Genomic DNA, 44,881 nt, shown 5'->3' on the forward strand with positions numbered 1-44,881 from the left:
CCAGACTGCGCGGTCGATTATTTGAAAAGCGGAAAAATAATTTGCCGTTTGCGTCTCTCTCAATTCGCTGTCCAACAGCCAGCTCCCTGGTGTAATTTGCTTCCTGTCCCCAGATGCTGCACGCTCCCGGGTCTCCCTCGCCGTGTCCGGCGATCAAAAATAACTTTTTCTTTGCTGCCATTTTAATCATCCTTTCTTTCCGCCCATCCATACCAGTGTCACAAGCGTGACACATACGATCAGGATGTTTATTGTACTTGGTTCTATCATGTCCTAGTCCTCCGCCTTATAGTCCAGCCCGATGGCCAGGGAACTGTCTACCGTGATACACTTCTTCAGCTCTGTGATGGTGATGTCCAGCATATCGTCCGGCAGGTACTTCCGGATCAGCTCGCCTCTCTTGATCCGGTGGATGTAGTAGAGTTCTTCTTCCCAGGAATCCTCGGTCTTGAACACGGCATTCAGGGTCTTCCGGTCTTTCTCGAACTCCCCGGTCAGCTTCTTCAGCAGAAGCTTCCGCTGTTTCTCATCCGGGATGATGTGCAGCTGGTCCATCATATCCTCCAGGGACATCTCGAAGGTGTAGTCCCCGGTCGCAACCGACTTCAGCATGGTCTCAAACCCAGCAGTCAGCTTGTACTTGGTTTCCGTGGTCTCTGACACATTCTTCTTGTATACGCCTTCCGGAAGCCACTTCTGCAAGCGGTCCGGGTTGGTGAGATCCAGCTTCTGCTTGTCTGTGATGGAAGCACTGCCTCCGTCACCATAGAAGCGGATGTACTGCTGGTTGCGGTCGTCCATGATACTCACGCCCCTGGCCTGAAGTTCCGCTTTGTACATATCAATGCTCCTGGCGGTCTGGAGGCGGAGCTTGTCCAGCTGTACCAAGGCATCCACCAGCTGTCCGCTAGTCTGTGTTTTCAGATCAATCTTCATTGCCTTCTCCTTTCTGCTCCTGTGCCTTTTCAAGGCAGGAGACGCAGATCCCCTTTCCTTTCAGCTTCAGGACATCCTCATCCGTTCCGCAGAACGCGCACCGGATCTCCCTGGGACGCAGGATCAACGCCCCATCTTTCTCCTCCAGTTCAATCACATCCTTGGGCTGGAGCCCCATGCTCCGGCGCATCTGTACCGGGATGTTGACTGCCCCGTGGGTAGACATTTTCTTCTGCATCATGTTTGTGCTCCTTTCTGCTGGCTACTCTTCCAGCGTTTCCTTCAGATACTCATACAGCTCACCGGTGGTGTACCGATCCCGCCCTTCTTCCTTGAGCTTCGCTGTGAACTCCTGCATCTTCATAGCTACTTGCAACACCTTAGCCGCCCCGATCGCTTCCGGATGGACATTACCCTTATGGTCAACCCGTCCCATCACCCAGGAGACTGCCCTGGTAAGATAGATCCAGGAGTTTCCCTCTTCCGGCTCATTCCACTTGTTTTTGGTATTTTCTATGTAGTCCTTGCGGTTCAGGCGTTTCTTGACCGGCGGGATTACGCCTTTCTCTCTCAGTTCCTTCCGGATCTGTTTCATCTCTTCCTTTTCCCGCTTGGTCATTGGCTTGTATTTCTTCTTTGCCATTGTCTCTCCTTCCTTTTGCCCTCAGAAACCTATTCATCCCACAGTTCCCTCTCTGCCTGGTCGTCCATCAGCTTCTGCATAGCTGCCAGATGGATGTCCAGCATGGCGTCCTTCACGTCGTCTAGGCTTCTGCCCTGTTTCAGAGCCATCTCGCCCGCCAGGATCTGTATGATCCCGCAGGTGGTAGCAAGGTCTTCCAGGACGATCACTTCACCCTCGGCATCTATGCCGATCTTGCCGTTCTTCGCCCGAATCGTAACACGAAAATCATTCACTTCCCGCCGCCTCCTGTCTCTCGATCATCTTCTTCAGTGCCTCGATCAGGTTGCTGCACTGTTCATAATTCAGCCACTCGACCCTCTCCACCTTGAACATCCGGCGGATAAACCCGGAGAGCCGCTTCGGGTTGTCGTCCCAGCCCAGTTCCTTGGTCAGCATGTAGATCTTGCGTCTCTGGTTGTCCGTTGCGTTTCCGGTCATGCCGACTGGCCTCTTCCTCTTCCCGGATGCTGACTCCTTCATCTGTCCCAGGACGTAAGCCACACGCCTGCGTTCCGGTTCTGTCAGCTCCTTCAGGGAATCCTTGCCGGTCTGTGCCTGTACGACCAGGTGGAGCTCTTCGCTTCCCAGCTGAAGCTCCGGGGACTTTGCGATCCCCCACAGGGTCCGGATGGTCACTTTATGCTTCGGGATCCTCTTTCCTGCCATGTTATCTCCTTCCTGCGAATCGTCTTCTGCCTTCCTGTTCGGAAATGAAATCCGGAACGCTGATCTCGCCTGTGGTGGCGGCTCCTTCGTCGATGTGACTGGTGGCAAGCTGCACATGGCAGCCGCCGTCTTCCATCCTCGCCATTGTCTTGTAGAACGCTCTCACGATCGCTGACGCCTGCACGCCTGCGTTCTTTCCTCTGATGCTGATTGTAATATTCTCCATGATTTTTCCTCCCTATCTCAGCAAGTCTGACAGATCCATTCCCAGGTTCGACTCGTCCAGGTATTCATAAATCCCATCCAGGAAGTCCTCGTTATCGATTCCGGCTTTCTCCAACTGCTCGCAGAGGTCAATTTCCTCGCATCTCATTCCGGTATCTGTTCTCTTCCAGGTCTTGGAGACTGTCATTCCCAGGAAGCTCAAGCTCTCTGTATATCCGTTTTCGGTTGCTTCGATCTTATAGGTTAATCTTTTCATCCTCCTGCCCTCCTTACAGCATCATCATGCCGGATGCTTCCTGTACCATCTTCAGTGTGACCGTGTACTCCCCATGAGCTTTCATGACGCGGAGTACGTTGTTGATGGTACGGTCCAGGAGACGGAAGCAGCCTGTCCTTGCAGAGAAGGCTCTGACAGCCAGCTCTTCCGCTGCATCTTCCTTGATATCCCAGTCTTCCAGGTAGGACTTCAGCTCTGCCTTGTTCAGTCCGTGGAGCTTGTAGCAAAAGTCGATCCGGTTCGCGAAACGCTCCAGGACGGTCTTGATATCGCTTTCCAGTTTCGGCTCCCCTGCGATCACGATTCCGACGCTCGACTGGTCGAAGATACCACGGAGAATTTCCATCTTTGCGGCTGTGTACTTGTTGATCAGCTTGTCTGCCTCATCCACGATGATCAGATATCCTTCATTTGCGTTCAAAAAGTCACGGATCCGGTTCACGCGGCTCCAGATGGATCCGCTGGTGGATCTCGGCAATCCCAGTCCCAGCTCCAGAGCTGTCACCAGATCCTTGGTGCTCATAGTGTCGTCGCATTCCATGTAAGCAACCCTCGGCATCTTGGAATATTCCTTCAAAGCGTATGTCTTGCCGTATCCACTGCGTCCGATAATGATTCCCAGCCCCCGGTCATCCTGGCAGGACTGGCACACGGACAAAACACCAAGATAGTCACTGGATTCCAGGATCCGCTTCTTTTTCGGAAAATGTTTCTCCGGGGCTTCTTCCTGTTCTTTCCTTTCAAGCTCCGCTTTTACCCTCATTTTTTCCAGTTTCTTTTTCGCCTGCGGGTCATTCTCTAAAGCGTCCTTGTACTGCTCCTCTGTGTCCGCCAGGAACATATTCAGGATGCGTTCCACAGTCTCCGGATTGCTTCTGTATTTGCCGGATAAGTACTGGCTGATCATGGAGCGGCTGCATTTATACTGCACTCCGATCATCTGCTTGTTGATGCAAAGCACCCTAAGGCGCTCATTTACTTTTACCGCCAGGTCAGTGAGTGCTGCAGTTTCGTTTTTGACAGTTTCATTCATAATGTTACCTTCCCTTTCATCCGTTTTGACATTTATCCTGATCATTCATTCACTTTCATTGCGTCCACCAGTATCTCCAGGAGCATCACCGGGACTGCCACTGCGATCACTGCAAGCAGCATAATCCCCCATGTGACGGTCCGGATCAGTAGGCAGATACCGGAATAAAACATCTCTTTCATTTAAGCCTCCTGTGTCTGTCTCAGACGATCCAGTGCTTTCTGTGCCTGGGCATTCATATATTCACAGTTCTGGCGCTCCTGGCGGTTCTGCATTTCCTGCCGCATCTGTTTCCCGGTCTGCCTCCAGGTTTTGCTCTGGGGCATCTGAGTGACCTTGCTGGACTTCTTCGCAGAGCCCTCCATCTTCATGGTGAGGGCACCGATCACCTTATCCGCATTCTGCTGTCTGTCATTCAGTTCCTCGAACGGAATGCTTGCTTCCTCTGCAATCTTACGGTCTCGCCTGATCTGTGCGTTCTGCTGTCTGCGGTGCTCCTTCAGCGTCTCGTCAGATACCTTGCCAAACTGGAGAAGTTCATAGCTCTCAGCTGCGCAGATCGGACGTCCCTTCCTGTCATAGACATAGATCACGGATACATCGTCCGGATCATACTTCACATTTACCTTTTCACCTATGTGCGCCATCAGGTCTTGATCATTGTAATAGTATCCAAATCTTTCAATACCTGTGTTCCTTACCCTTGCATCCTCTGACTTCATCATGAGGATGGTAGCCTGACTCTTCGGCGGCGGTGCCATCTCGTAGCGGTCACCCTTCTCAAACAGATCGCCCGGTCTTGTATACTCCTCGCCAAATTTCCGCAGCTCGGAATGCACATACTTTGCATATTTTTCAAATTTCCACTGCGTCCACTTTTCGTAAAATTCTTCCAGTGTCATCAGCTTGCCCTGTCTGGCCATCTCTTTAATGTCCTTGTTCACCTTGTTTGCTGTGAAGGATCCAGTAAGGGTTCCGGTGTAACTTGTCACCCACTTGGTAAACTTCCTGCAAACAGTTCCAAAAAATCTCTCAATCTGCCCCTTGGTCCAGGGTTCATATGGCATTGAGATACGTACATCTTCTATGCCAATAGATCTGTAGAAGCCTCGCGCCATGTCATCAAAGGCTATTGAAAAATATTTATCTTTTTCTTCCTGATTATGCCTGTATTTACGTTCATAGCCAGTCATTTCCTCTGACGTATAGTCTTTTCCATTGTCAATGTACAAATATCTGGGAACACTTCCCGCATCGTGGTAGATCAGCTTCAGCAGGCTGGCCTTCAGCGTCTGGCTGTTCGCATCTTTACACATCACATCTCCCAGAATCATACGGGAACGGGTATCGATCCAGCAGACCAGTTTGGGTCTGATCGGAACGATATTTCCGTTTGGTGCCTTGTATGTAACCCAGCAGTCCAAGGTATGCTCATCACCCTGAATCATCTCCATCACCTGTAAGCCGGTCGTATCTCTGCGACGCTTGCACATAACTTTATTCTTATATTCCCTTATGCCATTTGCTACCAGGAAGTGGGCGTTCTTCATTCCTTCATCCTGCATGAGGAAGTTGATAAACCTTGCCACCGTCTGGTAGGATGGCATCTTCTTCCAGTGCTTCTGCTCGCAGATCACTTCCAGCTGCTCATACAGCATCTGTTTCGTCCCCCTGTTTCCGGCAAAATCCTTATCAAACCATATGTTCTTAATGGTCTGCTGGACTTCCGCTGACATAGACGGGAACTTTCCTACATCCTTCGGCTTCCTGCAAAGGCAGAGAACGCGAAAATACTCGTAGGAGCAGCCCTCTTCCTTCTCTTTTTTTTCCTGCCAGTAGAGTGCTTCGTTGTACGCCTTGATCATCCGGTACAGTGTTCGGTATTTCTTCCCCAAGTGCTTCTGTGCGTATTCCTCGGCAAACTCTGTGATATCACCGTATCTTCCGACGGTCTCCCGCAGGTACTGGCGTACCACGTTACCAAGCTCTACCGCCTGGTAATATTTCTCTTTGTACTGGCTCATATACCAGTCAATGTCTGTGTCCACATACCAGGGCTGATCTGTCTTCTGTTCTTCCTGGATGTCGCTACTGTCAGCTGCAAGGGCCTTCAGCCTCTCCTGCTCCCGGTAGGCATTGCGGGCCTGCTTGGAAAGGGAATTTACTTTTACAAGTGTAATATTCTTTCCCCCATTCCCTCTTGGCTCGTTACGAGTCTCTAATTTTCCACGCTGAGCTCTTTTTTTTGCAGTTTCGTAGCTCAGACCTTCCAATTTCGCCGCTTCTTCCAGGGTGATATATTCTTCCATATCTTCCCCTCCTAAGCCTGTTCCTGATATAGTTCTGGATTAATATCCAGTATGATACAAATAGGTCCAAGGTACTTGTTCCCGCTCCGAACCCCATGCATGATCCTGCTCAAGTAGAACGTCGTCGTCCCTAGTTTCTCCGCCAGCTCCACCTGGCTCATGTCCTTATCAATCAGCTTCTTCCTAATTTCCTTCCCCAGCGGAGTCAGCTTCCTATTCCCCTGTCCCGCCATATTATCACCCTCTTTTATTAATAATCTTTTTATGTTATACTCCTTAAAAAGGAGGTTCCCAAAATGCCACGAAGTAAATACGATACAACTCATCCGCATGCATCAACGATCCGATCTATTGCAAACCTTAAACATCCTTGTATGGATGTCATCTATGATTTCAAAGTAATTTATCCACTTTTATATGAATGGTTTCAAGATGACCTGACTCCTGAATATGCACAGACTTTTATGGACAAATACAATGAAATAAAGGATATCCCTGTCGTTCTTTCCAATAGAAGCAGATTGTATATTGTAACTGGTATGAGATATGTTCCATTAGCCCTTTTCAACATGGATGAATCCATTCTTAACAACATTCAGCATAGTGTTGACGATTTCCCTTATGTACTGTCCGATCCAGGTTACTATATCTGTGATGCAGGCTGTGATCCTTCTCATTCTATTTCCCTTTTTATTTTCAAGGGAAATGAATTGGTATTTGACTACGACCGCATTCCCCTCACTCTACTGATTCATCTTTTACAGGCATTTCCAAAAGAAAACCAAATCAATACAGCTTGTGTCCGCCAAGATTTCTATGCTAAACCAAGGCGAAACTCTGATTGTAATTGATTGTTATCATTCCAGAGCGTCCTCATCCTCTACCGGGACGCTCTGCATAACTGCAAAATTAAAGCATCCCTGTTCATCATTGGTAAAGCTGAAAGGTAAGTTTTCCGGGATATGACGGATCCAGGATATCATCTTCTCATAAGATTCTTCACTGTCATCCTCCGCCTGTTTAATCAGTGATAAGAACATATCTTTCATCATTTCATACATACGCCACAAACTCATGTAACTGCTTCTACTCATTGTCCTAGCTTTTTTCTTTTTGGGGACATCATGTTTTACTTCTTGCTCCATTTCTGTTTTAAGATCCAGTCGGTTGCGATAAGCATAATAGATTTTATTAAGCACTTCTTCCATATCAATATAATTACAATATGCATCATGTTCAGAAACATCTTCGTCCGAATGTGATTCTAAATATTTCTCCGCAGCATTATGGCTCATCATTGCAGCCAAATTAATTGCGCCTATCTCTTTTTCATTTAACGCTATTTCAAGCTTCATTTATCGCACTCTCCTTTACTCGAATATTTAATTTTCAATTATTTATTCCTTATACTCCTTTCCACTGCATCTGTTCGGTCCGAATAGTATCGGTTCTGTGTTGCCTTCTCTGCCTTCCTTACATTCCCCAGCAGCTGCTCCAGCGATTTCAGTACTCTAGCGTTTTCTTTCGCCCATCCACAAATCGGATCCAATTCACTGATCGCATCTTTCGCAGCCCTCCGGTTCTGTCTGACTTCCTTCAGTGTCTTTGATAACCTCGCCATGTCGTGGTAGGAATCGTCGTGTAGCTCCAGACGGTGCAGAATGTCCTGCGTCTCGCTGTCTGCTTCTGACTGCTTCATTCTTGCCACGTCGTACTCGATCTGTGCCTCCCTCATGAAGTCCAGGAACGCGGATATGTATTCACTTCGTTTCATTTCATTCACCTGCTTTTGAGAGCCTGCGGATCTTTGGCTTGCCTCCGATCTTCTTCAGAGACATCCGACTGACCACTTCCATGTACTCTGTGGTATTCTTAATCACCAGCCAGTTATCCGGCTGCAGTCCATGTGACTTCATAATCAGCTTCTGCTGCAATGTTGGTCTCTTACCGTTTTTCATGCCATTCTCCTTTCTATATTTGCACTTCATTTAATAAGACTGTTCTCCCTTTCAGATCAGGGCTGATTCCCACGAACGTGGGGATTTAGAAAAAATTGGATGTTTTCTTGATGTGTTTGTGTTATAGTGTTTTTGGTTAATTTGTTACCCTGAAATCATAATATCACAACAAGGATATTTAGTCAACACATTTTATCACGAAAGTGATATTTTAAAAATTCGGAGGTTTTTATGTGTAACATGATTGGACATAGAATAAAAGAACGACGCAAAGAGCTTAAGCTTACGCAGGTTCAAATTAAAGAATTATGCGGTATTTCTAATGGAAATCTAAGTGATTTTGAAAATGGAAATAAAACACCGTCAGCTAATTCATTAGTTGCTTTATCCAAAGCGCTCCAAGTATCCACAGATTGGATTTTAACCGGAGAAAATCACAGAGGGGATATCTCAGATGTGATATTATCTGAATATGAAAATAATTTATTAGAACTCTTCAGAGAGCTCGATTCAAACGATCAAGAAGAAATTTTGGACATTATAAAAATAAAAATAAACCGGAAGAAGCGTCTCACAAAATTATCAAATTCAGGGGACACAGCGACATCTGAAATTGCTTAATTTTTTCCCTTTTTTGGGTAACTTATTGCCCTTTTTTTGTCCCTTTGGTGCACCCTTGGTTTTTCCGCAAAAAAAAGGCTAAAAACCGCATAAACACGCCAATGGGACAGCTTTTTGAGCATGTGCAGATTTTGTCCCTTTGAACATGTAACGTTTTTATTGCATTTTCATTCTTTTTGCGGTTTCTGTCTCAACTTTATAACGCAATATGTAACGCTAAGAAACGCCCATTTTATGCGGCTTTCGTGAACTATTTGCCAAATTAAAAATAACGTTATAACGCGCTGTTATAACGTCGCAAACATTTCCCTGTTACAGCGGACATGTTAAAGAGTTCCTGGCGATCAAATCACCTTACTTTATTCAATACAGCTCAAAGAAAGAGCCGGAAAGTCGCATAAACACTGACTTTCTGGCTCTTTTATGGATAACTTTCTTTTTTGTTCTTAAAAATCAGCGTTTTTCTCAGAATACGTGTCAAACCTCGTCCCACCTCATTTCATAAACTCGCTGAATCCCTTGATTTTTCGGGGTTTCCCACCATTTCCCGGTCTTCCTCAGTTCGTCTCTTCGTTTCTGATGGTTTTGACATCTATTCTGTTAGAGTACAGCAAATTCATCGGCATTCTCATGAGCATTCTCCAGTCTCTCGATAGCCGCATCTCCGCTAAATACGCCCTCCGCATACATACCGATGCTGTTCAGGATCTCACAGGTGTTGTGGCACGCGTCCTCCTCATCATCTGCTACCAGCACATGCAGCTCCTTCAGGCATTCCGTATTCTCCTCCTGAACATCCTGGAGCTTCAGATATACCATTACCGTAAACCTTGAGCCTACTCCCGGTTCACTTTCAATCTGGATGTCTCCGTTCATCATGCGGACAATATTTCTGGCAATGGACATGCCAAGTCCTGTTCCCTCAGTGGTTTTCTTACTGTTTTCTGCACGGGAAAAAGGTTCAAAGATCCTGTTCAAAAATTCCTTATCCATACCAATGCCGGTATCTTCAAAAATGAATTCGTAGCATCCGCTTCCCGGTATGTGGGATGGTTTTTCATGAATGGAAAAGGAAATCGTTCCTCCCTCCGGTGTAAATTTCACAGAATTTCCCATGATATTTACAAATACCTGCTGCAGCCGCAGCGGATCTCCGATCACCCCTTCGTGAGTGATATGGGCAACGCTGACTTTAAGCTGCTGTTTTTTTGCCTGGATCTGGGGATGTATGATCGCCAGCAGACTCTCCACAGCCTGCGACATCTCAAATTCCTCCACAGACAGGGAAACTCTTCCGCTTTCAATCTTTGACATATCCAGTACGTCGTTTATCAGCGCCAGTAAATGGCGGCTGGAAAGCGTGATCTTGTTCAGGCAGTCCATCAGACGTTCTTTGTCATCAATATTCATGGCTGCAACTGCTGTCATACCCATGATGGCATTCATAGGCGTGCGGATGTCATGGGACATATGGGAAAGAAAGTCGCTTTTTGCATGGTTTGCCTCATCTGCTGCCTCGAAAGCATCTTTCAGGGCAATCCTGTTTCGGAGCTCATTCTCCTTTAGTGCTGTCACATCCTGAATTGCAAGCAAAATATGCTTGGGAATGTCATCCTCTCTCCTCAGGCACAAAATAGACATATTTTCCCACTTCTGCCCGTTCCGCTGTATGCGGTATTCATACTGCAGATATTGGGTATCCGCGTTCAGATGGGTCTGGATGTACTCCCTGGTAATGGCATATGTCATATCCACACCATCTTCATCCTTCACATACCTATCGGTCAAGTAATCCACCAGTTCTGAATACCTTCCCTTCTGGTCAAGCTCTTCTTCTTTGCTTTTCAGATATGCGTAGGTATCTTTTTCCAGGTCTACAACCACAAAGCGGTCAAATAGCTGTGTCACTCCGCTTACAATCTGGGACATTTCCTGTTTTTCCGATACCAGCTTTTTCTTCTGATTCCATCTTGCCAGAAGCAGGCATGCAATATAGATTCCAAATGCCACGGTCAGTTCCACTTCAAGCTCTATCCCGGCACCGTTTGCCCTGTCAAGCATAGCATCGGTAACTGCAGACGGAAATGTCTGCAACAGTATCAGATCACAGTTGGGAATACCCGTAAGGTAAGCATTTCCGGTGCCCTGTGTGCCCACATACTCATATCCGTAGGAGCCATGCTCCTCAAAGGTCTTCTTTATTTCTGCATACTGTTCTTCGGAGACCTTCATCGTCTCCGGAAATGATTCCAGCATATTCTCCGGCGCACTGTCAGCACCGCTGAACACGATAACCGTTCCATCGCTTCTGCACAGGTAATTTTTTGCCTGGGTGCCGAAAAACTCCGTGGAAAGAATCTCCTTCAGTCTTTCTTTGCAATACATTCCGCTTAATACGCCGAAAATTTCCCCCTTGCACCGCAGCGGTGCACTGAAGATCAGATTTGACACATCGGAGCTTTCTCCTCCGGCAGTGGTATTCGTTCCGTCTTCATCCTGAAATTCAATATAATCAAAAAGGGAATTATCCTGCATTTCCTTTAGCTGTTGTCTGTCAACCTCCGGCTCTTCCAATGATTCTCCATACAGATACGCCATGATTCCGATCGTATCTCTTGCCGCAGTCAGTACATCGTCGATCCGTTCTGCTACCTGCATGGTGGAATCCTGGACATAGTTGGCATTCTGCTCAACAATACGCTGATTATTCTTTTTTGTAAAAATGACAAATGCTATCACGATGAAAGCAACGAGGACGCCTGCAAAAATAATCTCCCAGAGTATTTTCCGATTATTTTGATGTTCAGCCTGCATCTTCTTCACCTCCCAGCCACTTTTCCAGACATTCCATCAGCCGCTCCACATCCAGAGGTTTCGCAAGATGTTCATTCATACCTGCGCTCTTACTCTGCTGCCGGTCTTCCGCAAAAGCATTTGCAGTCATGGCAATGATCGGGATGCTGATCGCATCCTTACGTGGAAGCCGCCGTATTGCAGCGGTCGCTTCATATCCGTTCATAACCGGCATTTGAATGTCCATAAGTATCATGTCGTAATAATTTTCAGGCATTTTTTCAAAACATTCCAATGCTTTTTTTCCATCCTCCACGCTTTCCACCGTAACTCCGGTTTCACCGATGATCTCTTCCGCTATTTCCCGATTCAGTTCGTTATCCTCTGCCAGCAGTATCCGTTTTCCAACCAGTGATGCTCCGGGAACCAGATTCATTTTCAGATTCTCCTGTTCCTGCCCACATTCTGCGATCTGATGAAACAGGTATACAAGACGGGACTTGAATAATGGTTTCGAAATGAATCCGCTCACCCCGGCATGACGCGCTTCTTCCTCAACATTGCTCCAGTCATAGGCTGACAGGATAATGATCGGTACATCCGGACCCACTTTCCTGCGTATTGCCCGTGCTGTCTCAATGCCATCCATACCCGGCATTTTCCAGTCCAGGATTACGGCAAAATAATCCTGTCCGTTTTCATGCTGTTCCCATACCCGCTTCACAGCATCTTTTCCGTTCAGAACATATTCGCCCTTCATTCCAATATTCTCCAGAATGAGACACGTCATCTCACTTGCCGTTCTATCGTCATCCGCCACCAGAACAGGCAGGTTCACAAATCTTTCCATATTGGGCGCTGTTGTTTCCGAAAGCCGGAAGGACAGCATAACCACAAACTGTGAACCTTTTCCAAGTTCACTCTCAACTGTGATATCTCCATTCATCCCTCGCGCGATATTTCTTGCAATTGCCAGCCCCAAACCGGTTCCCTCAATCTTACTGACCAGATAATTCTCTGCGCGACTGAAGGGTTCAAACATCTTTTCCTGAAACTCCCTGCTCATTCCGATTCCATTGTCCCGGAAAATAAATTCGTAACATCCATAACCGTATGTATTGCAGGGTTTCTCGTGAATTTCCATCTCAATGCTTCCGCCCGGGGGTGTGTATTTCACCGCGTTTCCCAATATGTTCATAAAAATCTGCTGTATCCGCATAGAATCCCCGATCACATCCTCATGCTCCACATTGGCGATCCGCACATTAAAATTGTGATTTTTCTCCTGTATGGAGGGCCGGATCATAGTCACAAGATTTTCGATCAGGTCAGATAAATTGATTTCCTCCTCTGCCAGCTCTATTTTTCCGGACTCTATCTTACTCATATCCAGCACTTCATTGACAAGCGCTAAAAGATGCTTACTGGAAACCGTGATCTTGCTCAGGCAGTCTGCCACCCTCTCCCGATCGTCCAGATACTTGGCTGCGATTGCCGTCATTCCGATAATGGCATTCATAGGAGTCCGGATATCATGGCTCATCCTTGACATAAACTCACTTTTTGACGCATTAGCGCGGTTTGCCACCTCGCAGGCCTCCTTCAGTGCCTGCTGCTCCTTTTCTTCCTTTAATTTGCTTTCCGTTACATCCTGTGCCACATACAACACCTGCTTCGGCCTGCCGTCACTGGTAGTCTCAGCTAATATCATAGTGGCACGGATCCATGCTCTCTGGTTATTTTGATCCGGTACCTTACGATATTCAAAAGCAATCAGGGGATGTTCCGGACTCAGCGTATCCCGCAGTTTCTCGCTGTCCACCCATTCCAGATATTCCTCCCTGTCATCCGGGTGTACAAAGTGCTCCGCATACATCCGAAATGCCTGCATACAATTTTTCTCATCCTTTAAAACATTGCCCACTTCTGTCTTCTGCGTCACAGAGCGGAAGGTATCCTTCTCAAGATTTATATAGTACGTAGCAAAAAACATACTGCTCAAGCTGTTGATGATTGAGGCTTTTTCCAGAACGTCCCTGCGCACATGCTCTTCCTTCTGTTTTTTATCCGTGATATCATACCCCAGTATGTTTATAACCGTTTTATTTCCCTGTTTTATATAAAGCACCTGCTCCTCCACCCATGTTACAGGGGAGGTCAGGTACCGGAATTCACATATCTCTTCTTTAAAGCTGTCTACGCTTTCCGCCCTTTTCCGAAGGTTCTCAAGCAAAAACATATCCTGGAAGCGCTCTTTATCTTCTTCTGCAACATACTGGTCCAGCGCTCTCTGAATATAGTATCTGTAATCTCCTTCCACTCGTCTGCCCGGATTGTTCTCTCTAAGATAAATTCTCTCGCACATTCCGGTTTCCAGGTCTACAATGCTTAGCATGCTGTATCTTGTCCGGATAATGGCTGCCATCCGCCTGTCATTCCAACTGCGTTCCATATCCTTCTTTGTCTGTTCATCCACATCCTGAAAGGTCAGGATCGCATATCCGCCCTGCCTCTTGTTTTCTTTGAAAAAAGCAGTTATGGATATGTATCTCCATTTACCCCGCAGCAGCGCCCTGCACACCAGATTCCTCTTCTTTTCCTGGTTCTTCCATGCACTCCTCATTGCATCCAGAGAAAATTTATTATAAAATTCCCTCTGGTCTTCCGGTGCTATGTAACTGATCCCCTTTTCCTGAAAAATATTATCCCATAAAAAACTCTTTGTCTGTACCACGCTTTTGACCAGCTCTGTGGTCTGTACAATGCTGACTCCTCCGCTTTGGAAATCAACCACATAAATAGCAAAATTCGTCTCACCCAGTGAATTGATGATTTCCTGGTTCCGGATGTTGGTTTCTTCCCTTTCCAGTTCTTCCTCATCCACCTTGACAATATCAAAGCTGTTTGCGCTTAGATCCCCCCGCAGCATTTCATATTGTTTTGCTTTCATATCCCTTAACCCTCAAGTTTTTTGATACACTCCACCGTCTGCCTGTAGTCTTCCTTTACCTGGGCCAGCACTGGCTCGATATCCTCTCCGTACTCCTGACGGTTCCTGAGCATTTCTGCCAAAAGGCTTGATGATGTACCCAGCCTGCTTAAAGAAAGATTCTGGCATATTCCTTTCATTGTGTGGGCGGCACGAAATGCCTCCTCCATATTCCGGTCCGATATGGACTGGCATAATAATTCATAGCTTTTATCATCCGGCACTCTAAGCAAAAATTTCCGGATCCGTTCCTCTGTTCTGAGCCGTCCTGCCACACCTTCGTAATCGGCTCCCATCTGATCATAACATTCCCTGATCGTCATATCGCTGTCTTCCTCACGGCTTATTCTTCGCCGTCTTTCCTTTCCGGAGCATCCTTTTCAAGATTTTCCAATTCTTCCTCTTTTATTTCTCCCTTTGCCAGCAGTTTATAATGCTCGCCTGCCCAATAATCGTCCAGACGAACCGGCATGGTATCCACCATACAATTCATGTCCGTGTAAACGTGGTACAGACTTTCCTCAATTCTTTTCACCTCTTTCATATAATGGGTGATCTTATGTTTAGCCGCAAAAAGCTGTATTCCTTTGCTCTCCAGCTCAGCATTCATTCTTTCGGCTACTTCTTTTTCATAGTTTTTAATGTCCTCTTGGGCCTTTTCCAGAATCTTCTCAGCCTTTTTACGAGCATCTTCTTCTATCATTGCTGCATTTTTCCTTGCATCCTCCAGAACCTTGGAGATTGCTTCCAGCTCAAGCTCATCTCTGTCAGCTCTCACAGGCTGCTCTTTTTCCGGTTCTTTCGTCTTCTTCTCCTGAATATCCTTCAGTTTTTCTGAACTCTGATCCAGATTCTTCTGTACATTTCCTAATTCCTCTTCCTTCTCCCCGAGTTCCTTCTGGATATTCTCCAGCTCACTGTCTCTTTGACGTAATTCTTCATCTTTTTGCTCCAGCTCACTGTCTTTCTGACGTAATTCTTCCGCCTTTTGCTCCAGCTCACTGTCTTTTTGACGTACTTCTTCTGCCTTTTGCACAAGCTCACTGTCTTTTTGACGCAGCTCCTCTTCCTTTTGCTCCAACTCGCTTTTCAGGCGCTGAAGCTCGCCTTCATCCACCTGCGCTGTCTCGGCATTTTGCTCCATGCTGCGGATCAGATCATTTTTTTCTTTCTGATGGAGCACCTTGATCGACTCGATATCATTTTCCAGAGATCTGATATACTCCATGACATCCTCTTTATTGTATCCGCCAAACAGTGCCACTCTGAACATATCATTTTTCGGCATAACGACCACCCTTTCTTTTACTCATCATAAGTATAGATAATTTGAACATTTCCTGTTTTCTCCACATCCATAGCTAGCTGGATATGTTCCTTTTCATTAGGACTGGTAATCCCGATTCCAATCTGAAAGCCCTGACGGAACAGATCCGTAAAAGGGATATGGGATTCTGTCACAAGTTCTTCTCCCGGCATAAGCTCAGACAGTGAAAAATCAATGCTTTCCCAGTACTTCAGCTCCCCGGATTTATTATATACATACATCGTCACAGGCCAATCCCAGTAAATGGGCGCCAGCCCCGTGTTCTCCCAGGTCAGAAAAACGTCAAGCTGGTTGTCTGCAAAAGAAAACTGCGTGCGCAGCTCTGAAATATAGAACCGGTATCCAAGCCTGTCAAGCAGGGATAATGCTGCGCTGCTTTCCCGCTCTTCGCCCTGCGGACAGTTGGGACCTATGAATGTCATATGTGTTTTCTGTATCAGACTCAATGTTTCCTGGAAGCGGTCATCCAAAAGCTCCTCCATTGAATACTCGCTGGTCATCTCTCCGCCTACCGGTCCGGTTTCCCAGAAGTTCTCAATGGGCACATACTCCAGCTCCTCGCCGCTTGTCTCATAGCTGCCCCCGTTGTTGATCCAGTCCAGCCATTCCTCCGTATCCTCTTTATGTCCTGTCATATCATTGTACAAGCCCAGACCGCCGTCCGAAACCATCACATAGTTTCTCCGCATCAGGAGCTGAACGTTATGAAAGTTGTCGGAATAATCCAAAACATACTGCCAGCAGGTATCTGCATCCGGCAGATCCTGTACACCTTCGTCCGTATTGGTATGCCACTCTCCCCAATGCCCCAGGCTTCCAAGCTCTACATACGCTACAAATTCATCCTTGTTGCAATATTCCGCCAGCACTTTGATCGCCTTGGCATGGCGCTCCTGGAAGAAGCGGTTGCTGTAATCCGGAGAATAGCCTGCACCGTACGCCATCTCATAATATGAACCGTCCTTTGTTTTCTGATAAAGCCAGTCCGGTATATCCTTATGCTTCTCCTCACCAGGAATATCACAGATAAAACGAAGAACTGCATGCTTATTCTCTTTTTTCCACTTTTCTATATGAAACTTTTCCTCCAGCGCCTCGATATCATAAGTATCCTGTTTTGGCTCCCATTCAGCCCAGGTGAGTCCGATGTAAACCAGATTATTCTTTTCCCCTTCCTCCTCATTTTCTGCCGGAGCAGCAAAACCGATCAGGGGATTTTCCAGTAATTCGTTCGACTCCTCATAGGCCACTGTCCGGTTCAGATTGTACCGGTAAGGCAGAATGTATAACAGCAGACCTGCGATTGCCAAACCCAGCACCACGATCAGCACGTACGGAATTTTCGAACTGATTCTTTTATCCATGATACTCTCCATTGTACTGAATCAGGGTAACATCCCTTACCCCTTCAATTGCCTTCATATTCTCCAAAAACAGCGTATTGTTGCTGCGGCAAAGCACCTCCATGGTCAGCTCCGTCACGTTGTTCCGGATGGTTTTTGATTTAAGCTGATGCTTCATCTTGCCAAGGCTTCGGATGATCTGATCCCCCGCAGTCTCTGAATCATAATGCGCCACCAGAATATAGATCGCTCCTCTTTTTTTCTTATTATAAAATATATGGATGACGATCATCATTACAAAGAACGTGATCACTGCCAGCACATAAAGACCAGCTCCAATGGTGATTCCCTCTGAGATAGCCCAGAAAAGATACAAAAGATCCATGGGATCTTTGATCGCAGTACGATATCTGACGATGGACAGCGCACCTACCATACCAAGGGAGATAATAACATTGCTGCTGATCGCCAATGTCAGCATACTTGTCAGCACCGTCATACCCACCAGCGTAACCGCAAAGGAGTTTGAAAAAACCACACCCCCGAAATAATGCCCGTACACCTTGTAGATCAGGATACCCAGCACAACGGACAGCACCATGGAAATAATAACGGTGACCACAAAATCACTGGTCAGGCCCTGACTGCCGGCAAAGGACTCCCACACAGACTTTTTAAAATAATCCTGCAAATTCATCTCTTCATTCCTCCTGTTTGTTTTGATATTCCTGCCATTACATCTGTCAGGTGATGCGCCCGCTCATAGCATAACGTATACTTGGATACTGCCAGAAACTCCAGCCCGTTTAAAGGCAGAAGCTTATGGATCAGACCGGGCAGAAACTCCGTAAATTTTACTTCCAGCACCAGTTTATCCGGCTCCAGAACGTCAAGGGTAGGAAGGTCCGGATCAAAAATATCAAAGCTGGAGATTGCCGCCCTGACATCGCTGTCAAAAGTGATCCTCACATCTCCTTCCTTCAAGATCAACGGCTCACGCTCATAATCCACGATCACCTTGGGTCTGTACAGGTTTACCATACACTCGTAATAAAATTCCTGACAAAGAGGATGCCGATGATGAAGCAAAAAGCTGTAATCCCCTTCCATAATCCTGTCAAACTCTTCCCGCGTAATGCTTGCGGAATCCTTGTGAATATAGCTTTGCTGCTTCATCTTTCGCTCAAGCTTGATCCGTGAGTCATTATAATTATAAATACGTATCCTCCACTTCTGCCTGTCCCCTACGCCCATCATCTTTTCCTCGTAGGCGGAATTCCAGTAGTCGTCAAAATACAGACTCCGTATCATGTATTTTCCATCCACCGCATAGGGATCTGTTTCCATAAAGGGTAACAGTCTCTCCCTCAGAAGCCTGGCTTCCCACAGGGAAATAAAATACTTCCACTCATTGCGGTACTGCTGGGGTTTTCGATAAAATCCTTCCATAATCATTCGTCCTCATAATAATAAGATACCGCAATGCTTCCGTCCTCCAGCACATAAAAGCACTGAACGCTGTAAACGGTGGTTCCCTGTTCTGTACGGTAATATTCATAAGCATCCTGTGAGTAACCGCTGCCGGAATCCGCCCGTACCCGCACAAAATACTGTCCGGGCGCAAGAGAATCGACTGCCAGTGAGGTTTCGCTCACATTTGTCTCACTCACAAGCGGATCCGCAAAAGAATAGGTATCGGACAACTCTACCGTATATGTGACATCTCCCCCGAACACCCAGGAAGCTTCCCACCGCAGGTTCAACTGGCTTCCCCGGATCTGGGGTTCCAGAATATGGAATGGCCATGGCTGCCCCAGGCTTTCTTTATATGCCCGGTAATTATCTTCTACCTCACCTGCAAGCCCGTCCGCCAAAAGTTCATAATCCGCTTCCGATACCCTTGCATACATCCGATCCGGAAGGCTGTACAAATACGGCTTCACCAGAGCCTTATATGCCTGGGCTTTTTCGTTGATACGATCCGCAGTAAGATAATCCTGTTTCAGATCCTCCACGGCCTGATCCAGCATGTTTCTGCATTCCTTATCCTTCAGAAGACGGCTGAAAAGCGCTGCATCCGTATAAGTAAAAATGCCTGCATTCCATGAGCTTTCGTAGCTTTCATCCTGCATTCTCTTATAGGCTTCCGAGAAAGCGCCGTCATTGTCCCAGGAAATTATGTACCATTTTTCCATCATACTCGGACTGTACAGATAATAATTTCCGGTTCCATCCTCTTTATTTCCAGTAAGTATCTGGAATGCCATCCAATAGTAAAGATTATCCTGGTCAAAATACTTGTCGATCACCTCACCGATGGGTATGGTATCGTCATTTACAGCAGTCAGCAGATCGATCAGCTTTGTGTGATCATCACTGCCCTTGATTTCCAGATACTGTTCAAAAAGCTGTGCATCAAAGTTACTGTCCGTAGCCAGCACAATACTGTCCTCATGCCGTCCCCAGTCAAAATCCTCTGCTTTATACAACTGCCCGCCATTGTCAAAATCATGGTTTTTCAGATACGTCTTGTTGATCTGCTCCACCTGGGTATACAACCCGTAATCCTGAAACAGCCCATTCTCTCCCTCTGTCTTGTCCTTTACATACAGATGGACAAAGCTGGTACGCACACTGATGATCTGATCCACATCCTGCATAAGGGAATATGCAAGCTTATTGTGAAAGCGAGTTGGATCGGAAAAGTCTTTGTTCAGGATCACAGTTTTTTGTCCCTCCCATTTTCCCTTTCCATCTTTAATGTCAATCCGATAGCTTTTCTGCTGCCGGGCCGATGCTCCGCTTCCCCGAAGCCGCACAGTGGCATTGGCGGCCAGCTCACCGTAGCCGAACTCTCCCTTCAGCGGCCCCTCTTCGTCTCCCGCCTGCAGTACCGCTTCACACATATACGGCTGTATATTGTTTTCTTCATAATAATCAACAGAATACGCATTGACTTCCTTCCAGGTATGATTTGTTCCGTCATCCGCATTTCCCTGCCCCACAGTAAGGTACATGGTTGTAACCTCACTGTCATATTCCTCTTTGTAGAGAGAATCCTTGTCTCTCAGCGTATAATCCTGAGCCGAAGCCTTTTCATATGTTTCATCCGGACTCACAAGTGTACCTGTCCCGGAGCCGTCACTGTCTCCGCAGCCTGCCAGCAAAGATACTGCCAGAACGAACATGATCCATCCGGCTTTCTTTCTCCTGCCGCCTTTCATCATCGACCTCACTTACCTTTCCTTATTCCTGAAGAGCTTCTGTCTCTTCGTCTGTCTCGCTGTTTTCCGTCACATCAGATTCTCTATTCCTCATTCAAATTCTCAGCTATGGTTCCATCCTCTGTCACTAAAAAGCTTCTGCAGCCGTAAGTTTTTCCGTAATCCGTAGAGTAATAATCATAACAATCCTGCTCATAGCCTGATTCATCCCTTGCTCTGACCCGTATGAAATACTGCCCCGGCGGAAGGATATCCGTGGTTGTTCCCGTCAGCCGAAGCCCGTCTTCACTGGCAATCACATTGGTGAATTCATAGTCTGTGGCAAGAACGAAGCTGTAAGTAATCTCTTCATTATTATAATCATACGAAGCATCCCACACAAACTCAAGCTTCCCATTGCGTTTCTCCGGAAGTCCTACATAAAACGGCCAGGGTTTATTTAGGCTTTCCAGATAATACTGGTAATTGGTTTCAAGTTCTTTCGACATCGCATCGGTAACGAGATCATATTCTTCCTCATCTACTTTTGCATACTCTAAATCCGGCTCACTGTACACATAGGGCTTTACAACCGCCCGGTAGCTCTCTATCTTCGCCCTCACCTTTTCCTCTGTCAGATAATTCGTTCGCAGATCCTGAATGGCATCGTCCAACCCCTTTCGATATTTTTCCACCTTCAGCATTCTGTTAAAAATAATAAGGTTGGAAAACATGGAGATTCCCTGTTCCCAGGACTCACCATCCGAGTAATTTTTAAGCTCTTTATATTTCCTGGCAAACGAGCTATCATTATCCCAGGAGATAAAGTACCATTTTTCCGAATTGAGCGGACTGTAAAGGTAAAGATTTCGGGCGCCTACGTCCATATTTCCGATCAATATCTGAAAGCCCATCCAATAGAAGACATTATCCAGGTCAAAGTGCTTTTCCACAATTTCATCAATAGGTATGGTGTAATCATTTACCTCCTCCAAAAGCTCATGGAGCTTTGTGTGGTCATCGCTTCCCTTGATCTCAATATACCGCTCAAACGCCTTCTCATTATAATCCGAGTCTGTTGACAGCTTCATAACATCGTCATATAAGTACCACTCGAAAAAGTTGACCTTATACATCTGCCCTTTGTTATCCAAACCATGGTTTTTCAGATAAGTTTTATTCATCTGCTCTACCTGGGTGTACAGTCCGTAATCCTCAAATTCTCCGCTGCCCCCTTCTGTCTCGTCCTTTACATACAGATGCACGAACTGGGTCCGGGCGCTCATCATCTGAGGGATTTCTTTCATCAGGTCATACGCCAGCTTATTCCGGAATCTGCTGGGCTCACCCACATGCTTGTTCAGCGCAATGGTTCTCTGCTCTCTCCAGCTTCCCTTTCCTTCCTTGATGCGGATCTTATAGTTTTTCTGCTGTGATCTGGAGGATGTCTGTCCCCGCACCTGGACTGCCGCATTGGGCACTGTCTCTCCATAGCCAAATTCCCCTTCCACCGGACCGTTTTCATCGCCCACTTGGAGAATAGCGTCCACATTGTAACGTGGGACCCCCATCTCCTCATAATCGTAGTTTGAATGGGAGTTGATCTCTGTCCATGTATGGTTCGTATTGTCGCCTTCATTTCCGGAGCTTACAGTCAGATACATTGTCACCACAGAGGTTTCGTCATCCTCAGCATATAAAGCTTTATTATCCGTGAGGGGCGCTTCTTCCAACGTTTCCTTTGCCGCATAATCTCCCTCACGCTTTACCTCAATTTCTTCCGATACCTCTGCCGCCGCACTTTCCCCGGGACTTTTACAGCCCGTGCATGCCAAAAGAAAAAAAGTCATACAAAATATGGTCAATACTCGTATTTCCATGTTCATTTTCAATTCTTATTCGCCTCCAAACGCTTTTGTTCACGAGCCTCAAGGCGGTCACAAAGTGCTGCGAACACTCCCGTCTCCTGATTTGCCACAACCGCCTGTCTGCACAGCAAGAAATAGGGAAGACGCCTGGTATACCACTCCAGCCTGAGCCAGACGATCACATAAAATGCAAGTCCGCCTGCCAGAAAGCCAAGTCCGAAATAATTAGTATCCCCAAAAAGGATCTGCAGTATGGTACACACCACACTGACCAACGCATAGGCAAAGGTGCCCAGCCAGGCTCCTGTATAATCCTCAAAATAGAGCAGAATCAGCATAATGGAATTGCTGATGGCATAAATTCCGTAGCCTGCACACAGGAACCGGTAAATGGATGTAGACAGGTCATTCATGCCTACCGGAAGCCAATCCAGCGCAAAGCTTCCGAACACCACAAAGATTACGGTGGAGATCAACTGCTTATGTCCGCTGAAGGTCAGCTCCTTCTTCAGCACCTCCAGCATCTCCTCCTCTGCCTGTTCAATATCCCTGATGGAGCCGTTGTCATTAAACAAGCTGTAATATGTTCTGTATTTTGGATAAAATGCCACCTCCACAGAGGTAACAAAATTAATCGTCGTAACAAGAATAGATAAAAACGCAAATAAGGCGGGGACATCATAGGCCGGCGCTCCATAAAACAATCCTTCTACTTGAACCCGAAGAGGTCCAAAATACATGATAATCAAATGGGCAAACAACCCTATATTTACAAACCCGCCAGTAAAAGCCAAGGACCGGTAGCGGTCAAACCACCGGAGGAAAAAGAATTTGCTGCCATCGCTTTTTGGGAAATAATCCAGCAGCAGCTTATAGTACCACACCATCATGATCCCATATGCCACGATCACGCAGAGCATCAGACTGACCACACTGACCCATCCAATGATAACCAGAACCAAAGCCAGAAAGAATCCAAACATCAGAGAAACGCAGAAGGCAAGCACAATTGCCTTATAATCCTTCAGCGCAGTCAGATAAACCATTTCCATCCATACCACGATAAGCACAAGTGAAAACCAGAGGCACACAAGCTGATAGGAAAGGGGTACCCCGGAAAAAAACAGGAAAACCGCATAAGCGACTCCGCCTATAACCAGCATGATCGAACAACTGCCGTAAAAAGATGGCATGATCCTGGACAGTTTTTCTTCATACAGCATGTCAGCTACATAACGGGTTGTCGCCATATTAAACCAACTGGTAATACTTAGGGAGACCAGCAGGCTGTATGTAAGCATACAGTTCATAAGCTCCCGATCGTGCTGGGACATACCTGCGATCCTTGCCACCAGCGCCATTCCCACCAACAGAATGACGCCCAGGATCATAGGTCCTGCACAGATGATCCCCGCATACCCGTAAGCCCTGCACAGAGCAAAAAAACCTTTCTTTTTAAATAGACGCTTTAAACTGAATCCTATGCCTGCCATCTTCTGAATACCTCGTCATATGCATCCAAGTAATTTTTTATCATGTACTCGTGGCGAAAATAACGTTCCACCCTTTTTTTTGCCACAATCCCCATCTGGTATCTTTCCTCCGGCCTTGTGCACATCAGCTCCATTGCATCACAGATAGCCGTTCTGTGCATAGGCGGAACGCAATAACCGGCGATTCCAAGATCATCACCTGTCATACCTGCGATCAATTCCTTGCAGCAGCCTACGTCTGTGGTCACACAGGGACGCCCGGCTGCAAAGGATTCCAGCACAGCCAGCGGCTGCCCTTCTGAAATGCTGGTCAGTATGGTAAAATCAAAATTCTGCATATATTCCAAAACATTAACTGTACCTGTAAAGATCAGATCATTTACCTTTAGCTGCTCTGCCAGAGCATAACACTCCTTTGCATATTCCTCATCATCCTCCGGACCTGCAATATAAAGCCGTGCATTGGGAACCCTTGTTTTCAGCTCCGCAAAGGCGTAAATCATAGTTTTTACATCCTTGATCGGCGCGATTCTTAAAACAGCTCCGATATCCACATATCCATTCTCTTTTTTCGGGGGAATATCCACAAAACGATTAAAATGGACACCGTTTCCAATAAACCTGCACTTCTCACGGGCACACCCCATCTCGATCTGCGTCTCCATAGCCCTCTCAAAAAGACTGGTTACCATAGTCGCCCCGTCATATGCACCCGCGGACAGCATATAAAAGAAACGCACCCAGAACCTTTTAAAGGCAGGAACTACCCATTTTGCACGGATAATCTCCTCCTCGCGCTCACGGGTATAGATGCCATGCTCCGTGATCATATAGGGCACTTTATAGAGATAGCTTCCAAGCCGTGCCAGAATCCCGCTGTAGCCTGTAGCGATTGAGTGATAAATGTCTGCCTTAGGGACATCCTCCTGCATTATGTACAGCACCGGCAGCAGCATGGAGCGCACGGTGTGAAAGAGATCGGAAAATGCCGTGTACGGGTATTCTTCATGACAGATCTTCATCAGGATTTCCAGGAATTCCTCGCTGGTCAAAAATGCCAGCGGAGATATCTTCTGGTCATGATACATGTGGAATAAAACTTCCCAATTCGGTCTGCGGCAGTTGATAAATTCCCGCAGCTCCTGCATCTCTTTCTCATTGAATTTATACTTTTGTTTGGAAAATCCCATGGTCAGCGCATCATTCAGAAAGATCTCCCTTACCTCCACAACATTTTCCGGAAGATTGTATTTAAATTTACCTCTGTCCTCTGATGAAGCTCCTACTGCCCATACTACAAACTCATGCTGCGGCATAGCCTGCATATATTGATGGATCCATGTGGATACGCCGCCTGTTACATAGGGATAGCAACCTTCCAAAATTACGCAGATTCTCATACTGTTTACACCTTCTTTTTAATCACAACTTTGCTGTCTTCTGCATGTAAAAGATACAGATTATCCTGCAGATGAGTCAATTCTCCTCCTTCTATCTCCTCCTGAGGTTCCCAGTCGTTAAACCGTACCATCAGCCAGGCTTCATCGGAAAAACGCTTCAGGCTGATCTCCAGCCCTTCCTCTGTTTCCTTCCTCTCCGGTTCCACATAATAAAACCGCTGTACTGCTCCTGCTGTCTCCGATCCTGTGAGAGAACGGATTCCGGGAGCCGCCTCATATACCCAGTCCACATAGTCCGAGAGGCGCCCAAACAAGGTTTCCCAGCCAAGCTCTGCACCACGGTCCACATCCAGCACGTCATCGGGATGCTGGAAATGAGAACTTACAAAATGCAGGTTCAGCTCAGAGGTCGCCGTCATCCGCTCATACTCATCCAGCAGATAACCGGAAATAGTTCGCGGCGTCTCGATGATACCTTCCTCTGACACCTCAAACTCCTGATCATACGCAACATTTCCCGGAAGATATGTACTGGCAATAGCCTTGATCTGAGGAAACTCACTGATCAGCATGGAACGCCCTTCCTCTGACAGGATGTTGGACGGCGGGACGTATACCTGAAACTCCTCCTTGGGAAACAGACGCTTGCAAAACGATGCCAGCTCTGCCACACTGTCACGCATATCGCCGTAGCTTTCAAACGGATAGTAGGAGTCAAACTGTCCCATATAGTCAAAGCCGGAAAGACAAAGCGGCATATGGTTATATCCATGGAAACCGATCTCCCCGCCATTTCCAAGCAGGGTATTTCCAAAATACTGGAACAGTGTTACGCCGCTTGTGGAAGTAAACGGCCCTTCCACCTGATCCGAATATTCCTCGATCACCATACCCGTATAACGGATTCCGTATTTTTCAGCCAGCTCACAGATATCCTTCCACCATATCTGCATATAAAAGGTTTTGATATCCATATTATAGTCTGCATTAATATAGGAGCTTTCACCGCTGGGAACAGGAGATGGAAAATCATCCAGATAAAAGGTAGCCGCGTTGATCACCGGCCATGCACACACATCACCCAACATGCTGTAGGCGGCACTGTAAAATCCTCTGTATGCCTTATCATAAATACCCAGATTCACCACAACGATCCGCCCATCATCTACCTTCCTTTCCCAGAGAAGCGGAACCTGGTTATCATCCGCAGACACCATATGTACCTGGCAGTCCGGCTCCAGAGCCACAGACAAACTGGATTCAAAGGGTTCCTCCAACATGTACTCATCCAGATCTCCATGCAGAAGCCGCTCATCTACCAGTCTCAGCCCCGGTGTCTGATACAAACTGGAACCAATGTATTCCGCTCCTGCCCTTTGCATCAGCCAGGAGGCTTCCATATCCATAGCGGGTATCATTGCGATCAAGACAGATCCGCCCTCTGAAACCCAGTCCGTAAGCTCCAGAATCTGATTGCCTAACGTGGTATATTCAGTCAGTCCCAGCACCACCTTTTCAAAATCATTCCAATCCGGCAGTGCCTCAGTCTGTACATCCACTTCTTTAAAAGGGATTTTCATATCATGCAGAATCTGTGGCATCTGTTCATGCAAAATTTCCGAATTGGGATCGCCGCTGTCCCACAGATAAAGGCACTCCTCTTTTTGCCCGGCATCCTGGCCCTGCTCCGTTTCCGTTTCTGTATCTTCCACGGAAAATGCGTCTGCATCTGCGATCTGTATCTTCCTCTCTATCTTTTCGCTCATAACCCAGTTATTCCTGCCCAACAATGCGATGGAAAGCAAAACAAATACGCCGAAAACAGCAAGGACCGGCAAATATCTCTTTTTTTTCTGTTTTTTCATTTCAACTCCTCCATATTTACCTGAAGCTGATCTCCACATGAGATTTCTCTGCCTTCAGCAGATAGAGTCCATCCAAAATCTTGCTTACTTCACCGCCTGTCACATTCTCTATCTCTGCATTGTTTATTCTGACAAACAGCCACGCCTCATCCTGAAATCCTCCAAGTTCAAGTGACATCTCAGACCCCGTCACTGTCCTCTGCACATCCAGATAGTCATATCTCTGAACTGCCGCAGCCAGCTCAATTCCTGTGAGGTTCCGGATATCCGGTGCTGCTGTGTACAGCCACTCCGTATAATTGGACAATCTGCTGGACAATTCCTTCCAGCCCAGTTCGGCTCCCCTGTCCACATCCAGCACATCATCCGGATGCTGGAAATGCGTATTCACAAAATGAAAATTCAGCTCTGACAGCGCCAAAAGCCGCTCAAAATCATCCAATATGTATCCTGAAATCACACGGGGCGTTTCAATCATGCCGTCCTCCGACACCTGGAACTCCTGGTCATAAGCAAGCTCACCAGGAATATAAACACTTGCGATTGCCCTGATCTGCGGAAAATCCTCCAGCAGCATGGTACGCCCTTCTTCGGAAAGAATATTTGACGGCGGCACATAGACCTGAAATTTTTCCTTTGGAAACAATCCTTCACAAAATTCATTCAGCTCCGAAAGCCCGGCTTTCATGTCCTCATAGCTCTCCCATTGTACATAAAAATCATACATTCCTAAATAATCAAAATTTCCCAGGCACAGAGGCATATGATTATATCCGTGAAAACCGATCTCTCCACCCTGCTCCAGAAGCATATTTCCAAAATACTGATACCGCCTGGTATCGGTGTTTCGCTCAAATGGCCCAGCCACCTGGTCGGAATACTCCTCGATCACCATTCCCGTATAGCGCACACCATACTGATTCGCCAGATTATACACATCATTCCACCATACCTGGGTATAGAAGGTTCCGATGTCCATTCCAAAATCTTCTCTGATCTTGTCACTGTAACCCCCTGGAACCGGGGATGGAAAATCGTCTATATAAAAGGTTGATCCGTTAATTACCGGATAAGCGCAGGCATTGCCTAACAGACTGTACGCAGAGGAATAGAAGCCTCTGTATGCCTTTTCCAGGAAGCCCAGGTTACTCACCACTACACTTCCTCTTTCAAGCTCATAGCGCCAGATCAGCGGTGTAGGATTGTCATCGGTTGATTCCAGATACACTTCTGCATCCTCGCTTAACGTTACTGCCAGTGAGGAATCCCAGGGATCTGTGACCTTAAAATCCTGTAACTCTCCGCCCAGCATAAAGGGCCGTGTAAAATGCATGCCTTCCACCAACACATTCTCATTGCCGATTGAAGAGATTCCAAGCCTTTCTTTTACCGTATTAAAATTCCCACTAACGTTAGGCATGTATAAAAGCATGAGGCTTCCGCCTTCCTTTACCCATGACACAACATCCAGAATCCCTTCTCCCAGGCTGTTCATATTGGTAATAGAAAACACAACGGAAACATATTTACTCAGCGCTTCCGGTTCAAAATCCGCTGCTTCACAGCTCTCATACGGAATCCTCATCTGCTCCAGAACAGCATCCATCATGTCTTTTCCCTGTTTTCCAACTGCATCGTTTTCCCAAACAACCAGACATTCCGGCTTCTGTACGGCCTTTGCAGTCGGCTTCTCCATATCCAGAAGCTGCAGCACGCGCTCGCTGGTTTTATACCGCACATTCCGCTGCTGGAGCACCATAATAAGCGCCAGAGCAACAAAGATCAAAATCACACTCAAAAGCCGCTTATATTGAAAAGAGTTTTTTCTTCTTATCCGTCTCTTTTTCAAATCCGTCTCCCCTTTTCTATACTTTCCAAAACTCTACCGTACTCCGTCCCTTTGGGGACAAATAAATATTTCTCCTTGCAATCATATCAAGAACCGAGTCAATTCCCTTCCGGCTCTTGACAGCAGAATAATACTGTATCAGGAATAAATACCCGCTTTCGTCACTGGGCCATTTGTCCAGAACCTTCTGAATATCCTGGTACGCACTCTCATACTCTTCAACCCTCAGATTGGCTTCAATCTTTTTACAGTAAAGTCCCAGATTTTTATCGTCTTTCTCCAACTTTTGCTCCAGAAGTCTGGCGTAATTGCTAAGCTGTACTTTTTCAGCGCTTCCTTCCAGCAGGCCGCTTGCAATATATTTCTCCACCTATTCAATATAATCATTTAAAATATGCTCATCATCCGGCACATCCGAAAGCTTTTTTTCCATCTCCTGAAACTGCAGGTCATACTCCTTCTGCAACTCCACCAGAGCGGTGACTGCATAATGAACCACCTCTGTGTCATCATTCATTCTTGCTTCCTGAAGCTGCGCAACATAGTTATCCGGGTTGGAATACATGATCTCCATCATCAGCTCCCTTCTGATGGCAGAATCATTGATCAGCAGAGCCTCCTCGATCGGAACGATCCGGTCCTCCCCGGTTTCCTCCTCCATCAAAATGCTTCGATGGATCTCATCGTTTATCTTCAGCTTTTCTATTCCCACTTCTTCCCGGATCTCCTGTTTTCCTCTTGAACGGATTTCCAGTACAAGAACGCAGCCAAGTCCCCAGATCGGAACCAGCCACGCCAAAACTACTGCCATCCGGCTGCTCTTTAAAATATCAAGCCGCATCAGGATATACACCAGCAGGCAAATTATGATATGTATCAGTAAAAATAAAACTGCCACGGCTAACCCACCTTCTCTACCAACTGATAGCTGAGCCTTTTCTTTTTCAGCTTGTCTCCCACAACCGGAAAATTCTGACGGTTCATCTGCAGAAGAAGCAAGTACAGGGAGCCGGATCCGTCAGCTCCAAGGGTATCTGTAGCACGTATCATACCGGAAAGGCTTTCGCTCACAAATGCTTTATCCTTGCTTTCAAATTTCACCAGCACATAATCTGCCACGCCGGCATCCTTCATATCCTGCTGAACCCTCACCAGCTTGTTAAGCCGGTCCGGATACACCACATTGGTCCCAGGATAAAAGGTTTTTTCTTCTGTCAGGGATTCGTACTCCACAGCACGCAAAAAAGAAGTCTGCACCAGACCGCACAAAATACGGAAAATGTTCATATAATGTGTACCATACTGTTCCGTACTTGCCTCCTGGATCGTGATCAGAAGTGCCAATGCATCGTCCTTAAATACCCCGCACGCGTACATCGGCATTCCATCTGCCATCTCACTGTTCTTCCAGACCTCCCGCCTTTTCACTGTATTATACAATTCCTGGTAATCTTCCATTCGTATGGATTTTGTCAGCTTTGTCAACTGACTGTTGGAGCATACAGCCAAACGTCCGAATCTCTGCCATGAATCCAAGGTATAGATTGCAATCGAATGATTCTCCAGAATATCCTCCATGATCTGAAGACCTTCCAGAAAAATACTCTCCGGCAGTTCATTATCCAGCTTCTGTACTGCATCAAATATTTTTCCGAAGCTGTCCTTATATCCCAGGATCTGGCGCTTATACTCGCCTTTATTCTGCATCGCTCCGTGATATACATCATTCAGAAACAGATATTTATTTCTGAGCAGATTGTATTCCACACGGGAAAATTCCAGTTCATCAGTCTTTTTATTTTTAATATATCCGGTAATCGAACCTGCCATCAGATAAACTACGAACGGAATCCAGTTTTCAATATTGTAAAACAAAAGGACACCGTTCATGCCGATATTGGCATACTGCCGGATCAATACTATACATTCCAGAAGCGCACCTAAAATTCCCATCCTCATTCCATAGGTGGTTCCTACTATTACAATGTAAAACAGCCTTACATCCACAAACTTAAAATACACAGAATTGGAAGTATACCGGCTCAGAAGCTCTGCCAGGACAAACAGTACAAGAATCTCCAGATACTTAAATACCGATCCTCCTGCCTTTTTCAGGAAAGCTACTGCCTTGCCTGTGATTTTTCCTTTGCCCTGATAGATTTCTCTGGTAAACCTTCTATAATAGGAACCGATATTTTCCATTACATTATCCACCGGAACAAATCCGTATTTTTTCCGCAGTTCCACCGGATACCGGGGAATTTTGGAAGTATTTGGATAATTTTCATAAATTACCTGCAGATCCGGAACACAGAGCTTCAAAAGCTCCTCCAGATCACCGTATTGGTACTCATATCCGCTGGATACATAGTAGTCGCCCCCTTCATCCTCTGTCTCCTCCGTGATCCGAAACAGGAGGCTGACAAGATCCGGCATGGATATAAAATCCACGCGGTCCTCTTTATGATATGGCAGGAGGACCTTTTTCTCCTCCCGCATTTTCAGGAAAATCCTTCCCAAAAAGTTTGTGTCATTGATCCGGTCAGCCACATAAGGAAGCCATAAAATCACCATAGGAACCCTTGTTTTCTCTGCAAAATACCGAGCAGTCTCTTCGATTTTCGCCGCTCCGAACGCCCTGCCAAAGGGATAATCTTTCTTAATGATCTCACCGCTGCGCCCGTAATGTTCCAGATAGTTTCTGCTGTCCACCGTAGAAAGAAGGATCAGCTTTTCCACCCTGGAGCGGCCGCATTCCAGAAAGGTCTGCTCAAGCTGTTCCATCTCCCCAAACATACCCTCTCCGCCATCCGCATAACCGGTAACATAGTATACAGCCTGAAAGCTGTACACATCAAACAACTGGCTGAATTTTTCTTCCCTGGGCATAGTAGAATACAGGCGAATGTTTTTTTCCCGAATAGAAAAAGGCACTTCCCCCGCAATAACCAATCTGTATTGAGCAGCCAACTCCGTATATGCTTCCAGGGTAAACAATCTGGTGTTTCCAGTAATAAGAATTGTAGCCATGTTTTTTCCTTCCCAGTCTGTTTTCATCAAAGTCAGGATGCTGTTTGAAAAGCAAAGCTGCAGCCTGATCTATATATTTGTCAGAAGTCTCACGCAGAAACGTCCGTCTTCTACAGAATACCGGAACACTGCGTGGTTTTTGTTCGCATATGCCTTTACGCTTCGCAGTCCATAACCGTGATTCCCGCCTTTTGTAGATAACGGTAATCCTGTGGATGGAGAAAATGTACATGCTCCCGTAAAAGTATTTGTGATTTCCAAAATCAATTGTTCTTTGACCGGAAATATCTGAATGGTCACATTCCTGTTTTCCGGATTTTCTACTGCTGCCGCCGCATACACGGCATTCTCCAAAAGGTTTGAAATAACCGTAGCCAATTCAAACTCATTTACCCCATTCAAATGACTGGGGACATCCGCCTCACACGCAAAGGCAACATTTTCACTTTTTGCTTTTGCCTCACACCCGGATATAACTCCGTTTATAGCAATGTTTTCGCAAAACCGCTTTATCGTAAGTGTTTCAAGCTTGGCGTCCATCTGCTCCAAAAGCTCTTTGATCTGCTCCGTCTTTCCCTCTTCCAGATAGGCGCCGATCATTTGATACACATGCCGGCTGTCATGCCGCATCACCTTCAGGTTTTCCTCAGATTCCCGCAGCATATCCGCTTCTCTTCGGAGCCCTCTGGCATACGTTTCCAAAAATTCATTGTTTCTCTCCAGGTCATTATCAAGATGATGCTGAGCCAACGCCTTGATGAGCATGATATAAACCACTCCCATCAGGATCAAAAACAAAAAGGCTGCTGTCCAGTTCTCCTTTCTCTCGTAGATACTGTTGGGCCAGCACGCCATGGTATAGGTCACAGCATAGAACAATGTAGGAATGATACAAAGCCATTTCCATTCCTTGGCATTTGTCTCCATTTCAAGAAGATAGTGCCACCGAAGCACAATAACAAGAAGCACCAGCAGAATCAGATGTATTACAGCCTGCGTCAGCAGAGCCGCCCAGATTACCTGCTTATGCGCAAAACATGCCGTGGAAACAATATTTCCAGGCAACACAAAGGTGGCCGAAGATATCCCTGTAAACAAAGCACGAAAATCCCTGTACTGGGAAAGCAGATAAGCTGTTGCCTGTACGATAATGATCTGCGCAATAGTCACAGGCAGTATATCCGCTGTCCCCCATCCTGCTATGAAATACAGATAGTCCAGCCCTCCTGTCAAACACATACATCCCACTGCAATAATTCCAGAAATATATTTCTTATAGCGAAGAGGCAAAAACAACAACTGAAATGCCATCAGAAACGCCATCGATATACGATACTGAAGGAACAGAAACAATGGGCTTATCATAATCTCCTGCCCTCCTTTGAGATGAACCGTATATATTTATCCTGTATTTCCACCAGTCTCCTGCGGGCAATGGGGATTTCCTTTCCATTTTCCATGATCAGCATATCTGACTGCAGTGTACGGATATATCTCATATTGACAAAAAAGGATTTATGCGGCTGAATGAATCCTGCATCCTGGACAACCGGTCCAACAGCTTCCTCAAAAGAACCTCCCCGCCGGACGCTTATCACTTCATTTCCGTCAATCATGGTATAGGTCATGATCCTCAGATTATTTTCTATAAACATGATCTCTTCCATGATAATACTGGTAATAGAGTCCACCCCATTGATCAGCAGTGTATGCCTTGGCCGCATGCTGAACAGTGCATAGGCAAAGCTCAGAGCAGAAAACAGTTCTTTTTTATCTACCGGTTTAACCAGATAGCGGATCGCATGGTTTTCGTATGCTTCCAGTGCAAATTCCCCTGATGAGGTCACATAAATAATAGACGCGTTAAAATCGTTTCTCCGGATCAGCCTGCCAAGTTGGATTCCATCTATACCGCGCATCATAACATCAAGCAGATACAGATCAAATCTTTTATTCTTCTTTATAATACAATCCCGCACATCCTCCGGATTACGCATTGCATCAATTGTTCCTGTAATTCCTGCATTACTTTCAAGCCACTGCTGTGCTCCCGCACGCAGCGTCTCTAAATCCTGCATTCTATCATCACAAATTAAGATATGAAACATTTAAAAACCTCCAGGTGTATAATAGCGAGCAACCGCTTGTCCCAGTATAATTATTATCACCTTCGTGAAATTATAAACGATTTTACCACCTTGTGATTTTCTTTTTCTGCGCCATATCATCTTTTTCTGGGCAGCATCCTCTGAAGTTTCTTATTTTTAAAAACAAAATTCTCTGAAGAAATCACATTCCGCGTCATTGCACTGTGCCGCATCCACTGTTTTTACATCCAAATGGAAGCAGTGCTTCAGACCATTTACCTTATCGCCAAACACCCGGTACACAAAGGGAACCTGGTTTTCCGTAAGCTTCGCAACCAGTGCGGGTGCCTGGAACTTCTGGAAATCCCTCACAGAGGTCATGCAGAACACAGGCGTATATACATCCGTAATGGTGCTCAGCACATTTATCTTTTCCAGTTCCTCTTCTGATCCCTGCTCCGGCAGAACCTCTTTCATCAGCTCCAGGTCGCCCTGAGAGGAGGCATCCTTGCCGCCGAAGGCGTACACGCCGCAGTTTAAAGCAATGGCAGTGAGCGCAAAGCCCTCCGGCACCTGAAAATCGTATTTAGCCGCGTAATCCGGATTCGTGCAGATGCCTGCGTAAAGCCCCAGAAGATGAGCGCCCGCGGAATCTCCCACAGCAAAGATGCGTTCCGTATCAAAATGATACCGGTTGGCTCTTTTCATCACCCACTTGCACACAAGGTTCAGATCCTCCAAAGGTGCCGGGAATTTGTGCTCCGGCGCCAGACGATAGGTAAAGTTCACTACAGCAAAGCCTCTCTGTGCCAGACTCATGCAATAATACTGATACCGATCTTTGTCGCCGTACACCCAGCCGCCTCCATGGACGCTGATGATCACCGGAAGGTCCTCATCCTCTGCCTGCCTCGGGCGGTACACATCCAGTACCTGGATTTTTCTGTCGATCTTACCATAGACAATATTATCCCATCTCTCCACATCCTCGGGAGTGGACATCAGCGCATCCCTTTCATCATCGTTTTTCGTAAATTCTCTTCTGATTCTTTCAACTACCTCAGACATCTTACTCCTCCGTTTCTCTTTTTAGCTATTCAGCCATGTCTGCCCGACCCGGCTGTCAGGTTTCATTTTCTTTCTGTATCTGCTCGGTAAGCTCCCGGCCTCCATGCTCATACCATTCTTCCACAAAAGTCTCAAAATAGTCCATAGACTCTTTTCCCATGATCATCCGGATAAACGCATCCTTCTCCAGATCCTGAAGGATATTAGACGGTTCTCCATCCGACTCTGCAAGATATTTCCGTATAGGCGGCCTGTAGTCTGCATCCACCAGAAGACCCACAGCGGAAATCCTGGATTTATAAGCTGCCCAGTCCTCCACACTTGGATCATCCTGCTCTACATAATTCATACAGGCATCGTAATAAGACCGCTCGATGGCACTTAAGCTTTCTTCTCCCAATTCCCCTTGCATCACTTTTGTAATGTTTTCAGTAGCCTGATATGTGGCCTCATAATAGTCCACATTGATATAGAGGGGTCTCGCAGTTGGGTCTACATTCAGGGCAAAATAGCTGTTCACCTCATCGGCATCCTCCGCTTCATAACGCGTATAGTCAAACAGCACACTGACAATCTTCATCACGATTTCCGGATGCTCATATCCTTTCCGCACAACTACATATTTATTGTCCCGAAAGGACGTATACGCCTCATCCTGGCTTTCCGTAAGATAATAAGGCTCCCAATCAGAGTCCGGATTGTTTTCATGTTCATCCATCAGCGGATTGTTCGGCGTCCACCACAATCCAAAGAAAGCGCCGCACTTTCCTTCCACCACCAGGTCTCTCAGGTTATTCTGGGCCCGCAGTGCGAAATTCTGGTCAATGATCCCTCTCTCATAAAGCTCCCGCAGACAGGCAACTGCACTTTTTGTCTCTTGGGTCAGGGAACCGTAAACAAAATCTCCGTTCTCATCCTGCAGCCATCTCTGAGGCGAGGCGTGAAAGCTGTCAAAAATAGGCAGCACCGAGTAGTTTGAGCTTACAGTCCCCACAAAACTGGTATCGCAGACCAGTCCTACCGGCTCCTCTCCTTCCGCAGCACCCATCCTGTTTTCCTGAAAAGCCTCTATAATATCAAATGCGTCCTCCAAAGATGTGGGCTCTTCCAGATTCAGCTCTTCCATCCAATCCTTTCTAAGCCACAAAAGCCATGGACCATGGTCGATCACCGTCTCCGGCAGTGCCATCAGCTTCCCGTCAAATGTACCGGCTCCCAAAAGCGCATCTCCGTAGCTGTCGTACATTTCCTTGATTCTGTCCGATGTACAGGCTTCATAGACCTGGGTCAGATCCTCCACCATATCATTCTCCACCAGCTCATTCAAGGTTTCCCTGTCATTGATCACCAGGATATCCGGCATGGTACGATCCTTTACCAGAACATTGACGTACTCATCATACCGGTCCTCCCGTTCCATATACGTATTTCTATTCTGAATGTTCAGCATCTCCCGCAGGTAGCGGGTGTATGCGTTATCCTCATAGGTATTTCCTGCAGGCAGGTTGGAATTGTTGACCCCGTTCATCTGCCCAAGTGTGTAAGTAACAAGCTCCGGGTATTTTCCATAAGGAGTTGAAGCAGCCTCCTCCCAGTCTGTACTCGTCTCCTGTGCAACAGACTCTTCCTGCTTCACCGGCTCAATACCGCGCTGCTTTTCACAGCCACTGCTGGTCAGCAAAGCTCCCAAGGCCAGGATTCCCAGTAAAAATTCCTTTCTATTTTTCAACCTTCTTGTCTCCCTTCGGAATCCTCATTTCCACACGAGTACCTTTGCCAGGTTCACTGTAGATCCGTATCCTGTACTGTTCGCCATAAAGCAGGCAGATCCGGTCGTTCACGTTCTTAAGCCCGTATCCTTCTGCCTGATAAGTCACAAGCGACTTTGCCTCCTCCGGCTTCATGCCCAGACCGTTATCCTCAACAGCGATCAGCACATCAGGACCATCCTGTACAAAGGAAAGCTTCAGGACCTTTTCTCCATCCTCCTTCATGTCCAGGCCATGTTCCAGGGCATTTTCCACCACTGGCTGCAAGATCAGCTTGGGCGCCATTTCCCCTTTCACATCCGGGTCAATGTCCCATTCTATCCGGAAATCATTATCGTGCATCACAAGCTGTATTTCCAGATACGCCTGGATATTTTGGATACAGTTTTCCACTGTCACAATGTCCTGCCCTTTACTCAGCGCTGTACGGTAAAAGGTAGACAGCGCCAGCGTTACCTTGCTGATATCCTTTTGACCGCCGCTCAGAGCCATCCAGTTGATGATCGACAGGGAATTGTACAGGAAATGAGGGTTGATCTGCGCTGTCAAGGCTTTCAGCTCAAACTCCTTCAGCGCAATTTTGTTTTCGTAAACTTCATGGATCAGGCGGTCTATTTCCGCCATCATGCTGCGGAAGCTTCGGATGAGAAGACCGATCTCATCCTCTGAATCACTGTAAACCGTAACCTCACGGCTTCCCTGGTTTACCTGGTTCATATTTTCCGTCAGTTCCTCGATCTTTCTCGTAAAAATCCTGGAAAAAGACAGTCCCAATGCTAAAATAATCCCTGCGCACAATACGATCAGAGGAATCTCACTGAGCAGCAGTTTGGAAACAGAGCTGTCAATCTCCGCCTGTGTCTTGTACAGATAAAAAATCCAGCCGCATTCATTGCTCTGGCTGCTCACATAGACATAATTATCCCGGATCGATGTGAGCATCTCTCCAGCCGGCTCATGAACTGCTACCTGGGATGCCGCCATATTTTCCCTGTGGAACAGAGTGTGTTCCTCCGAATCCACGATCAGCCCTCCGCATTCATTGGTAATGATATTGTCAAAGGGCTGAAGCATTTTCTCATAGTCAAGGGTAACACATAAGACCGCTTCCAGCTCCTGATCACGGTAAATTTTTCGAACTGCGGCGATTTCCGGTTTTTCCACATTTACCAGCCACTGAACCCGCACATCCTCGGAAAGAAGTGGATTCCACCACTCTTTTTCCACCTCAGAAAGCGGCACCAGGGTGTACTCGTGGCGCACCTTGATACTGTCCGCAAAAAGCTGTATCTGTAAAATTGCATCGTGGTAGGATTTCGGCACAGAAAGCAGCGGATCAGCCACCTCCGTATATTTCTCGTATGCCAGATAATTATCCATGCCCATGTCCTCGATGATCTCCTCAATATCCGGCGAATAGGTCAGGTAATTAAGAAGACTTGTAAACACCTCGATCTGGCTGTCAATTCCCTCCCGGGTCTGTTCCAGGATCGAGTGCATATCCTCTATCTCATTTTCGCGGATCAGGCTGCTCATCCGGCTGTGACTGTACAGTACCAGAACGATCATGGGTACCAGGCTTGCCGCCACAAGAAGAAATGTCAGCTTGTGGCGGTATTTCATATTCTTTATTCTATTCCTTATTGCTGCCGGCAGTTTCTTCATCGTCCCCGGTTCCTTTCCGGTAGGATTCCGGACTGCATCCATAATATTCCCGGAAGCTCCTGCAGAAATAAGATACATTCGGGATTCCTACCTTTTCGCTCACCTGCGCCACTTTCATATTAGTGGAGCACAGCAGTTCCTTTGCATTCTGCATACGCACGACCCGGATAAAACGGTTCAGGTTCATTCCTGTCTCTTTTTTGAAAATAAAACTTAAATACCCGGAGGAAAGATACACCTTTTCCGCCAGTGTTTCCAGGCTCAGGTCCTCACTGTAATGCTGGTAAATATAGCTTTTTACAGCAGCCACCTCATCCCTGGAGCCGCTCATGGATTTCTCGATAAAGGCCTGGTATTCCTTGATGTTTTCTGTTGTGATCTCCAGAATCTGACCAATATCATTGCAGCTATAGAGGCGGTCGATTTCCTTGTCAAGACGCCGTTCCTCAGAAAACTGGTTTTCCTGGAAGAGCTCCTGGATCACATTGGAAAATACAAATTTTACATACATGGCGGAAAACTGGGTATTTTTCTTATATTTTTCCGCAAGGCAGTTAAAGTGCTTCCAGAGCTGCTCTACGTCTTTGCGGCTGATGTCCTCAGAAATTTTCTGCATAAAATGAGAGTCCTGAGTTTCTGCATTCACAGGACGCTCCTCGTCATCCTCGCTGGTAAACACATGAATGTCAGGATGGTAGAACTTTTCCTCCATCGCCTGCTCCAACTGACCAAGGATCTCCGGAAGGGAAGTGTGATCCTCAAATTTTCGGCTCACAGACAGATGAAAACGCACATGGTACGCACGTTTCAGAAGCAGATAAATCTGCTTTGCAACCAGCTCATAATCGCAGTATACATCGTAAAATAAAAGCAGCGACTGCCTCGTATTCAGATTCAGATAAAAGAACTTTCGACGAAGCTCCTCCTGTATTTCATTCGCCAGACTATCCGGCGCAACATCGAAAAAGGACTGGTCTGTTTCCACCAGAATCGCACAATGCCATTCATCCCATTGTTTCAGGTCCACAAGTTCCCCGGCCTTTTCCAGAATTTCTTCCTTGCGGGAATAGATATAGCTCTGCAAAAAATACTGCTGCAGAAAGTTCTTTTCTTTTTCTTCTCTTAGTCTCTTGCTTTTTCTCTGCATGATCTCCTGTCCCACTTTCGTTATGGTTTCATGGAACCGCTCCGGGTCCACAGGCTTTAACACATAGTCTGTCACTCCGTATCGGATGGCTTCCTGGGCAAAGGAAAAATCGCTGTAACCACTGAAGATTATGATCTGCAGATTCTCATTTTCCTCTCTCGCCTTCTGGGAAAGCTCCAGACCGTCCATATGGGGCATCTTGATATCTGTCAGAAGAAGATCAATTTTCTGACTTCTCAACACACTCAATGCCTGCTTTCCATTGCACGCCTCATGGATTTCCCATTCTCCTTTTTCTTCGGAAAGAAGAAACTTTATTCCCTCACGCTCGATTTTTTCGTCGTCAACCACCAATACCTGATACATGTGAACACCCCGTCCGTTTCTCATTTATTATAAATTTTCCTGAATACAATCAAATACCCCGCTGCAGAGCAGCGGGGTATTTGATCCTCGCGGCAGTCGCCAAATGTTCGTGTAACCACGACCGCTTGGCTCGTTGCTCGCGGGAATAAAGACAGTCCCTACCGTACTGCACCGGACTATCTCTATTTTATCATTCTCTTGCCCTGTTGAAAAGGTCTTTCTTTAACCCTTTACAGCTCCGGCAACTACACCTTCGATGATGTATTTCTGGCAAACGAGGTAAACGATAATGATCGGTATGATATCGATCATAATGCTGGCCATCATAGGTCCCATCTGTACATGGCCAAAGCTTCCGCGGAAATACTGTACTGCCATAGGAATGGTACGGTATTTCTTGATATCCAGAACAAGTGTAGGCAGAAGGTAATCGTTCCAAACCCACATAAGCTCCAGGATAGCAGTGGAGATAATGGTTGGCTTCAGGATCGGAACCAGGATCTGCGTGTATACCTGCAGCGGATTACATCCATCGATCAATGCTGCTTCTTCAATCTCCAGCGGAATGCCTTTCACAAAGCCGGTAAACATAAATACGGCAAGTCCTGCTCCAAATCCAAGATAAATGATACAGATATTATAAGGATTGTTCAGCTTCAGCGTATCTGCTGTTTTTGCCAGTGTGAACATAACCATCTGGAAAGGAACAACCATACTGAACACGCATAAAAAGTAAAAAGCTTTGGAAAGCGTACCGTTTACACGCACAATGTACCAGGCACACATGGAGCAGCACAGCAGGATCAGGATTACCGACATTACGGAAATCACAAGGCTGTACCAGAAAGACTGCAGGAAATTCATCTGCGTCACGCTGGCAACAAAGTTTGCCAGTCCATTCCAGGTTTCCTTTGTAGGAAGTGAGAATACACCGGAAGTGGTAATGGCAGTCTCTACCTTCAGGGAGTTAAATAAGATCATCACAACCGGATAGATCCAGATAATACTCAGGATCGTCAGGATAACGGTTGCTGCGATGCCTGTTTTTTTCTTAGTCTCAGTCATTACTGCTGCACCTCCTTAGAAGATGTTGCCCGAAGCTGGATCAAAGCAATTGCCACAACGATGATAAAGAATACCACAGCCTTTGCCTGTCCGATACCCTTCCACTGGGCACCGCTTCTTGCATAGAACGTATCATAGATATTCAAAGCAAGCAACTGTGACTGTTTTCCCGGATCTCCGCCTGTCAGGGAGAGGTTCTGGTCAAACATCTTGAAGCCGTTTGTCAGGGTCAGGAAAGTACAGATCGTGACAGAAGGCATGATCATCGGAATCTTGATCTTAAAAAGGATCTGTCTGGCGCTGGCTCCATCGATCTGAGCAGCCTCGATCAGATCCGGAGATACGTTGTTTAATCCCGCAATGTAAATGATCATCATATAACCGATCTGCTGCCACATCAACAGGATAACCATTCCCCAGAAACCATTTGTAGCCGAAAGTGCCAGCAGCGGCTGTCCCATTTTTGCCAGAAGACCGTTTAACAGCGTCTGCCAGATATAACCAAGAACAATACCTCCGATCAGGTTCGGCATAAAGAAGATCGTACGGAAAACATTGGTTCCTTTGAATCCTTTTGTCAAAGCCAGTGCGATGCAGAATGCGCACACATTGATCAGAATGCTGGATACAAACGCAAAGATAACTGTCAGCCAGAAGGAATGACTGAAGCTGGAATCCAGCAGAATTTTCGAGTAGTTTGAAAAACCGACAAAGGTGACATCCTTTACGGTCGTAAACTTACAAAAAGAAAGGTAAATGCCCCATATGAAGGGCCACAAAAAGCCGATGATAAATGCAGCCAATGTGGGCAGTATAAAAATCGGCCACCATTTTTTGATTGTTCTTCCTACCATTTTTCTCTTCCTTTCATAAAGCTGGGGAGGCAGAATCTATGCCTCCCCATATAACTTTAACGCTTTCCCTTATATTGCTTCCGATTATTCAGCCAGCGCTTTCTCAGTTGCCCAGTTATCAACGAATGCTGTTACAACGTCATCCCAGCTTCCAGTTTCTGCTGCATATCCGGTAAGAGCAGTTCCTAAAACGTTTTTCCACTCTTCAGAAGGCATTGTTGTAAAGTTCCAGGATACCGGTGTTAATCCGGACTCAGTATATTCCTGATCCTGTTTTACAAATACGTTGTTGGATTCCTGTGCTGTCTTGAAAGGAATGGTGAAGCCCATGTCATCAGCCATAGCTTTTGTTCCGGTCTCGGAAGTTACGCACCAGTTCATGAAGTCCAGAGTAGCCTGGATATCTTCCTCTGCTGCATCCTTGTTTACGCACCAGAAGTTCTCTGTACCAGTTGCAAGTCCCTCGTTCTCATCGTCTACACCAAAGTAGATCGGGATCATAGCCATCTCGTCATCGCCATAGGTCTTAGCCAGTTCGGTGTACTCCCAGGAACCATTCTGATAGAATACTGCCTCTCCGTTTACAAACTCATTACGGGAGTCATCTGCTGTCTTAGCGGAAAGCTCTGCACCCTCGCAGGTAGAGTCGGTGATGTACAGATCAAATACGTTTTTGTAGTTGTCAAGGTATGTACCTTTGATTGCGTCTGTATCTGTGATGCCGTCTTCCTGATACTCATAGTAGATCGGAAGGTTTGCAAGGTGGGTTTTGAATCTCCAGTCAGAGGAGCCGTCCATACCTGCAGATGTGAAAGCGCCTTTTACGCCAAGCTCGTCTTTTCTTGCCTGGATGTCATCAGCAACCTTCTTTAAGTCGTCAAAGCTCTTGATATCGTCAAGAGTGTATCCTGCTTTTTCCAGAAGTGTTTTGTTCACGATCAGACCATAGGACTCGATTACGTATGCGATACCTGCAACAGAGTCGCCATCTTTTACGGTATATGCGTCAGAGGTAAGCTGAGAATAGATATCGGAGCCTGACAGATCATAGCAGTAATCTTTCCAGTTGTTCAGTCCAACCGGTCCGTTTACCTGGAAAAGTGTAGGAGCATCGCTCTTAGCCATCTCAGACTGAAGAGTTGTCTCGTACTGTCCTGATGCTGCTGTTACAACGGTAACCTCAACGCCTGTCTCCTCAGTATAAGCTGCTGCCAGATTCTGCCATGCTTCATCTGCTTCTGGTTTGAAGTTCAGATAATATACTTTTCCTGCTTCATCAGCCATTGCCGGAACTGCCGGAACCATAGATGCTGCCATAACGGCTGCAAGTCCTAATGCTACAGATTTTCTTAATTTCATAATTTTTTTCTCTCCTTTTTTATGAGATTTCGCTTTCACGTTGGTTTTATTTTACCCATTTGCCACCAAAAGCGCCATATAAAAAAATCAAGAAACATGTTCAAATTTCATGTTTTCTGTACATATCTGCAGAACATACCGCCCGCTTTGCGCCTGCAGCCATCTTGCTTTTCTCCGCGCATAACAAAATGGAGTGTTTTTCCACAAAATAAGGAGCGGCATGATGCCGCTCCTCCCACATTTCTATTGAAAACAAATTATGCTCACGCTTTGCCAACAGAGCCGAAGATTTCCATTTTTTCTTTAACAGTAGCTTTGATCGCATCGAAGCCAGGTGCAAGAAGCTTACGTGGGTCGTAGCCTTTACCCTGCTGATCTTTGCCTTCCTCGATATATTTGCGGGTAGCTGCTGCAAAGGAAAGCTGGCACTCTGTGTTTACGTTGATCTTGGAAACGCCAAGGTCGATAGCTTTCTTGATCATATCGGTAGGAATACCTGTACCGCCGTGAAGAACTAACGGCATCTCGCCTGTAAGCTGCTGGATAGCATCCAGAGTCTCAAAGCTTAATCCCTGCCAGTTAGCCGGATATTTGCCATGGATGTTACCGATACCTGCTGCCAGGAAGTCGATACCAAGGTCAGCGATCATCTTACATTCCTTCGGATCTGCGCACTCGCCCATACCGATAACGCCGTCTTCCTCACCACCGATGGAACCAACCTCTGCCTCTAAGGACATGCCGTGCTCTCTGGTGATCTTTACAAGCTCTTCTGTCTTTGCAACGTTCTCTTCGATCGGATAATGAGAACCGTCGAACATGATGGATGAGAAGCCTGCCTCTACACATTTCAGGCATCCTTCATAGCTGCCGTGATCCAGATGCAGAGCAACCGGAACTGTGATCTTCAGCTCTTCCAGCATTCCGTTTACCATACCTACAACAGTCTTGTAGCCTGCCATATATTTTCCAGCACCTTCGGAAACACCCAGGATAACCGGGGAGTTCAGCTCCTGTGCGGTAAGCAGGATCGCCTTTGTCCACTCAAGATTGTTAATGTTGAACTGTCCGACTGCATAGTGGCCGGCTTTTGCTTTTTTCAGCATTTCTGTAGCACTTACTAACATGATAAATTCCTCCTATCTTAGGATATGAATCAATTCCACATCCCACTATCCCCTAGTTTACCAGATTTCCACAATTTCGTCTACCTCTTTACCCAAAAAATGCCGATTTTTATAACTTCTGCCCAATTTTCAAAGATATTTTTCACACCCCTTCATTTACATCTCTCCCCACTCCTTCCCGCCCCCTGTACAAAAGCAGTGCCGGACAGGAAACCAAAAGCCGGACCGGCAGCAAAAAGCGGGACCGGCAGCAAAAGCCGAATCGGCAGCAAAAAGCGGGGCCGGACGGGGGAGCGCGAGGGGGGAGAGCGGCCTTCGCAACTCCGAGCGGGTCCCCCTCCCATTCCTCACCCACATTTTTCCCCCCGTTTTTTTCAAAAAACCCCTTGCATTTCCCCCAATCCTCCTATATAATAAAACACGGTCCATGGATGGATTCCCGAGTGGCCAAAGGGGGCAGACTGTAAATCTGTTGGCAACGCCTTCGAAGGTTCGAATCCTTCT

The 44,881-nt window shown here is 46.5% G+C and carries 43 protein-coding genes; 2 read left to right on the top strand and 41 right to left on the bottom strand.

Going from position 1 to position 44,881, the window contains the following annotated elements; genetic code table 11:
- The 12 genes from ACESZH_RS19965 to ACESZH_RS20020 all read right to left on the bottom strand — a co-directional run.
- Positions 1-181, bottom strand: a 181-nt coding sequence (locus tag ACESZH_RS19965; RefSeq protein WP_373218623.1) for a hypothetical protein, incomplete at its 3' end; no start/stop codon positions are given.
- 92 nt (positions 182-273) lie between these two features.
- A complete protein-coding gene (locus ACESZH_RS19970) occupies positions 274-840 on the bottom strand; it encodes a hypothetical protein (protein ID WP_373218625.1) in 567 nt (188 codons plus the stop codon).
- Positions 841-925: 85 nt separating this feature from the next.
- Complete coding sequence (locus ACESZH_RS19975; RefSeq protein WP_373218626.1) at positions 926-1,177, bottom strand: AbrB/MazE/SpoVT family DNA-binding domain-containing protein; 252 nt, start codon at positions 1,175-1,177, stop codon at positions 926-928.
- Between the two features lie 21 nt (positions 1,178-1,198).
- Positions 1,199-1,579: an addiction module toxin RelE gene (locus ACESZH_RS19980; RefSeq protein WP_342982220.1), complete on the bottom strand. Its 381-nt coding sequence runs from the start codon at positions 1,577-1,579 to the stop codon at positions 1,199-1,201.
- A 29-nt stretch (positions 1,580-1,608) separates the two neighbouring features.
- On the bottom strand, positions 1,609-1,854 hold the full coding sequence (locus ACESZH_RS19985; protein ID WP_373218628.1) for a hypothetical protein: 246 nt from the start codon (positions 1,852-1,854) through the stop codon (positions 1,609-1,611).
- Positions 1,847-2,287 carry a regulatory protein GemA gene (locus ACESZH_RS19990; RefSeq protein WP_343100560.1) on the bottom strand — a complete coding sequence of 147 codons (441 nt, stop codon included), beginning with the start codon at positions 2,285-2,287 and terminating at the stop codon, positions 1,847-1,849. Before ACESZH_RS19990 ends, ACESZH_RS19985 begins: the two co-directional genes overlap by 8 nt.
- A gap of 1 nt (position 2,288) precedes the next feature.
- Positions 2,289-2,513, bottom strand: coding sequence for a hypothetical protein (locus ACESZH_RS19995; protein WP_373218630.1), 225 nt, complete (start codon positions 2,511-2,513; stop codon positions 2,289-2,291).
- 12 nt (positions 2,514-2,525) lie between these two features.
- Positions 2,526-2,768 carry a hypothetical protein gene (locus tag ACESZH_RS20000; protein WP_373218632.1) on the bottom strand — a complete coding sequence of 81 codons (243 nt, stop codon included), beginning with the start codon at positions 2,766-2,768 and terminating at the stop codon, positions 2,526-2,528.
- A 13-nt stretch (positions 2,769-2,781) separates the two neighbouring features.
- Complete coding sequence (locus ACESZH_RS20005; protein WP_373218635.1) at positions 2,782-3,822, bottom strand: AAA family ATPase; 1,041 nt, start codon at positions 3,820-3,822, stop codon at positions 2,782-2,784.
- Positions 3,823-3,863: 41 nt separating this feature from the next.
- The gene (locus ACESZH_RS20010; protein ID WP_373218637.1) at positions 3,864-4,004 is read right to left on the bottom strand and encodes a hypothetical protein; all 141 of its coding nucleotides are present in this window, start codon (positions 4,002-4,004) and stop codon (positions 3,864-3,866) included.
- Positions 4,005-6,131: a Mu transposase C-terminal domain-containing protein gene (locus ACESZH_RS20015; RefSeq protein WP_373218639.1), complete on the bottom strand. Its 2,127-nt coding sequence runs from the start codon at positions 6,129-6,131 to the stop codon at positions 4,005-4,007.
- Between the two features lie 11 nt (positions 6,132-6,142).
- On the bottom strand, positions 6,143-6,364 hold the full coding sequence (locus ACESZH_RS20020) for a helix-turn-helix domain-containing protein (RefSeq protein ID WP_373218640.1): 222 nt from the start codon (positions 6,362-6,364) through the stop codon (positions 6,143-6,145).
- A 63-nt stretch (positions 6,365-6,427) separates the two neighbouring features.
- Here ACESZH_RS20020 and ACESZH_RS20025 point away from each other — a divergent pair, with 63 nt between their 5' ends.
- Positions 6,428-6,982 (top strand): hypothetical protein, encoded by a 555-nt coding sequence (locus ACESZH_RS20025; protein ID WP_373218642.1) that lies wholly within the window; start codon positions 6,428-6,430, stop codon positions 6,980-6,982.
- A 6-nt stretch (positions 6,983-6,988) separates the two neighbouring features.
- On the opposite strand, the gene ACESZH_RS20030 is transcribed toward ACESZH_RS20025, so the two are convergent.
- Genes ACESZH_RS20030 through ACESZH_RS20040 form a run of 3 tightly spaced genes read right to left on the bottom strand, consistent with a single transcriptional unit; the run spans position 6,989 to position 8,089 of the window.
- Entirely contained in the window at positions 6,989-7,486 is a 498-nt protein-coding gene (locus ACESZH_RS20030; RefSeq protein WP_373218643.1) for a hypothetical protein, read from the bottom strand.
- Positions 7,487-7,524: 38 nt separating this feature from the next.
- On the bottom strand, positions 7,525-7,905 hold the full coding sequence (locus ACESZH_RS20035) for a hypothetical protein (RefSeq protein ID WP_373218644.1): 381 nt from the start codon (positions 7,903-7,905) through the stop codon (positions 7,525-7,527).
- A 1-nt stretch (position 7,906) separates the two neighbouring features.
- Positions 7,907-8,089: a hypothetical protein gene (locus ACESZH_RS20040; protein WP_373218646.1), complete on the bottom strand. Its 183-nt coding sequence runs from the start codon at positions 8,087-8,089 to the stop codon at positions 7,907-7,909.
- Between the two features lie 231 nt (positions 8,090-8,320).
- On the opposite strand from ACESZH_RS20040, the gene ACESZH_RS20045 reads away from it, so the two are divergent.
- Positions 8,321-8,710: a helix-turn-helix domain-containing protein gene (locus ACESZH_RS20045; protein ID WP_373218648.1), complete on the top strand. Its 390-nt coding sequence runs from the start codon at positions 8,321-8,323 to the stop codon at positions 8,708-8,710.
- 600 nt (positions 8,711-9,310) lie between these two features.
- On the opposite strand, the gene ACESZH_RS20050 is transcribed toward ACESZH_RS20045, so the two are convergent.
- From ACESZH_RS20050 to fba, 26 genes are all read right to left on the bottom strand, one after another.
- Positions 9,311-11,524, bottom strand: coding sequence for an ATP-binding protein (locus ACESZH_RS20050; RefSeq protein ID WP_373218649.1), 2,214 nt, complete (start codon positions 11,522-11,524; stop codon positions 9,311-9,313).
- On the bottom strand, positions 11,514-14,453 hold the full coding sequence (locus tag ACESZH_RS20055) for a response regulator (protein ID WP_373218650.1): 2,940 nt from the start codon (positions 14,451-14,453) through the stop codon (positions 11,514-11,516). The genes ACESZH_RS20050 and ACESZH_RS20055 overlap by 11 nt, the downstream gene beginning before the upstream one ends.
- Before the next feature lie 5 nt (positions 14,454-14,458).
- Positions 14,459-14,815 (bottom strand): Hpt domain-containing protein, encoded by a 357-nt coding sequence (locus tag ACESZH_RS20060; RefSeq protein WP_373218652.1) that lies wholly within the window; start codon positions 14,813-14,815, stop codon positions 14,459-14,461.
- Between the two features lie 20 nt (positions 14,816-14,835).
- Positions 14,836-15,780 carry a hypothetical protein gene (locus ACESZH_RS20065; RefSeq protein ID WP_373218653.1) on the bottom strand — a complete coding sequence of 315 codons (945 nt, stop codon included), beginning with the start codon at positions 15,778-15,780 and terminating at the stop codon, positions 14,836-14,838.
- A 17-nt stretch (positions 15,781-15,797) separates the two neighbouring features.
- Positions 15,798-17,183: a DUF4832 domain-containing protein gene (locus tag ACESZH_RS20070; RefSeq protein ID WP_373218654.1), complete on the bottom strand. Its 1,386-nt coding sequence runs from the start codon at positions 17,181-17,183 to the stop codon at positions 15,798-15,800.
- Entirely contained in the window at positions 17,176-17,859 is a 684-nt protein-coding gene (locus ACESZH_RS20075) for a DUF4956 domain-containing protein (protein ID WP_373218656.1), read from the bottom strand. Before ACESZH_RS20075 ends, ACESZH_RS20070 begins: the two co-directional genes overlap by 8 nt.
- Positions 17,856-18,611, bottom strand: a complete 756-nt coding sequence (locus tag ACESZH_RS20080; protein ID WP_373218657.1) for a polyphosphate polymerase domain-containing protein — start codon at positions 18,609-18,611, stop codon at positions 17,856-17,858. The genes ACESZH_RS20075 and ACESZH_RS20080 overlap by 4 nt, the downstream gene beginning before the upstream one ends.
- A gap of 2 nt (positions 18,612-18,613) precedes the next feature.
- Positions 18,614-20,389 carry a CotH kinase family protein gene (locus ACESZH_RS20085; RefSeq protein WP_373218683.1) on the bottom strand — a complete coding sequence of 592 codons (1,776 nt, stop codon included), beginning with the start codon at positions 20,387-20,389 and terminating at the stop codon, positions 18,614-18,616.
- Positions 20,390-20,469: 80 nt separating this feature from the next.
- A complete protein-coding gene (locus tag ACESZH_RS20090; protein WP_373218685.1) occupies positions 20,470-22,251 on the bottom strand; it encodes a CotH kinase family protein in 1,782 nt (593 codons plus the stop codon).
- Between the two features lie 2 nt (positions 22,252-22,253).
- A complete protein-coding gene (gene pelG, locus ACESZH_RS20095; RefSeq protein ID WP_373218658.1) occupies positions 22,254-23,726 on the bottom strand; it encodes an exopolysaccharide Pel transporter PelG in 1,473 nt (490 codons plus the stop codon).
- Entirely contained in the window at positions 23,714-25,126 is a 1,413-nt protein-coding gene (pelF, locus tag ACESZH_RS20100; RefSeq protein ID WP_373218659.1) for a GT4 family glycosyltransferase PelF, read from the bottom strand. Before pelF ends, pelG begins: the two co-directional genes overlap by 13 nt.
- A 5-nt stretch (positions 25,127-25,131) precedes the next feature.
- Positions 25,132-26,991 (bottom strand): DUF2194 domain-containing protein, encoded by a 1,860-nt coding sequence (locus ACESZH_RS20105; RefSeq protein ID WP_373218661.1) that lies wholly within the window; start codon positions 26,989-26,991, stop codon positions 25,132-25,134.
- A gap of 16 nt (positions 26,992-27,007) precedes the next feature.
- Positions 27,008-28,840, bottom strand: a complete 1,833-nt coding sequence (locus ACESZH_RS20110) for a DUF2194 domain-containing protein (protein WP_373218663.1) — start codon at positions 28,838-28,840, stop codon at positions 27,008-27,010.
- Between the two features lie 16 nt (positions 28,841-28,856).
- Positions 28,857-29,210: a hypothetical protein gene (locus tag ACESZH_RS20115; RefSeq protein WP_373218664.1), complete on the bottom strand. Its 354-nt coding sequence runs from the start codon at positions 29,208-29,210 to the stop codon at positions 28,857-28,859.
- Positions 29,211-29,738 (bottom strand): hypothetical protein, encoded by a 528-nt coding sequence (locus ACESZH_RS20120; protein WP_373218665.1) that lies wholly within the window; start codon positions 29,736-29,738, stop codon positions 29,211-29,213.
- A gap of 2 nt (positions 29,739-29,740) precedes the next feature.
- The gene (locus tag ACESZH_RS20125; RefSeq protein WP_373218668.1) at positions 29,741-31,870 is read right to left on the bottom strand and encodes an NAD-dependent epimerase/dehydratase family protein; all 2,130 of its coding nucleotides are present in this window, start codon (positions 31,868-31,870) and stop codon (positions 29,741-29,743) included.
- A 69-nt stretch (positions 31,871-31,939) separates the two neighbouring features.
- On the bottom strand, positions 31,940-33,235 hold the full coding sequence (locus tag ACESZH_RS20130; RefSeq protein ID WP_373218670.1) for a sensor histidine kinase: 1,296 nt from the start codon (positions 33,233-33,235) through the stop codon (positions 31,940-31,942).
- Positions 33,232-33,978, bottom strand: coding sequence for a LytR/AlgR family response regulator transcription factor (locus ACESZH_RS20135; protein WP_373218671.1), 747 nt, complete (start codon positions 33,976-33,978; stop codon positions 33,232-33,234). Before ACESZH_RS20135 ends, ACESZH_RS20130 begins: the two co-directional genes overlap by 4 nt.
- Positions 33,979-34,134: 156 nt before the next feature.
- Positions 34,135-35,025 (bottom strand): alpha/beta hydrolase, encoded by an 891-nt coding sequence (locus ACESZH_RS20140; RefSeq protein WP_373218672.1) that lies wholly within the window; start codon positions 35,023-35,025, stop codon positions 34,135-34,137.
- Positions 35,026-35,080: 55 nt separating this feature from the next.
- Positions 35,081-36,754: a sugar ABC transporter substrate-binding protein gene (locus tag ACESZH_RS20145; RefSeq protein ID WP_373218674.1), complete on the bottom strand. Its 1,674-nt coding sequence runs from the start codon at positions 36,752-36,754 to the stop codon at positions 35,081-35,083.
- Positions 36,744-38,537, bottom strand: coding sequence for a sensor histidine kinase (locus tag ACESZH_RS20150; RefSeq protein WP_373218675.1), 1,794 nt, complete (start codon positions 38,535-38,537; stop codon positions 36,744-36,746). Before ACESZH_RS20150 ends, ACESZH_RS20145 begins: the two co-directional genes overlap by 11 nt.
- The gene (locus ACESZH_RS20155; protein ID WP_373218676.1) at positions 38,428-39,996 is read right to left on the bottom strand and encodes a response regulator; all 1,569 of its coding nucleotides are present in this window, start codon (positions 39,994-39,996) and stop codon (positions 38,428-38,430) included. Before ACESZH_RS20155 ends, ACESZH_RS20150 begins: the two co-directional genes overlap by 110 nt.
- A gap of 198 nt (positions 39,997-40,194) precedes the next feature.
- Positions 40,195-41,037 (bottom strand): carbohydrate ABC transporter permease, encoded by an 843-nt coding sequence (locus ACESZH_RS20160; RefSeq protein WP_373218677.1) that lies wholly within the window; start codon positions 41,035-41,037, stop codon positions 40,195-40,197.
- Entirely contained in the window at positions 41,037-41,891 is an 855-nt protein-coding gene (locus ACESZH_RS20165) for a carbohydrate ABC transporter permease (protein ID WP_373218678.1), read from the bottom strand. The genes ACESZH_RS20160 and ACESZH_RS20165 overlap by 1 nt, the downstream gene beginning before the upstream one ends.
- Before the next feature lie 84 nt (positions 41,892-41,975).
- Positions 41,976-43,250 (bottom strand): ABC transporter substrate-binding protein, encoded by a 1,275-nt coding sequence (locus ACESZH_RS20170; protein ID WP_373218679.1) that lies wholly within the window; start codon positions 43,248-43,250, stop codon positions 41,976-41,978.
- 263 nt (positions 43,251-43,513) lie between these two features.
- Complete coding sequence (gene fba / locus ACESZH_RS20175; protein WP_373218681.1) at positions 43,514-44,377, bottom strand: class II fructose-1,6-bisphosphate aldolase; 864 nt, start codon at positions 44,375-44,377, stop codon at positions 43,514-43,516.
- Between the last annotated feature and the right edge of the window lie 504 nt (positions 44,378-44,881).

The organism is Ruminococcus sp. 5_1_39BFAA (assembly GCF_964240875.1).
In the GTDB taxonomy this organism is placed as follows: domain Bacteria; phylum Bacillota; class Clostridia; order Lachnospirales; family Lachnospiraceae; genus Blautia_A.

Coding starts and splice junctions, on each gene's coding strand:
- ACESZH_RS19970 (WP_373218625.1), bottom strand. CDS start 840: ATGTACAAAGCGGAACTTCAGGCCAGGGGCGTGAGTATCATGGACGAC.
- ACESZH_RS19975 (WP_373218626.1), bottom strand. CDS start 1,177: ATGATGCAGAAGAAAATGTCTACCCACGGGGCAGTCAACATCCCGGTA.
- ACESZH_RS19980 (WP_342982220.1), bottom strand. CDS start 1,579: ATGGCAAAGAAGAAATACAAGCCAATGACCAAGCGGGAAAAGGAAGAG.
- ACESZH_RS19990 (WP_343100560.1), bottom strand. CDS start 2,287: ATGGCAGGAAAGAGGATCCCGAAGCATAAAGTGACCATCCGGACCCTG.
- ACESZH_RS19995 (WP_373218630.1), bottom strand. CDS start 2,513: ATGGAGAATATTACAATCAGCATCAGAGGAAAGAACGCAGGCGTGCAG.
- ACESZH_RS20000 (WP_373218632.1), bottom strand. CDS start 2,768: ATGAAAAGATTAACCTATAAGATCGAAGCAACCGAAAACGGATATACA.
- ACESZH_RS20005 (WP_373218635.1), bottom strand. CDS start 3,822: ATGAATGAAACTGTCAAAAACGAAACTGCAGCACTCACTGACCTGGCG.
- ACESZH_RS20010 (WP_373218637.1), bottom strand. CDS start 4,004: ATGAAAGAGATGTTTTATTCCGGTATCTGCCTACTGATCCGGACCGTC.
- ACESZH_RS20015 (WP_373218639.1), bottom strand. CDS start 6,131: ATGGAAGAATATATCACCCTGGAAGAAGCGGCGAAATTGGAAGGTCTG.
- ACESZH_RS20020 (WP_373218640.1), bottom strand. CDS start 6,364: ATGGCGGGACAGGGGAATAGGAAGCTGACTCCGCTGGGGAAGGAAATT.
- ACESZH_RS20025 (WP_373218642.1), top strand. CDS start 6,428: ATGCCACGAAGTAAATACGATACAACTCATCCGCATGCATCAACGATC.
- ACESZH_RS20030 (WP_373218643.1), bottom strand. CDS start 7,486: ATGAAGCTTGAAATAGCGTTAAATGAAAAAGAGATAGGCGCAATTAAT.
- ACESZH_RS20035 (WP_373218644.1), bottom strand. CDS start 7,905: ATGAAACGAAGTGAATACATATCCGCGTTCCTGGACTTCATGAGGGAG.
- ACESZH_RS20040 (WP_373218646.1), bottom strand. CDS start 8,089: ATGAAAAACGGTAAGAGACCAACATTGCAGCAGAAGCTGATTATGAAG.
- ACESZH_RS20045 (WP_373218648.1), top strand. CDS start 8,321: ATGTGTAACATGATTGGACATAGAATAAAAGAACGACGCAAAGAGCTT.
- ACESZH_RS20050 (WP_373218649.1), bottom strand. CDS start 11,524: ATGCAGGCTGAACATCAAAATAATCGGAAAATACTCTGGGAGATTATT.
- ACESZH_RS20055 (WP_373218650.1), bottom strand. CDS start 14,453: ATGAAAGCAAAACAATATGAAATGCTGCGGGGGGATCTAAGCGCAAAC.
- ACESZH_RS20060 (WP_373218652.1), bottom strand. CDS start 14,815: ATGACGATCAGGGAATGTTATGATCAGATGGGAGCCGATTACGAAGGT.
- ACESZH_RS20065 (WP_373218653.1), bottom strand. CDS start 15,780: ATGCCGAAAAATGATATGTTCAGAGTGGCACTGTTTGGCGGATACAAT.
- ACESZH_RS20070 (WP_373218654.1), bottom strand. CDS start 17,183: ATGGATAAAAGAATCAGTTCGAAAATTCCGTACGTGCTGATCGTGGTG.
- ACESZH_RS20075 (WP_373218656.1), bottom strand. CDS start 17,859: ATGAATTTGCAGGATTATTTTAAAAAGTCTGTGTGGGAGTCCTTTGCC.
- ACESZH_RS20080 (WP_373218657.1), bottom strand. CDS start 18,611: ATGGAAGGATTTTATCGAAAACCCCAGCAGTACCGCAATGAGTGGAAG.
- ACESZH_RS20085 (WP_373218683.1), bottom strand. CDS start 20,389: ATGATGAAAGGCGGCAGGAGAAAGAAAGCCGGATGGATCATGTTCGTT.
- ACESZH_RS20090 (WP_373218685.1), bottom strand. CDS start 22,251: ATGAACATGGAAATACGAGTATTGACCATATTTTGTATGACTTTTTTT.
- pelG (WP_373218658.1), bottom strand. CDS start 23,726: ATGGCAGGCATAGGATTCAGTTTAAAGCGTCTATTTAAAAAGAAAGGT.
- pelF (WP_373218659.1), bottom strand. CDS start 25,126: ATGAGAATCTGCGTAATTTTGGAAGGTTGCTATCCCTATGTAACAGGC.
- ACESZH_RS20105 (WP_373218661.1), bottom strand. CDS start 26,991: ATGAAAAAACAGAAAAAAAAGAGATATTTGCCGGTCCTTGCTGTTTTC.
- ACESZH_RS20125 (WP_373218668.1), bottom strand. CDS start 31,870: ATGGCTACAATTCTTATTACTGGAAACACCAGATTGTTTACCCTGGAA.
- ACESZH_RS20130 (WP_373218670.1), bottom strand. CDS start 33,235: ATGATAAGCCCATTGTTTCTGTTCCTTCAGTATCGTATATCGATGGCG.
- ACESZH_RS20135 (WP_373218671.1), bottom strand. CDS start 33,978: ATGTTTCATATCTTAATTTGTGATGATAGAATGCAGGATTTAGAGACG.
- ACESZH_RS20140 (WP_373218672.1), bottom strand. CDS start 35,025: ATGTCTGAGGTAGTTGAAAGAATCAGAAGAGAATTTACGAAAAACGAT.
- ACESZH_RS20150 (WP_373218675.1), bottom strand. CDS start 38,537: ATGTATCTTATTTCTGCAGGAGCTTCCGGGAATATTATGGATGCAGTC.
- ACESZH_RS20155 (WP_373218676.1), bottom strand. CDS start 39,996: ATGAGAAACGGACGGGGTGTTCACATGTATCAGGTATTGGTGGTTGAC.
- ACESZH_RS20160 (WP_373218677.1), bottom strand. CDS start 41,037: ATGACTGAGACTAAGAAAAAAACAGGCATCGCAGCAACCGTTATCCTG.
- ACESZH_RS20165 (WP_373218678.1), bottom strand. CDS start 41,891: ATGGTAGGAAGAACAATCAAAAAATGGTGGCCGATTTTTATACTGCCC.
- ACESZH_RS20170 (WP_373218679.1), bottom strand. CDS start 43,250: ATGAAATTAAGAAAATCTGTAGCATTAGGACTTGCAGCCGTTATGGCA.
- fba (WP_373218681.1), bottom strand. CDS start 44,377: ATGTTAGTAAGTGCTACAGAAATGCTGAAAAAAGCAAAAGCCGGCCAC.